General features: G+C 49.3%; 41 protein-coding genes and 1 pseudogene (1 of these 42 running past the window's edge). 33 read left to right on the top strand and 9 right to left on the bottom strand.

The features are described 5' to 3' along the window. The 13 genes and pseudogenes from pgk to cls all read left to right on the top strand — a co-directional run. Positions 1-413, top strand: a 413-nt coding sequence (gene pgk, locus CHK_RS09415; RefSeq protein WP_046443795.1) for a phosphoglycerate kinase, incomplete at its 5' end; no start/stop codon positions are given. Between the two features lie 472 nt (positions 414-885). Beyond that, the gene (locus tag CHK_RS09410; RefSeq protein ID WP_046443794.1) at positions 886-2,115 is read left to right on the top strand and encodes a M24 family metallopeptidase; all 1,230 of its coding nucleotides are present in this window, start codon (positions 886-888) and stop codon (positions 2,113-2,115) included. A 28-nt stretch (positions 2,116-2,143) separates the two neighbouring features. Next, positions 2,144-3,217 (top strand): 2,3-butanediol dehydrogenase, encoded by a 1,074-nt coding sequence (locus tag CHK_RS09405; RefSeq protein WP_052740489.1) that lies wholly within the window; start codon positions 2,144-2,146, stop codon positions 3,215-3,217. 42 nt (positions 3,218-3,259) lie between these two features. Next, entirely contained in the window at positions 3,260-4,750 is a 1,491-nt protein-coding gene (locus CHK_RS09400; protein ID WP_046443793.1) for a sugar ABC transporter ATP-binding protein, read from the top strand. 15 nt (positions 4,751-4,765) lie between these two features. After that, on the top strand, positions 4,766-5,752 hold the full coding sequence (locus tag CHK_RS09395) for an ABC transporter permease (RefSeq protein ID WP_046443792.1): 987 nt from the start codon (positions 4,766-4,768) through the stop codon (positions 5,750-5,752). A 69-nt stretch (positions 5,753-5,821) separates the two neighbouring features. Beyond that, on the top strand, positions 5,822-6,844 hold the full coding sequence (locus CHK_RS09390) for a substrate-binding domain-containing protein (protein WP_052740488.1): 1,023 nt from the start codon (positions 5,822-5,824) through the stop codon (positions 6,842-6,844). Between the two features lie 81 nt (positions 6,845-6,925). Beyond that, a complete protein-coding gene (locus CHK_RS09385; RefSeq protein WP_046443791.1) occupies positions 6,926-7,699 on the top strand; it encodes an SDR family NAD(P)-dependent oxidoreductase in 774 nt (257 codons plus the stop codon). Between the two features lie 24 nt (positions 7,700-7,723). Beyond that, positions 7,724-8,062, top strand: a pseudogene (locus CHK_RS16635) (SDR family NAD(P)-dependent oxidoreductase); the annotation flags it as partial. Positions 8,063-8,215: 153 nt separating this feature from the next. Further along, positions 8,216-9,715 (top strand): xylulokinase, encoded by a 1,500-nt coding sequence (gene xylB, locus CHK_RS09375; RefSeq protein WP_046443790.1) that lies wholly within the window; start codon positions 8,216-8,218, stop codon positions 9,713-9,715. Positions 9,716-9,814: 99 nt separating this feature from the next. Then, positions 9,815-10,963, top strand: a complete 1,149-nt coding sequence (locus CHK_RS09370; protein ID WP_046443789.1) for an alkaline phosphatase family protein — start codon at positions 9,815-9,817, stop codon at positions 10,961-10,963. Positions 10,964-11,040: 77 nt separating this feature from the next. Beyond that, positions 11,041-11,511 carry a hypothetical protein gene (locus CHK_RS15730; protein ID WP_052740486.1) on the top strand — a complete coding sequence of 157 codons (471 nt, stop codon included), beginning with the start codon at positions 11,041-11,043 and terminating at the stop codon, positions 11,509-11,511. Positions 11,512-11,916: 405 nt separating this feature from the next. Then, the gene (locus tag CHK_RS09360; RefSeq protein ID WP_046443788.1) at positions 11,917-13,296 is read left to right on the top strand and encodes a TrpB-like pyridoxal phosphate-dependent enzyme; all 1,380 of its coding nucleotides are present in this window, start codon (positions 11,917-11,919) and stop codon (positions 13,294-13,296) included. Between the two features lie 163 nt (positions 13,297-13,459). Continuing rightward, positions 13,460-14,995, top strand: coding sequence for a cardiolipin synthase (gene cls, locus CHK_RS09355; RefSeq protein WP_046443787.1), 1,536 nt, complete (start codon positions 13,460-13,462; stop codon positions 14,993-14,995). Positions 14,996-15,001: 6 nt separating this feature from the next. Here the strand turns inward: cls and CHK_RS09350 are convergent, their stop codons facing one another. Then, positions 15,002-15,433, bottom strand: a complete 432-nt coding sequence (locus CHK_RS09350) for a MarR family winged helix-turn-helix transcriptional regulator (protein ID WP_052740485.1) — start codon at positions 15,431-15,433, stop codon at positions 15,002-15,004. Positions 15,434-15,676: 243 nt separating this feature from the next. On the opposite strand from CHK_RS09350, the gene CHK_RS09345 reads away from it, so the two are divergent. Further along, a complete protein-coding gene (locus CHK_RS09345) occupies positions 15,677-17,071 on the top strand; it encodes an MATE family efflux transporter (protein WP_046443786.1) in 1,395 nt (464 codons plus the stop codon). 221 nt (positions 17,072-17,292) lie between these two features. Here the strand turns inward: CHK_RS09345 and CHK_RS16630 are convergent, their stop codons facing one another. Continuing rightward, the gene (locus CHK_RS16630) at positions 17,293-17,466 is read right to left on the bottom strand and encodes a hypothetical protein (RefSeq protein ID WP_160295628.1); all 174 of its coding nucleotides are present in this window, start codon (positions 17,464-17,466) and stop codon (positions 17,293-17,295) included. A 281-nt stretch (positions 17,467-17,747) separates the two neighbouring features. Between CHK_RS16630 and pyrB the strand changes: the two genes are divergently transcribed. The 6 genes from pyrB to CHK_RS09315 all read left to right on the top strand — a co-directional run bounded on the left by pyrB (position 17,748) and on the right by CHK_RS09315 (position 25,141). After that, entirely contained in the window at positions 17,748-18,668 is a 921-nt protein-coding gene (gene pyrB, locus CHK_RS09340; protein ID WP_046443785.1) for an aspartate carbamoyltransferase, read from the top strand. After that, a complete protein-coding gene (locus CHK_RS09335) occupies positions 18,668-19,090 on the top strand; it encodes an aspartate carbamoyltransferase regulatory subunit (protein WP_046443784.1) in 423 nt (140 codons plus the stop codon). The genes pyrB and CHK_RS09335 overlap by 1 nt, the downstream gene beginning before the upstream one ends. 82 nt (positions 19,091-19,172) lie before the next feature. After that, a complete protein-coding gene (gene argF / locus CHK_RS09330; RefSeq protein ID WP_046443783.1) occupies positions 19,173-20,081 on the top strand; it encodes an ornithine carbamoyltransferase in 909 nt (302 codons plus the stop codon). Between the two features lie 204 nt (positions 20,082-20,285). Then, positions 20,286-21,761, top strand: coding sequence for an aldehyde dehydrogenase family protein (locus tag CHK_RS09325; protein WP_046443782.1), 1,476 nt, complete (start codon positions 20,286-20,288; stop codon positions 21,759-21,761). A gap of 207 nt (positions 21,762-21,968) precedes the next feature. Further along, positions 21,969-23,786, top strand: coding sequence for a cupin domain-containing protein (locus CHK_RS09320; RefSeq protein ID WP_046443781.1), 1,818 nt, complete (start codon positions 21,969-21,971; stop codon positions 23,784-23,786). A 191-nt stretch (positions 23,787-23,977) separates the two neighbouring features. Then, on the top strand, positions 23,978-25,141 hold the full coding sequence (locus CHK_RS09315; RefSeq protein ID WP_160295627.1) for an ROK family transcriptional regulator: 1,164 nt from the start codon (positions 23,978-23,980) through the stop codon (positions 25,139-25,141). Between the two features lie 50 nt (positions 25,142-25,191). Here CHK_RS09315 and CHK_RS09310 read toward each other — a convergent pair whose 3' ends face one another. Continuing rightward, the gene (locus tag CHK_RS09310) at positions 25,192-26,619 is read right to left on the bottom strand and encodes an amino acid permease (protein WP_046443779.1); all 1,428 of its coding nucleotides are present in this window, start codon (positions 26,617-26,619) and stop codon (positions 25,192-25,194) included. Positions 26,620-26,776: 157 nt separating this feature from the next. Here CHK_RS09310 and CHK_RS09305 point away from each other — a divergent pair, with 157 nt between their 5' ends. The 7 genes from CHK_RS09305 to CHK_RS09275 all read left to right on the top strand — a co-directional run bounded on the left by CHK_RS09305 (position 26,777) and on the right by CHK_RS09275 (position 35,317). Then, a complete protein-coding gene (locus CHK_RS09305) occupies positions 26,777-27,244 on the top strand; it encodes an acyl-CoA thioesterase (RefSeq protein WP_046443778.1) in 468 nt (155 codons plus the stop codon). Positions 27,245-27,444: 200 nt separating this feature from the next. Next, the gene (ptcA, locus tag CHK_RS09300) at positions 27,445-28,467 is read left to right on the top strand and encodes a putrescine carbamoyltransferase (RefSeq protein WP_046443777.1); all 1,023 of its coding nucleotides are present in this window, start codon (positions 27,445-27,447) and stop codon (positions 28,465-28,467) included. 202 nt (positions 28,468-28,669) lie between these two features. Beyond that, positions 28,670-30,058 (top strand): APC family permease, encoded by a 1,389-nt coding sequence (locus CHK_RS09295; RefSeq protein ID WP_046443805.1) that lies wholly within the window; start codon positions 28,670-28,672, stop codon positions 30,056-30,058. Positions 30,059-30,119: 61 nt separating this feature from the next. Next, entirely contained in the window at positions 30,120-31,223 is a 1,104-nt protein-coding gene (gene aguA, locus CHK_RS09290; protein ID WP_046443776.1) for an agmatine deiminase, read from the top strand. A gap of 256 nt (positions 31,224-31,479) precedes the next feature. Further along, positions 31,480-32,412 (top strand): carbamate kinase, encoded by a 933-nt coding sequence (gene arcC / locus CHK_RS09285; RefSeq protein ID WP_046443775.1) that lies wholly within the window; start codon positions 31,480-31,482, stop codon positions 32,410-32,412. Between the two features lie 362 nt (positions 32,413-32,774). Further along, positions 32,775-33,557 carry a response regulator gene (locus tag CHK_RS09280; protein WP_046443774.1) on the top strand — a complete coding sequence of 261 codons (783 nt, stop codon included), beginning with the start codon at positions 32,775-32,777 and terminating at the stop codon, positions 33,555-33,557. A 98-nt stretch (positions 33,558-33,655) separates the two neighbouring features. Further along, the gene (locus tag CHK_RS09275; RefSeq protein ID WP_046443773.1) at positions 33,656-35,317 is read left to right on the top strand and encodes a sensor domain-containing diguanylate cyclase; all 1,662 of its coding nucleotides are present in this window, start codon (positions 33,656-33,658) and stop codon (positions 35,315-35,317) included. Between the two features lie 83 nt (positions 35,318-35,400). On the opposite strand, the gene CHK_RS09270 is transcribed toward CHK_RS09275, so the two are convergent. From CHK_RS09270 to CHK_RS09245, 6 genes are all read right to left on the bottom strand, one after another. Continuing rightward, positions 35,401-36,477, bottom strand: coding sequence for a 6-phosphofructokinase (locus CHK_RS09270; protein ID WP_046443772.1), 1,077 nt, complete (start codon positions 36,475-36,477; stop codon positions 35,401-35,403). A 23-nt stretch (positions 36,478-36,500) separates the two neighbouring features. Then, a complete protein-coding gene (locus CHK_RS09265) occupies positions 36,501-37,229 on the bottom strand; it encodes an acyl-[acyl-carrier-protein] thioesterase (protein WP_046443771.1) in 729 nt (242 codons plus the stop codon). Between the two features lie 122 nt (positions 37,230-37,351). Beyond that, positions 37,352-38,113, bottom strand: coding sequence for an amino acid ABC transporter ATP-binding protein (locus CHK_RS09260; RefSeq protein ID WP_152651673.1), 762 nt, complete (start codon positions 38,111-38,113; stop codon positions 37,352-37,354). An 8-nt stretch (positions 38,114-38,121) separates the two neighbouring features. Continuing rightward, the gene (locus CHK_RS09255) at positions 38,122-38,784 is read right to left on the bottom strand and encodes an amino acid ABC transporter permease (protein WP_046443769.1); all 663 of its coding nucleotides are present in this window, start codon (positions 38,782-38,784) and stop codon (positions 38,122-38,124) included. Between the two features lie 86 nt (positions 38,785-38,870). Then, positions 38,871-39,719, bottom strand: a complete 849-nt coding sequence (locus CHK_RS09250) for an amino acid ABC transporter substrate-binding protein (protein ID WP_046443768.1) — start codon at positions 39,717-39,719, stop codon at positions 38,871-38,873. A gap of 286 nt (positions 39,720-40,005) precedes the next feature. Beyond that, positions 40,006-41,298: a sn-glycerol-1-phosphate dehydrogenase gene (locus CHK_RS09245; protein WP_046443767.1), complete on the bottom strand. Its 1,293-nt coding sequence runs from the start codon at positions 41,296-41,298 to the stop codon at positions 40,006-40,008. A gap of 135 nt (positions 41,299-41,433) precedes the next feature. On the opposite strand from CHK_RS09245, the gene CHK_RS09240 reads away from it, so the two are divergent. The 6 genes from CHK_RS09240 to CHK_RS09215 form a co-directional block, all read left to right on the top strand. Beyond that, positions 41,434-42,702, top strand: coding sequence for a hexokinase family protein (locus CHK_RS09240; protein ID WP_046443766.1), 1,269 nt, complete (start codon positions 41,434-41,436; stop codon positions 42,700-42,702). Positions 42,703-42,885: 183 nt separating this feature from the next. Then, positions 42,886-43,881, top strand: a complete 996-nt coding sequence (hydE, locus tag CHK_RS09235; RefSeq protein ID WP_046443765.1) for a [FeFe] hydrogenase H-cluster radical SAM maturase HydE — start codon at positions 42,886-42,888, stop codon at positions 43,879-43,881. A gap of 12 nt (positions 43,882-43,893) precedes the next feature. After that, on the top strand, positions 43,894-45,300 hold the full coding sequence (hydG, locus tag CHK_RS09230; protein WP_235843851.1) for a [FeFe] hydrogenase H-cluster radical SAM maturase HydG: 1,407 nt from the start codon (positions 43,894-43,896) through the stop codon (positions 45,298-45,300). A 16-nt stretch (positions 45,301-45,316) separates the two neighbouring features. Continuing rightward, positions 45,317-46,498 carry a [FeFe] hydrogenase H-cluster maturation GTPase HydF gene (hydF, locus tag CHK_RS09225; protein WP_046443764.1) on the top strand — a complete coding sequence of 394 codons (1,182 nt, stop codon included), beginning with the start codon at positions 45,317-45,319 and terminating at the stop codon, positions 46,496-46,498. A 104-nt stretch (positions 46,499-46,602) separates the two neighbouring features. After that, positions 46,603-47,079, top strand: a complete 477-nt coding sequence (locus CHK_RS09220; protein WP_046443763.1) for a peptidylprolyl isomerase — start codon at positions 46,603-46,605, stop codon at positions 47,077-47,079. A gap of 182 nt (positions 47,080-47,261) precedes the next feature. After that, positions 47,262-47,839, top strand: the 5' portion of a protein-coding gene (locus CHK_RS09215) for a phosphate ABC transporter substrate-binding protein (RefSeq protein ID WP_046443762.1). Its footprint extends 325 nt past the window's final position; 578 of the gene's 903 nt are visible here — the first part of the coding sequence; its start codon is at positions 47,262-47,264; the stop codon falls past the right edge of the window.

The following is a 47,839-nucleotide window of genomic DNA, read 5'->3' as shown; positions in this document are numbered from 1 at the left end:
ACCGTGATAAGCTCGTACTGCCCGTTGACCTTGCATGCGTAACAGACGGCAAACGCAAGGATGTGCCGCTTAGCGGCGTATCGGACGAGGAAGTGTATATCGACATTGGGAAAGAGACTGCGGCCAAATACAGCGAAACCTTAAACTATGCGCAGACGGTTTTCATCAATGGGCCAATGGGCGTATTTGAGGACAGGGAATCCGAGCTTGGGACAAGGGCGGTATGGGAAGCGATCGCGCATTCGGACGCATATTCAGTGGTAGGCGGAGGAGACAGCGTGACCGCAACCAAGAAGTTCGGGCTCAAGGATGAGATGTCGTACATCTGCACAGGAGGCGGAGCCCTGGTGCGCTTCCTTTCCAACGAAGAGCTTCCGGTTATCAGGGCCTTAAAGCACGGCTCAAAGCTATGATTCGGACTTAGAGGCGTTCGGATTTTGGAAATGTGATTTTCCCTGAAACCTTTTCCGAAAAAAATAGAATTAGTAATTGACAAACACAAAATCATGAAGTATACTTTTGGTATACCAAAACACAAAAACATCTTAGCAATACATTTTTTACTTAAGAGCAGAAACATCATAGAAATTTAGTATAACAGAGAAAATTATGACAAAATAAAATTGTATACCTGTAGTATTCAATCGTGTGTTGAAATGGGACACCAGTCTTAATCCAAAACAAAATTATTCTAATAACAAAATAGCAAATAACCAGAAATGATGATCGTTTATATGGACATTTTCATTCGCAACTGATTCATCCATAAGCTAACTGCTTTTGCGCTTTTTTGTGAATGAAAAAATATTGCTGTATCGGGTGTTTGCTGGGTGCCGGATCAAAAGGAATGTTTTATAACAATAAAATACAAAGGAGAGACAAGAGATGTTGTACGGAACAAAAGGAACGATGCAGGTTGATTATGAAGAACGAATCGACTTTAACCGGATGAGAAAGCAGCGGGTACAGAGGATTAAGGATGCAATGGCAAAGACGGATTTCAGCTGCCTGTTGCTGTTCGCAACAGAGAACAAGCGGTACGCCACATCGACGGCGGTTGCGTCGCCTGAGGTAGATAACATGGGACGCTATGCAATCGTGCCCCGCGACGGCGAGCCATATATCTTTGGATTCGGTTCCGAAGCGGCAGCGGAAAAGCTGAATTGCCCGTGGATCGCAGATCGTGCGTATCCGGCGCATACAACCATGTTCGGGGCGCTGCCGGCAGCATGGAAAACACATCTTGATAACTTTGAGGCGGACCTTAAGATGGTGATGGAGCAAAATGGGATCGATCCAAAGGATCCGATCGGCGTGGATATCATAGACGGAGAGCTGCTGACAGAGCTGCAGGCACGGGGATATACGCTTGGCAACGGGCAGGAGGTGATGCTGCAGGCGCGTGAAATCAAGACGGACGATGAAATACTTGTGATGATGAATGCTGCGGCGACAGTAGACGCGGCCTTCTACCAGATGGCGCGTGCGCTGCATCCGGGAGTGCGCGAGAACGAGCTGCAGGGAATTGCGGCAAACGAGCTGCATCGCCTTGGCGGGCAATGGGCGATTAACATTCAGATGACGAGCGGAACGAGGACGCACCCGCATCCGCATTTGTCTTCAGACAGGCTGATCCAGCCGGGAGACCTGGTATTTGCAGATATTGTGACGCTGATGAACGGATACCATACGTGCTACTACCGCACCCTGTGCTGTGGGGAGCCGACGCAAAAAGCGAAGGACGTATACAAAAGCGCATACGAAATGATACTGGCGGGGATCGAGCAGTGTAAGGTGGGAAACACGACGGCGGACGTGGTGAACGCATGGCCGAAGTGCGACCATTGGGGATTCAAAAACCAGGGAGAATCATTCGGACTGGCATTCGCACACGGCCTTGGCGTGGGGTTATGGGAGAGGCCTATGATCGAAAGGAGCTTCTCGATTGACCATCCTGTAGAGCTGAAGGAAGGAATGGTGATCGCAATCGAGACATACGACGGGGAAGGACATATCGGAGCACGCATCGAGGACGAGCTTGTCATCACAAAGGACGGGCCGCTGGTATTCAGCAAGTTCCCGCGGCATGAGCTGATTGCCTGCCCGATTCTGTAGGAAGAAAAATGAAGGGGGGAAAGGACAAATGAAAATGAAAGCAGCAAGATGGCATGGAAAACAGGATATCCGGATTGAAGAACTGGAGGTTCCAAAGCCGGCGGCAGACGAGGTATTGATTCAGGTGAAAAGGTGCGGCATCTGTGGTACAGACCTGCACGAGTATGTGCACGGCGCGCAGACGCTGTGGGTGGATAAGCCGCATCCACTGACAGGGCACATGGGCCCTCTTGTGATGGGACATGAGTTCTCAGGCGTGATCGCGGAGATGGGATCAGAAGTAGATAAAAGCAGGTGGCAGGAAGGCGAGCGCGTATGCGTGATGCCGCTGCTGCACTGCGGAAAATGCAAGTATTGCCGGATGGGGCTTGAGCATATGTGCGAGCAGTTTGGTGCAATCGGATTGCAGTGGCCTTATGGCGGATTTGGAGAATACTGCACGGTAAAGGAATATAATCTGGTGAAGATACCGGACAATGTGACGTACGAGCAGGGGGCGTGCGTAGAACCATTATCGGTGGCATTGTACGGAATCAGGAGGGGCAACCTGCAGATCGGCAACCAGCTGTTGATCACAGGCGGCGGCCCGACGGCGAGCCTGACGCTTCTTGGAGCCAAGGCTGCGGGAGCATCGTTTATCTACATGACGGAAATCCAGCCGGGGCGCAGACAGCGCTGCGAGCAGTGGGGAGCCAGCGAGGTATTTGATCCGACAAAGGTGGACGTGGCGGAGGAGATCCGTAAAAGGACGGACGGCTACGGAGTGGACATCGCAATCGAGTGTACAGGCGCGGAAGCGGCAATGCGCGATGCGTTCGGATCGCTGAGAAAGCGTGGTATGTACGTACAGAGCGGGCTGCCGGTGGGCGAAGTGACACTGCCGGCGTTCGACTGGGCATACAGGGATTACAATATGTGCGGGCTGTGGTGCTTCAATACATATGATTTTGAAGCGAGCGTAGCGCTGATCGCATCGGGGAGGATTCCGGTAGAGAAGGTGGTAACGCGCGTAATGCCTGTGGAGCAGACGAAGGAAGCGTTTGATATCCTGTCGGCGGACAAATCCGGACAGGAGGTTAAGATCCAGATTTCCTTTGAATGAGGAGATGGCTGAAAACAATACGAATTGAAAGGTGGCGTTGGAATGGGAAAAGAAATGTTGCTTCAACTCAGAGGAATCATCAAGGACTTCCCGGGAACACGGGCGCTCAAAGAAGTCAATCTTCAGGTAGCAAAAGGCGAGGTGCATGCAGTAATTGGTGAAAATGGCGCAGGAAAATCAACACTGATGAATATTATTGCGGGTGTATTCCCACAAACTGCGGGGACGATAGAATTTGAAGGAAAAGAAGTGCATTTTTTTAGTCCGCTGGACGCACAGAAGCTTGGGATTGGAATCGTACATCAGGAAATAAGCCTGTGTCCCCAAATATCGGTAGCGGAGAATATCTATATGGGCAGGCTGCCCAAAACAAAAGCGGGAATGGTCGATTACAAAAAAATGCACAGGGAATGTGAAGAGTTGTTCAAGAATTTTTCCGCACAGATATCGCCAAAAGCAAAGGTAATGGATTTATCCATAGCTGAACAGCAGATTGTGGAAATAGTAAGATCGCTTTCGCTTGACTGTAAATTGATTATTTTGGATGAACCGACCTCTTCGCTGACAGAAGTAGAGACAAGGGATCTCTTTAAAGTGGTGAATCATCTCAGAGAGCAGGGAATCAGCGTTCTGTATATCAGCCACAGATTATCTGAAGTGATTGAAATCTGCGACAGGGTTTCTGTTTATCGCGACGGAGAATATGTGGACACTCAGAATGTATGTGATATTAATACGGATAAAATGGTTTCGATGATGGTGGGGCGCACTTTGGAAAGCATCTATCCTGCAAAGTCGAAACATATTGCGGAGGAAGAACTGCTAAAGGTATCGGGTTTTTCGCGGCAGGGAAAATTTGAGGACATCAGTTTTTCCCTGCGCAGGGGTGAGATATTAGGATTTTCAGGACTCATCGGAGCGGGGAGAAGCGAGGTGGCGCGGGCAATTTGCGGAATTGATCCGAAGGAATCAGGGGTTGTTGAAATAAAAGGGAAAAAGGTCAATATTCGCGATTATAAAGATGCAATCAGTAAGGGGCTTGCTTATATCACGGAAGACAGAAAAGGCGACGGACTTTTCATTGATTACAACATCAAACAAAACATTTCAGCCGCGGCTTTGAGGAAAGTAAAAAAAGGAAAATTGCTGGATGACCGGAAGGAAACAAAGCTGGCGGAGGACTATGTAAAGAAAATAAAAATCAAGGTTTCGTCACTCAAGCAGTTATGTTCCAGCCTGAGCGGTGGCAACCAGCAAAAGGTATTGTTTGCCAAATGGCTTGCGGTAGAACCTGAGATTCTTATTATCGACGAACCGACCAGGGGGATCGACGTAGGAGTCCGACTTGAAATCTACAAGATATTAAGGGAACTATGCGACAGCGGCAAGGGCGTGATTGTAATATCCTCGGATTTACCGGAAGTGATTGGATTGTGCGACAGGGTAATTATTATGCGTGAAGGCGTGGTATCGGGCGTTGTTTCTGAAAATGAAATCAATGAAGAGGCGATTATGCGGGCCGCATCACATTAATGGGGGAACAATAACATGGAAAATAACTTAAGCAGTGAAAACTTGAAGCAGTCGACTTTCAAACGGTTTTTGGGCGCGAAGGAGGTACCAGTCCTTCTGATAACGATCGGTTTCTTTATTATCATGTCGATCGCTTCGCCACACTTTTTAACGGAAAAAAACATATTGACAACACTGGTAGGGCTATCGGCGGAAGGAATCGTCGTGATCGGGATGACACTGATCCTGGCAATGGGAGGGATTGACCTTTCCGTAGGATCAGTTATGGGACTGGCGTCGATGATTGCAGCGACAATGGCGGCGGCGGGAGCCAATATCTGGCTTGCGGCGCTCGTAGGAATCATCGCTGGTGCCGGATGTGGATTCGCAAACGGTTTCATGATTGGCAAAGTAAAATTGACTCCGTTTATTATGACGCTCGCTATGATGAGTATTGCCAAGGGAATCACCATGCTCGCGACCTCTGGATCTGCGTTATCAATTCCCAGCGCGGATGAAAGCTTTCTTTTCCTGGGACAGGGGACGATCGGGAATATACCGTTTATTATCATTATTTTTGCAGCGCTGGCAGTCTTATTCTATTTCCTGATGAAAAAGACGGAGCTATTTCGTAATGTGTTTTACGTCGGAAGCAATGAAAAGGCAGCGCGGCTATCCGGCGTCAACGTAATGAAAATGAAATTTGTGATGTATACGCTGGTAGGGCTTTTGTCGGCGCTCGCAGGAATCGTCAGTCTCTCGCGGTTTGGGGCCTGTACGCCGACTACCGGCGAAGGCGTGGAAATGAATGCGATTTCCGCAGCAGTGATCGGCGGGGCAAGCCTCTCCGGAGGCGAAGGCTCAATCCTCGGCGCAGTGCTTGGTATCATTTTGCTCAATGTAGTAAATAACGGCCTTATTCTGTTGAATGTATCGGTTTATGGGCAGGATCTTGTGAGCGGAGCGATTCTGCTGATCGCTGTTACGATTGATACGTTTAGTCATGCGAGAAAAGCAAGATAAAAAAGATTTGGGGCCTGAAAGGCCACCGAAACGATAATGTGAGTATCACAATAATAAATGGAGGGGAAAATGAAAAATTTGAAAAGAGTCCTGTTGGTGGGAATGGTAGTGGTTTTTGCTGTGGTATGCTTTATGGCGTGTGGCCAGCAGTCCGGGACATCGGAAGGCGGAGAGGCCACGGGAACGGTATCCATTGGAGATGCAAATGATGAATACTATATGATCACTTTTATGAACGGCCTTGAATTCTGGAAGGATTGTTACCGCGGATTTGAAGATGCCGCAAAAATTTACGGCGCGAAAACGGTCTACACCGGTGCACAGGAATTTGACATCAATCAGCAGATTACCGTACTGGAGCAGGTCTTGGCTAAAAATCCTGCCGGAATCGCGATTACCTGCGTGAATGACGAAGCGCTCAGAGAACCGATCAATAAAGCGATTGAACAGGGCGTTGAGGTTGTGGTTTTCGATTCGGATTCGCCGGAAAGCGACAGGTATTCCATTCTGCAGACCGGAAATGCAAACGCCGGATCTAAGGCGGCAGACCAAATGGCGGAAGCGCTTGGCGGTACAGGAGAAGTCGGTGTTATTTATACGGCGGGAACGCCCACGCACGAAGCACGCGCACAGGGGATCAAGGATGCAATCGAGGCAAATTATCCCAATATGACGGTCGTTGCAGAAGGGAATTACGATGGCGAACAGGCGGACGCATCGCGTGCGGTTTCCGCGATGTTGCAGGGAAATCCGAACATCAAAGGTGTTTTTGCGGTCAATTCTCCCGGCGGCCTTGGCGCGGCAACGGCAGTGCGTGAGGCGGGACTGTCAGATTCTGTTAAAGTAATCGCATTTGACCATGATGAAACTGTTTACCAGGCGATCAAAGACGGTTCTATTTATGCGACAGTGAAACAGGGCGCATATAATATGGGCTTTTGGTCTATGCAGTTCCTCTTCGCGACCAAGAATAACCTGGTTAATCCTGTAGACGGATGGAGAGAAAACGGCCTCAGTCCGTTGCCGCCTTATGTGGATACAGGCGTTGACATCGTCACAGCAGAGAACCTTGACGCATTTTACCAGGGCTGATAACCTGATTCCTGTAAAAGCGGAGAAGGTATGGCGAATCTAATCTTCTCCGCTTTCCAGGCGTAGGAAAAGGAGAGCATCATGTTAAAAGATAAAATTGCTATTGTAACGGGAGGGGCACGGGGAATCGGCCGGGCGGTTGCGTTCAATATGGCCTCATACGGTGCAAAAATTGCACTTTTTGATCTGAATGAAAAAGGACTTAAAGAGACGGCTGAACAAATCAATGCGGGAGGCGGAAACGCAATTTACTGCATAACAGATGTTTCAAAAAAGGAAAATTGTGAAGCGTCCGTCCAAAGGACGGTGGAAAAATTTGGGACAGTCGATATTCTTGCGAACTGTGCGGGCATTTCCCACGCGGGAAGATTGGACGAACTGGTGGAAAGAGACTGGGATAAAGTCATGGATATCAATTTAAAGGGGACTTTCTTTTTAAGCCAGCTTGTCAGCAAAATCATGATCGAAAAAGGGTATGGTAAAATTGTCAATACCGCCTCACAGGCGGCAAAGGTAGGCGAAGCAGGAAACGGAGTATATTGCATTTCGAAGGCGGGTATCGTTATGATGACACAGGTGATGGCGTTGGAATTGGCAGAATATGGAATCAACGTAAACGCGGTATGCCCCGGCTATACGGATACTGCCATTATGCAGCAGGTGTTTTTGGAAAGAGGGCCTCTCCTTGGAATGACGCCGGAGGAATGCAAAAAAGACTTTTTGGAAAATGTTCCGTTAAAGCGAATGGCACGTCCGGATGAGATCGGCGAGCTGATGTCCTTTCTGGCAAGCGATAAATCAAGCTACATTACGGGAGTGGCAATCAGTATAGCCGGAGGGAAAATATTATTTTAAAGTAGCCGAACCTATGCAAAACGCGGATATGGATATTTTGCGGTTTATTGCGCGTCAAAGGCGGCGATACTCAATTTTACCCGTTCCTTTGCCTTTGAGGCAATCAAGCATGGCGTCTTTGTAAATGCGATCTGTCCGGGCAATATGTATACGGAAATGCACGTACAGTCCCTGAAGGAAGAAGCGGAGATCGAAGGAGTATCCTTTGAAGAAATGAGGGAAAAATACCGCATGGCGATTCCTGTCCAGCGGCATGGCACGGGCGATGATATCGCGCGGGCGCTCGTATTCCTTTGCTCGGAGGATTCGGGTTATACGATTGGCGAATCACTCAATGTAAGCGGAGGACTGGAGATGTGCTGAGCAGGCTAAAATAATAAATGAACCGTTCCCTTTGGACGACAGGGAAAGACGCGCTGCTTTTTTGCGGCGCGTCTTTCCCGTTTCCTGAAAAGTAAATTTGAATTTTATTGCCAATGCGTATAAAATGAAGGAAATAACAGGAGGTAAATGGGGATGGAATATGTAATTGCACACGATCTTGGCACGTCGGGAAACAAAGCGACTCTGGTAGGAACCGACGGTAAGGTTGTGATGGACGAGACCTATCACTATAATACAAATTATTTTGGAACGGGGTGTGCGGAGCAATCCCCGCAGGACTGGCTGGAAGCGGTGGTCAAAACGACAAAAAGCATTGCCAGCCGCGTAGACAGCAAAGATATTTTGGCGGTTACCTTCAGCGGGCAGATGCAGGCGTGCGTCTGTCTCGACCGGGATGGGAATTTGTTGCATGACGGAATCATCTGGTGCGATCAGCGTGCGGAAAAACAGACCGGAATCATCGTGCGCGAGATGGGAGCGGAAAATGTATACCGCATTACAGGACACAGGGCAAGCCCTGTCTATACGATTGAAAAAGCGATGTGGCTGAAGGAGCATGAGCCGGAGCTTTTTGCCAAAACATACCGGATCGTCGGAGCGAAGGATTACGTGATCTACCGGCTCACCGGACGATATGTGACGGATTATTCGGACGCGTCCGGCATGGGCGTTTACGACATCAACCGGCTTGCGTGGTCGGAGGAAATCTGCCGTGCGGCAGGGATCAGCCCGGATTTATTGCCGGAGGTTGTCGCATCGACGGATATTGTCGGCGAGGTTTGTGGCGGGATTGCGCGTGAAATGGGGCTCGCGCAGGGAACGCGCGTGGTCTGCGGCGGCGGCGACGGATCGTGCGCGGCTGTGGGCGCGGGCGCTGTGGAGGAAAACAGCGCATATATTTGTATGGGAACGTCCGCATGGGTGGGCGCTGCCACCAAAAAACCATTTTTGGACGATAAGATGCGGGTGATTAACTTCCTGCACCTCAAAAAGGGAATGTATATGCCGTGCGGCCCGACCTCTTCGTGCGGGAACGTGTATAACTGGATGATCGATATGCTTTACCGCGGTGAGGCGGATGCGTTCAGCCTTGCGGAACAGGAAATCGGTAAATCACAGGCAGGGGCGAACGGGCTCGTTTTTCTGCCATACCTGTCCGGCGAACGCGCGCCGATCTGGGATCCGGGCGCGCGGGGATCGTTTGTCGGGCTTGCCATGAATCATAACAGGGGAGACATGATGCGTGCCGTTACCGAGGGCATCAGTATGAACCTCGGGCTTATTCTGGACGCGTTCCGTGATTTTATACCAATCACGCAGCTAAACCAGATCGGTGGGAGCGAAAACGATACGTGGCGGCAGATTTTGAGCAGCATAATGGATGCACAGATTTGCAAGGTGCAGAACAACAAGCACGCGACGTCGCTTGGAGCTGCTACGGCAGCAGTGGTCGGGCTTGGGATTTACGCTGATTTCGACGATGCGAAGGGATTCATCCACGTGGACAGGGCTGTTTCCCCAAATCCTAAGGAGCGGCAGGTATACGGGGAACTGATGGAAGTATTTTCCCAGAGCTACCACGACCTGAAAAACGTTTATTCGCAACTTGGCAGGTTCCGGCAGGCAGAATAGGATAATTGTTGCTTCCGATGCGGGAAATACGCATTGAACAAGGGTGCAAAGTGACGTATAATAAAAGGGTAAATGAGATTTGCACAGAGGAGGAAGGACATGAAAAAAATTACTCTCGTATTAGACGGCTCGGCAGACAGGCCGAATGCTGCTTTGGGTAATAAAACGCCGCTGGAATACGCAAAAACGCCCGCGCTCGACGGGTTATTCCAAAAATCCACGGGTGGGACGGTGCTTACGATTCCAAAAGGGCTTGAAGTGGGAAGCGCTGTCGCAAACCTGAGTTTGCTGGGCTTTGATCCGCATACCTACAGGGGCCGCGCGATCATCGAGGCTGCGGGGCTGCATATGCCGATGAATGAGGACGATATGTACATCCGCTGCAATATGGTAACCTTTGAAGGAGACAGCTTTGAAACGAGCCGTATCAAGAGCTACAGCGCGTACGACATCGCCACACAGGTGGCGGAGCCGGTAATGAAGGAGCTTGCCGAAGAGGTGTTTGGAGGCGAATATGAGCTTCATTACTGCGGTTCGTTCCGCAATATTCTGATCGTAAAGGGCGGCAAAAAGCTGTATCCGGTAGACTTTGAACCTGCGCACGACATCATCGGCCAGGATATCGCGCCGTTTATCAGGACGGAGGGCAAACAGGCGAAATTTTTTGAACTGATGAAGAAATCATATGATTTCCTGAAGGATAAGGGAATCCCGGCAAACGGATTATGGTTCTGGGGCGCTTCTATCATGCCGGAAATCAAAGGAGATACGCGTGGACGCGTAGCGCTTTCAGAGACGCTGCTTATGGATGGGATTACAACGATTGCAGGTCTGCCAAATATTGGAACAGAACGTGAAGGACGCAGCTTTGACGATTTTCTGGAGGAGAAGCTTGAAAAAGCAGTGAAGGCAGTACGCGAATACGAGGACATCTATGTGCATATTCAGGAAACGGACGATTTGAGCCACGAACTGATGCCGGTGGAAAAAATGCAGGCAATCGAATCGATTGACCGCGTGTTTTTGAAGCCGTTTCTCGAAAGCATTGAGGATGATTATACCCTCTCGATTGCTTCCGACCATTTTACATTTTCGGATACGGGCAGCCACGGCGGGGAGCCGGTGCCGTTTTTATTCTACGATTCCACAGATGAAAAACAGCAGGACGGACGGTTTACCGAGCAGGATTGCAGGGATAAACACTTTGAGGTCACTGCCGCCCAGTTAAAGGGAATGCAGCATAATTAAGCTGGGTTTTCCGCTGGCAGGCTTTTTTGTTCAGCGAATAAGGTTTTATGGTAAAACCATATCAGGAGGAAGATCATATGGAACAGATGAACGGGAACCAGCAGCCAGGTGAAGGCAATAACAATCAGCAGCAACAGCAGCAGCCACCGGTACAGGAGCAGCAATACGCGCAGCAACCGCCACCGCCGCAGGGCCAGCAGTATGCCGGGCAGCAGCCAATGCAGGGGCAGCCGTATATGCAGCAGCAACCGCCAATCGAGCAGCATATCCATTACCATACGGCTCCGCCTGCCGCAACGAGGTCAAACGGGTGCGCGGCAGCAGGGTTTGTGTGCGCGCTGATTGGGCTGATTCTGTGTTGGGTGCCTTTCTTTGGAGCAATCCTATTGCTTTTGGGGCTTATTTTTTCGATCGTTGGCATTGCACTTTCAAAATCGAGGGGTGAAGGCAGGGGACTTGCGATTGCAGGCCTTGTGCTATCCCTGATTCCGCTGCTATTGGTCATTACGGGCGTCGTAGGTATTCTGGGCTGTTCCGGAATGCTGTAATAGTCTGCGATAAAGACTTTTCACGGCGGTATGCCGGAAAGAAACGCTTGACAGCGCTTTGCGATTTCTGATATAATATAAAATCATAAATAAAGACGAAACCAGTGATTCAGAAGAGTAACCGAAAGAACCGCTTTTCAGAGAGTGGCGGATGGTGAGATCGCCGCAGCACAGGACTTTGGGTGAATGGACTGATGAGGGCAGGGAGAAAGGCAGCGCGCCGAGTAATACCTGACGGGAATTCCCGCCGTTATGAGGGAAAAGCAGTTGATTGATTGCTTATGAGAGGACGCTTCGCGTCAATTCGGGTGGCACCGCAGAGGTTTCAGACCTTTGTCCCAGAGATTGGGACAAAGGTCTTTTTGTTTATGACAAATAAAACAATGTTGAAGGGAGAACAAGAAAATGGTAAAGATTCCGCACAGGCTCTATTTAAGTGAAGACGAGATGCCAAAGCAGTGGTACAATATGCGTGCAGATATGAAAGAAGTGCCGGATCCGCTCATCAATCCGGCGACAATGAAACCGGCAGTGGAGGAGGACCTCTATCCGGTTTTCTGCAAAAAACTGGCACATCAGGAGCTGGACAATGAGACGCGTTATGTGGACATCCCGGAAGAGATTCTCGAGATGTATAAAATTTACCGTCCGTCCCCGCTGATCCGCGCGTTCAATCTGGAAAAGGAGCTCGGTACGCCCGCCAGGATATACTACAAGTTTGAGGGCAATAATACATCGGGCAGCCACAAGCTGAATTCAGCGATCGCGCAGGCTTATTATGCAAAGGACCAGGGCCTTACAGGTCTCACGACAGAGACGGGGGCAGGCCAGTGGGGCACGGCGCTCGCAGAGGCTTGCTCGTATTTCGGCCTTCCGCTCACAGTATTTATGGTCAAGGTTTCGTATGAGCAAAAGCCGTTCCGCAAGGCAGTTATGCAGACATTTGACGCGGATGTAATCGCAAGCCCCAGCACCACGACGCAAATCGGCAGGAAGATTCTCGAGGAGAATCCAAATACCTCAGGCAGCCTTGGCTGCGCGATTTCGGAAGCGGTGGAGAAGGCGGTTTCCACAGAGGGATACCGCTACGTGCTTGGTTCGGTGCTCAATCAGGTGTTGCTGCACCAGTCGATTATCGGACTGGAATCCAAAATAGCGATGGAAAAGCTGGACGAATATCCGGACGTGGTCATCGGCTGCGCTGGCGGCGGCTCCAACCTTGGAGGCCTTATCGCACCGTTTATGCAGGATAAACTCACAGGAAAGGCAAATCCGCGTATTGTTGCGGTAGAGCCTGCATCCTGCCCGTCCCTTACGCGCGGGAAATATGCGTATGATTTCTGCGATACCGGTAAAATTACGCCTATGGCTAAGATGTATACGCTTGGAAGTGGCTTTATCCCCTCGGCAAACCATGCGGGCGGCCTGCGGTATCATGGAATGTCGCCCATTCTTTCCAAATTGTATCATGACGGATACATGGAGGCGGTTTCCGTGGAGCAGAGCAAAGTGTTTGAAGCCGCCGTGCTTTTTGCAAAGAAGGAAACGATTCTTCCCGCACCGGAGTCCGCACACGCAATCCGCGCTGCGATTGACGAAGCGCTGCGTTGCAAGGAAACGGGAGAGGCAAAAACGATTCTCTTTGGCCTGACGGGAACCGGATACTTTGATATGACGGCATACGAATCCTATCACGATGGGAAAATGAACGACTACATCCCAACCGATGAGGAGCTTCAAAAGGGCTTTGACAGCCTGCCGGACGTATCCGCGCTGGAAAAGTAAGGTAAAGGAAAGAAGCCGTGCATCCAAAATGGAGGCACGGCTTTTTTATTGCCGCGAAAGGATTGAAAAGGGCCGCCAAAGGATGGGCGCAAAAAACGTGCAGGCTTGCAAAGCAGGAGCCGCTGACGTAAAATGAAAAGGATAACGACGACGGGAGTACCTTATGAAAAAAATTTTGAGTTTTTTTACCAGCCGGATGTTCATTGTGTTCGCGTTGATTGGCATTCAGGCATGGATTATTATCAGCCTGTTTCTTTATTTTGACGAACAATCAGAGTTTATCCGTACGATATTTTTCATACTCAGCCTTGTTATGGCTCTCTATATCGTGAATAAAAGGCAAAATTCTTCCTATAAGCTGGCATGGATCATACCGATCCTCGTGCTGCCTGTGCTTGGAATTTTACTGTATCTGTTTTTCAGCCAGCGGCAGCTGAGCCGGAAAATGAGGAGGCGGGCAAAAGAGGTATATGAGGGCACGAATAAGCTGCTCGGTCAGGACCGCAGGATCGTTCGCGAAATCGGACAACAGGACAAAAACGTACAGCGGCAATCGGACTATATTCGCAATGCCAGTATGTTTCCGGTTTACGACCAAACAAAAACGCAGTATTTCCCAATGGGCGTGGACTTTTTCGAGCAGCTTAAAATTGAGCTTGAAAAAGCCGAGCGGTATATTTTCATGGAATATTTTATCGTGCAGGAAGGCGTGATGTGGAATAGTATTCTTGAAATACTCAAGCGAAAGGTAAGCGAAGGCGTAGACGTCCGGTTTATGTACGACGACATGGGCTGTGCGCGTACGCTTCCATACCATTATTATAAAAAACTACGTGAAATGGGTATCAAATGCGTGGTGTTCAACACTCTGAAGCCGGAGCTTTCCTCCATCTTCAACAACCGCGACCACAGGAAAATTACCGCCATAGACGGACACACCGCGTTTTGCGGCGGGGCAAACCTGGCGGATGAGTACATCAATGCCATTCAACGTTTCGGCACATGGAAAGACGCGACAATTATGCTCAAGGGCGCGGGGGCGTGGTCTCTCACGCTTATGTTCCTGCAGGCGTGGGAGTTCATGACGCAGGAGGATTCCGATTATTCGGTGTTCCGGCCTGAGGAACGGTTTATCCGTGAATATGAATCGGACGGCTATGTGCAGCCATTCTCAGATGATCCGATGGATAACGAATACGTCAGCGAAAACACCTATCTGAATATGATTAACAGGGCGACGGATTACATTTATATTAATACGCCATACCTGATTTTGGATAACCAGCTGATGTCTTCGCTTACCAATGCGGCAAAGAGCGGGGTGGACGTACGCATCACAACGCCCCATATACCGGACAAAAAAATGGTGTTTTTGGTAACGCGCGCCTATTATGAGCAGCTTTTGGAGTCGGGTGTGAAGATATACGAATATACGCCGGGCTTTATCCATTCCAAAACCTTCGTGTGCGACGACAAGCTCGGGATTGTCGGAACGATTAATCTGGATTACCGCAGCCTGTTTTTGCACTATGAATGCGGAGTGTGGATGTATCAGACATCCGCGATTGCAAAGCTCAGGGAAGATTACCTCAATACGCTTGGCGAATGCCAAGAGGTCACTTATGAAGAGGCGCGGGGCAGGAAGTGGTATGTACGCCTGATGCAGGCGCTGCTTCGCGTGTTCGCCCCGTTGATGTAAAATAACTTATTCGAAATATCGGGTTGCATTGAGGCCTGTCCGTTGCATCAGCTGATAGAAGATATCTTTCTCGATGCCGGTCAGGTCTTTTGTGATCTCTTCACACCATTGATCGCCAATGGCCCGTGTCTTTGGATAGATACTCCACGCTTTTTCAGTCGGGCGCACATTCAGCGAGCGGCTGTCATCGCTGTTGGTGCTGCGGGTGATATATCCCTGCTGCTCCATACGTGCAAGCGTTTTTGCGACCGTGCTTTTATCCATGTCAAGCATTTCTCCAAGCTTGTTTTGCGTAAGGACTTTGTGGTCGCAGATGCACATGATAAAGGTCGCCTGCCCCTTGGAAAGGGAAAGCGGTTTTAAATTTTCTTCGAGATACATTTGTGTCTTTCTGTACAGGGTGGAAATCTCTTTCAACATATTAGGCATTTCGGACATAGAATTCATCTCCTGAATGGTTGAGATTGCAACTTTTATTGTAGCTCTCATTGTTGGGGTTGTCAATCGAGGATACGGGAAACAAATCTCAGAATGATTCTTGACAATGTTTCGATTTTTTATTAAACTATCAATATAGTTGCAAATGCAACTGAAAGCTACTGCGTGTAGCTTGTTTTTTTGCTCATATAGTTGCAAGTGCAACTATAAAAATAATTTTAAAGATTGAAATGGGGGAATCATATGCCAAAGCAAGTGGCGGAAAACAAAATGGGCGTTATGCCCGTCAATAAGCTATTGATCTCGATGTCTGTGCCCATGATGCTTTCCATGCTGATCCAGGCGCTTTACAATGTTGTGGACAGCATGTTTGTAGCGCAGGTCAGCGAGAATGCTCTGACAGCCGTATCGCTTGCGTTTCCGATCCAGAACCTGATGATCGCAGTGGGTACGGGTACGGGAGTCGGAATCAATGCGCTTTTGTCAAGAAGCCTTGGGGAAAAGAATTTCAAACGCGTTAATAAAACGGCAAATCATGCGGTATTCCTTGCACTTTTAAGCTTCATTGTATTTGCGTGCGTTGGGATATTCTGTTCAAGGGCCTTTTTCGAGATGCAGACAGATATTTCGGAAATCGTGGATTATGGGACAAGCTACATGACGATTTGCTGCGTTTTTTCAGTTGGATTATTTGGCCAGTTTGCCTTCGAGCGGCTGCTGCAATCCACAGGAAAAACGTTCTATACGATGATCACGCAACTCATCGGCGCAATCATTAATATCATACTCGATCCGATTATGATATTCGGCTATTTTGGTTTCCCGGAAATGGGCGTCGCGGGCGCGGCTCTCGCGACGGTTACCGGGCAAATTGTTGCCTGCATTGTCGCCGCGGTGATCAATAAGAAAAAGAATACGGAAATTACGATGTCGCTTAAAAAATTCCGTCCAAGCGGAAAAATTATCAAACGGATCTATTCGGTTGGCATACCGTCGATCATCATGGTTTCCATCAGCTCGATCATGAACTTTGGAATGAATGTGATTTTGCTTGCCTATTCGTCGACTGCGGCGGCTGTATTCGGAATTTATTTTAAACTGCAAAGCTTTGTATTTATGCCTGTGTTTGGACTCAATAACGGTATGGTGCCGATTATTGCGTATAATTACGGGGCGCGTAAAAAGACGCGCATTACGAAAACGATCAAGCTGAGCATCATTTATGCCGTCGGTATTATGCTGATAGGCCTTCTGGTATTCCAACTGTTCCCGGCCCAGTTACTCTCCATCTTCAACGCATCGCAGACAATGATGGAAATCGGAACCACCGCCCTGCATGTTATCAGCCTGAGCTTTGTATGCGCGGGATTTGGAATCGTAACGTCTTCCGTATTCCAGGTGCTTGGAAACGGTGTGCTGAGTATGGTTGTATCGATTGTCCGGCAGCTTGTGGTGCTTCTTCCGGTGGCATACCTGTTTTCCGTGTTTGGGGGACTCGACACCGTATGGTGGGCGTTCCCGATTGCAGAGGTTGCGGCGGTTGTTTTGTGTATCCTGTTCCTGAAACGGGTATACAAAAAGGAAATCAATCCGCTTGTGGAAGAGCAGGACGCGCCAATGCAGGAGGTTTATTCCTGAAAACGAATGCGTACGGGTGAAGACGCAAAGAGTATGTAACCCTGCGGCGCACGTTCAGGTGCGAAGGGGTGGCCGCAAAATTTTGCTTTGATGCAAAAAACGGACGCAATGCCTTGTTTGGCGGTGCGTCCGTTTGTTTTTGTTGACCGCGGCGGTGCAAAGCCTTGCCTGTCGCTTTCACAAGCCGCTTTTAGAGATAAAGAGATATAACGATCATGCACTCAGCGAATCGCCTGGGAAACGGGTTCCGCCGCTTCCGTGCGGGATGCCTGCAGGTTTTGTGCAAAATTTTGCACAACGTTCGGTGTGGAGGATAGTCCGACAAAAATCATCACCAAACCGAGAATGATCACTGCGGATAACGCCGCAAATTTGAGAGCCATATTGTGCACCATGTTTACACTTCCTTTCTATCAGTCATGATTCGTTCTGCTTCTAAAATAGACAGTTTTCCTGACATGGAAACATTAAATACATTGATTTTAAAAGAAAGTTTTGGATTGTGGTTGCTATCGGTGAATTTGTGTAGTAAAATAGTTGAGGATACAAAGAACCTTTAAATTGGTACAGAGAGGCTGATAAGGTTGATACATCATTTTTATGCGGTTACAACGTCTTTCTGGTGCACAGAAGACGTTTTTTTGTGCCAGTGCAAAACAAAAACGGGAGGAAATTCATGAAACATTTATTGGATCCAATGGATATCTCTGTGGAAGAGATAGACGAACTTTTAGACCTTGCGGGAGACATTATCAAAGAACCGACCAAATACCAGGAAGTGTGCCGGCACAAAAAGTTGGCGACACTTTTTTTTGAGCCTTCAACGCGCACGCGCCTGAGCTTTGAGGCTGCCATGCACGAGCTTGGCGGCGATGTAATCGGCTTTGCAGGGGCGGACAACAGCTCCGCTTCCAAAGGAGAAAGCGTCGCGGATACGGTGCGCACGGTGGAATGCTACGCAGACATCATTGCAATGCGCCATCCAAAGGAGGGTGCTGCAATGGTCGCCTCGCAAAACGTGCAGATACCGATCATCAACGCGGGCGATGGCGGGCACCAGCATCCCACGCAAACTTTGACAGACCTTCTCACGATACGCTCCTTAAAGGGGAGGCTCGATAATCTGACAATCGGAATGTGTGGAGACCTGAAATTCGGCAGGACGGTGCATTCGCTGATTCGCGCGTTGTCCCGGTATGAGAATATCAAGTTTGTGCTGATTTCTCCAAAGGAACTGAAAGTGCCGCGCTACGTAAAAGAGGACGTGCTCAAAAACAACAAAAATGTGACATACGTGCAGTACGAACGTCTGGAGGAGATTATCTCAGAGCTTGATATCCTTTATATGACGCGCGTGCAGCGTGAGCGCTTCTTTAACGAAGAGGATTATGTACGCCTGCGTGACAGCTATATCCTCGACACGGAAAAAATGAAACGTGCAAAAGAGGATATGATTGTAATGCACCCGCTCCCCAGGGTAAATGAAATCTCTGTTGAGGTGGACAAGGATCCGCGAGCGGCTTATTTCCGGCAGGCGTTGTTTGGCAAATATGTCCGTATGGCCCTTATCATGACGATGTTGGAGGTAAATGCGTAATGCTGAGTATCGATAGTTTGGAAAGAGGAGTCGTAATCGACCACATCAAGGCTGGAAAGGCTATGAGTATTTATAATTATCTCGGACTTGACAAGCTTGATTGCGCCGTAGCGATTATCAAGAATGTAAAAAGCAACCGTATGGGAAAGAAAGATATCATCAAAATTGAAGATGAGATCGAGACAGACCTTGCCATGCTGGGGTTCATTGATCCGAATATCACGGTGAATATCATCGACAACGGGAAGATTATCGATAAAATGAACCTGACGCTCCCTACGCGCGTGGTGAATATTGTAAAGTGCAAAAATCCACGCTGCATTACATCTGTAGAGCAGGAATTACCGCATGTGTTCAATCTGGCGGATGAGGAACGCGGCGTATACCGCTGTGCATACTGTGAACAACAGGCGGAACGGTAAAAAATAATTTGCATAAATATTCATTTTGATGTATAATTATAAATGTTGAAACCAGAATAAAAATAAGGAAGGTTTTTTTGATATGAAACATTTACTCAAAATGAGCGATCTCTCTAAAGAGCAGATCATTGAAATACTCGATTTGGCGGACAAGCTGAAAGCGGAGAATAAACAGGGCGTGAAGCATCCGCTTCTCGCGGGCAAGACGCTGGGCATGATTTTCCAGAAGTCTTCCACGCGGACGCGCGTATCGTTTGAGGTAGGGATGTACCAGCTCGGCGGCTATCCCCTGTTTTTGTCTTCGAACGACCTGCAAATAGGCAGGGGAGAGCCGGTGGAAGATACGGCGCGCGTACTCTCCCGCTATCTTGACGGGATTATGATCCGCACCTTCGCGCAGAAGGAAGTTGAGGATCTTGCCAAATACGGCAGCATTCCGATCATCAACGGCCTCACCGACTTTGCGCATCCGTGTCAGGTGCTTGCGGACCTGATGACCATCCGTGAATACAAAAAGAGTTTTGACGGGCTTAAGATGGCGTATATCGGCGACGGCAACAACATGGCAAATTCGCTGATCGTAGGAGGATTAACGGTTGGAATGGAGGTCGCCTGCGCGATACCGGAAAACTATTACCCAGACCAGTCTGTGCTCGAGTTTGCAAAGGGAAATCCGAAGTTCTCTATTTCCGGCGATGTTTATGCCGCGGCAAAGGATGCGGACGTGCTCTTTACAGACGTTTGGGCGTCCATGGGCCACGAGGCGCAGGTAAAGGAGCGCCAGCAGGCGTTTCAGGGCATCCAGATCAACAGGGACGTTATGGCTGTGGCAAAGCCGGATGCGATGGTACAGCACTGCCTGCCCGCGCACCGGGAGGAAGAAATCACAACGGACGTATTCGAAGCGCACGCACAGGAGATTTTTGATGAAGCGGAAAACCGTATGCACGCGCAAAAGGCTGTTATGGTCATGCTGATGGGAGATCAATAAAGTATCTGCGGAGCATAAAAGCAACAGAAGACTATCCACAATAAAATTGTTTCAAAATGAAATGCTGTGCGAAAATAAAACGCACGGCATTTTTTTGTGATTTTAATGTTCACAATACGCCGTTTGGTTACAAATGAAGCAAAGAAACAGGCCTGTGCGCGGCACAGGAGTCACGGGAGTAAAAAATAATCGGAGGGAAATCAAATGGCAAAGTATATTGACGATAGTTATAAGCTGTACATCGGCGGGAAATGGGTGGATGCGAGCGACGCGGGCACTTTTGAAACGTATTGCCCGGCAAACGGGGAACGCCTTGCAACGTGCGCGGAGGCGACGGAGCAGGACGTGGATCACGCAGTAAAGGCGGCATGGAAGGCATGGGAAACGTGGAAGGACGTCAGCCCGGAGGAACGGCAAAAAATATTGATCAAAATTGCGGAGATCATTGATGAAAACAGAGAGCGCCTTGCACAAATCGAGATGATGGATAACGGTAAGCCCATTCGTGAGACAATGGGTGCGGACGTACCGCTTGCGGCGGACCATTTCCGTTATTTTGCGGGTGCAGTCCGCACAGAGGAAGGCGAAGCTGTGATGCTCGACAAAAACACACTGAACCTCATCCTGCGCGAACCGATTGGCGTAGTGGGGCAGATCGTTCCATGGAATTTTCCTTTCCTGATGGCAGCATGGAAGCTCGCCCCGGTGCTTGCAGCCGGCTGTTGCACGGTATTGAAATCCTCCAGCAGTACACCGCTCAGTATGCTTGAGTTTGCAAAGCTGACGCAGGATGTACTCCCGCCGGGCGTATTTAACGTAATCACAGGCAAGGGCTCAAAGTCGGGCGAATATATGCTGAAAAACAAAGGCTTCAGCAAGCTTGCGTTTACAGGCTCCACAGAGGTCGGCATATCGGTTGCCGAGGCCGCCGCAGAGAAGATGATTCCGGCGACGCTCGAGCTGGGTGGAAAATCCGCGAATATCTTCTTTGACGATTGTAACTGGGATATGGCAATGGAAGGCGTACAAATGGGCATCCTGTTCAATCAGGGGCAGGTGTGCAGCGCAGGCTCGCGCGTTTTTGTACAGGAGGGTATCTACGATAAATTTGTTGCGGATGCAGTGGAGCGTTTCAATCGCGTCAAAGTCGGCGAGCCGTGGAAGGAAGATACGCAGATGGGCGCGCAGATATCGGAAGGACAACTCAAAAAGATATTGGACTATATTGAAATTGGCAAAAAGGAAGGGGCAAAGGTGGCGTGCGGCGGAGAACGTATGACGGAAAACGGCCTTGGCAAAGGCTGCTTTATGCGGCCCACGCTCCTCGTTGATGTGACAAACGGCATGCGCGTCGCGCAGGAAGAAATATTTGGGCCCGTAGCGGTTGTAATCAAATTCCGTACGGAGGAAGAAGCGATCGAAATGGCGAACGACAGCGATTACGGCCTGGCCGGCGGGGTATGGACAAAGGACCTCAATCGTGCCATCCGTGTTGCGCGCGGCGTGAAGACGGGACGTATGTGGGTAAACACATACAACTCCTTCCCGGCAGGCGCGCCGTTTGGCGGATATAAGGAATCAGGAATCGGGCGCGAGACACATAAGGTGATCCTGGAGCATTATACGCAAATGAAGAATATTTTGATCAACCTTTCAGAAAAACCCGCGGGTATGTTTTAAATCGATCTTCATATTGATTTCAGGAAAAGGGAATGGCCGCCGCCGTTCCCTTTGTTTTGTAAATTTTTAAATAAAGGGCTTGACAGGGAAAGGTGTTGGGCATATAATTAATTTAAACTTTAAATTAATTGATAAATAAATGCCGGTATCGGCGATGAAAACAAATCTCAACACAGGATGCAAACAAAAAAACAGGAGGATGGATTTATGCCACTATACGAAGGAACAGAAAACGTATTGAATGAAATCAGCGTAAAGCCTGAGGTCAGGGAATCGGTCGTGCAGGGTACGGACGCAGTGGTCGCAGCAATCGCAGACGCATTTTCCGTAACGGAGCACGCAAATATAGCGCTTGACGGATGGTATGGCGTAGAATTTGAAAAGATTGCGGGATGGATTGGAAAAGAGCTTGAAAAAAGAGGGATTGAGGCGCAGCTTCTTCCGGCGGCGCATTATGCGCTGCCTGCGGATAAAATGGCGGAGTATAAAAAGACCTTTGTTACGGACGATCCGTCGTTTGGCTGGGTGAACGATAGCGGTACCATCAGTGACGTGATGGATCCGGGCAAAGTCAGCGAACTGAAAAAAGAGCTTGCTTCGCGCAAACAGGCAACCCTGGTTTATGGTTACGGCAGCGCGGTGGAAGAGCTTTATAGCGAATATGACAAAGTATTTTATTTTGATAAAACGCAGCAGCCCATGCTGTGGCAGATGTGGGGCGGGGAACTGGTTCCCTTTGGCGAGACGCAGCCCAAAAAGGATTACAACTGGAAGGAATATTATTATTGCGATTACTACCTGCTGATCCGTCAGAAATTTAATTTGTTTGGCAAAGCGGATTACTATGTGCAGGCGGTCAGCGCGGACGACCTGAAGCTGATGCCCATGGAGAGCTACCGGGAAATCGCCTCCACGCTTGTGAAATACCCGATCAAGGAAGTGGAGATATATCAGCCCGGCCCGTGGGGAGGATACCGCTTCAAAGATTTGTGGGATGTAAAAGGGCTTTCGTGCAGCGGCTGGAACGAGCTTGCGGGCGTAGAGCTTGGAGTGATGGCGGATATTGGAGACGGGATTGTGATCAATATGCCGTTTTCGAATATGACTTACTATGGAAAAGAGCTTGTCGGCGAAACCATTGATAAGGAATATCCCGGACTGTTCCCGCTTAGCGTCTGGTGCGACGACGGGTATTTCGAAAAGCCGGTATCGCAGGAAAGAAGCAGTATGCCGATCCACAACCATCCAAGTACGGATTACGTAAAGAAGCATTTTAACGAGCCTCTTGGACGGTATGAAACCTACTACATTATGGAAGCATATGAAGGGGCGAATACGCTCATGGGCTTCAAGGATGACGCAGATCTTGAAGCATGGGAGAGAAAATGCCGGGAATCCGATAACAAAACATTTTTTGAGGACTGGAAGGATTATGTGTGCCGCTGGGAATCGCGGGTGGGAGACCTGTATCTGATCCCACCGGGAACAGACCACGGCCACGGCGGAAATCAGATGGTGCTTGAGATGGATACCTGCCCGTCTGTAGCGGGTACGGAATACTCCTTCTTCTCGTACGGATATGCGGCAAAGACATGGGATGATAACGCGAAATCTATGACAGGAAGCCCGATGAAAATGCAGCCGGATCATGTTTTCCCAAACAGCAGGTGGCGCAGGGAAAGCTACGTGAAGGATCATCTGCGCGCACAGCGCAGCGTTGTGAAGTGGACGAAGGACTACTATAAAGAGCGGTATTCCAGCCTGCCGGAAATGCCGTTTGAAATCGAGCGTATTCTTTATTATGACAGGGCTGAAAATGATACGGAAGGGAAATTCGCACAAGTACTGACCTTAGCGGCCGGCAAGAGCGCGATCATCCGTTCCAAAAAGAATCCGGAGCTTTGCACGCGCCTGAACCGTTATCAGGCGGCGGTAATTCCCGCGTCATTTGGGGAATATGAAATTTTGAGTGAAGAAAGCGGCGGAGAGAACACGATCGCATTGATTCGTCTCAAAAAAGGCTGAGAAAACCGAATCCGGCAAACGTGTATGGGAAACGCCGGGACACGGTAACTGGAACAGGGCACAGGACGGCTGTGCCCTGTTTTTTAAGAAGCGTAGGAATCTATTGAGATTTCGTCAAAAAACGTATAAAATAATAGTAAAAGACGATTCAGGAGTTAGCCATGGCACAGGGACGCATTAACAACAAAAAAATGAAAGAGATTAATGCACAGAATATCCTCAGTGAAATTCGTAAGGCGGGAAATATCTCACGAAAGGACCTTTCGGCTAAGACCGGCCTTACTACTGGAACCGTCACGAATATCACGGCTATGCTGATCGAACAGAACTATGTGATCGAAACGGGAAGCGGAGAGTCTGAGCTGGGCGGCAGAAAGCCGATCCTGCTCGAGCTGAACGCCAAAGCGGGTTATGCGGTGGGCCTTGAGCTCGACGTAACGAATATTGTCTGCGTAGTGAGTGATTTCAAAGCCGACGTGCTGTATGGCAAACGCGTGCAGATCGACCTTGCGGAGGGCAGGGACGAAATCATCGAGCGAATGGCGCAGATTGTAGAAAAGGCAATCGAAGAAGTTGGAATCGAAAAGGAACAGGTTTTGGGCCTTGGGCTTGCAATTCCCGGGCCCTGTAATTATGCAAAGGGCATAATGATCAATCCGCCCAATTTTCCCGGATGGCTCAATGTGCCAATCAAAGACATCCTCGAAGACAGGCTCGGGCTGAAGATTTTTACAAGCAAGGAGACCTCGTGCGCTGTGCTTGCGGATTACTGGTTTGGAGCGGACGCCGGGAGCCAGCGTATCTTTGGAATCACGGTTGGGGAAGTTGGCATAGGAGGCGCGCTGGTTTTAAACGGACGAATCTTCCAGGAGAAGGAAGGCGAATCCATGGACATTGGGCACACGGTTGTGCAGGTAGACGGTTATCCCTGCACCTGCGGAAACAGGGGCTGCCTTGAGGCGCAGGCAAACGGGCAGGCTGCCGTCCGCTATGCGAAAGAATTTCTGGCAGGCGGGCAAGAGAGCAGGCTGAAAGGGCACGTCACATTTGAGGATGTTGTTGCAGGCGTGACGGAGGGAGACGAGGTGTGTGTGGAGGCGGTCAAAAAGTGCGCCTTTTATATCAGCATGGCGGTTGGAAATACACTGTGCCTGTTAAGCCCGCAAAAGATATGCTTTGGTGGAGATTTTATCGACGAATGCCCGCTTTTATATGAGAAGGTTGTTGAATATCTGGAACGGATGGAGTATCCGGTCGGCGCGCGCGAAGCAAAGAAATCGTTGTTTGCATTCGGAGAACGAAATGGCGCGATGGGAGGATTGGCACTGGTTTTTGAAGCTTTCTCCCGCATATAGCCCAAATATAAAAACGCCTGATGATAATCAGGCGTTTTTTGTTGCCTTGTTCAGGAATCGGCAGACTCCTTCGCAACGGATGCGTCAGTGCGCTCTTCAGCCACTTTCCACGAAGGCTTGCGGAACCGGTAAATGAGGAGAGGAATTGCCGTTAAAAGGATCGTTCCAAGCAGGATAAACAGAATATACCCCGCGTGCTCGTCCGGCTTGAGCGAAGCGGGAGGGAAGAAGCTGGTGACGATCACAAAGCCCACCCCGATAAGCCCTATTACGGAAATGATTGCAGCGCCGACCTTGCCGCCGGGAAGCTGAAACGCGTGCTTCTCATTGGGGTGGCGTTTGCGGTAAATAAATCCGGACAGAAGAATAAAAATATATACAATGCAATATAATACGACCGCCATGGTGAGGATTGTATTAAATACGCCGTTTGTTCCGGGAATAAATACAAAAATCAACGCAATCGCGGTGACAATTACAGCCTGAAGGATCATCAGGGGAACCGGAATATCGCGTTTGTTTGTTTTCTGGAATACGGGCGGAAGAGAACCGGCTCTTGCGCTTTGCAGCATGCCACGCGAAGGGCCGACTGTCCAGGCGGAGATTTCTGTGATGCACGATAGCGCAATCATTGCAGCAATGATAATCGTGATCCAGCCCACGCCCCAGTTGTTGAACATAACGGAAAAGACCTGCGCGGGATCTGCAAGCGCAATTTTACTCTCCGCAACCAGAGAGTCGGTGATAAGGCCTGCATAAGTAAATAATCCCGCGGTGAGGCATGTCGCCAGTATAATCGCCCGCGGATAATTTTTTCTTGGGTTATCGATGCGGTTTGCAAAGCTGGAAGCCTGCTCCATGCCCGCAAAAAGGAATATGATGCCTGAAAGGCGCGAGAGCGTCCCAATATCTCCTGCGTTGGGGATCATGTCGCTTAAAGACGGCGCTTCAAAAACGCCGGGGTTGTTGGTAAATGTATAAATCGTCCCAAAAATGAGCAGTACCGCAAGCGGGATAAAGAGGCCGATGATCGTGCCGTAGGTGCTGATCAGCGTAATGGGAACGCCCTTTATGATCAGGAAGGTAATCAGCCAAAAAACTGCGATCACAATAAGGCCAATAAAAATGTTGTTGCTCAACAGGGATTTCGCACCCAGCATGGTTGCGATCATATCCGCAAACGCGGCGCCCACGGTCACCATACCAAAGCACATCTGTACCCAAATCAGCCATGCAGCCATAAAACCCCAGCGCGGGGACATCGCTTTGCTGATCCAAACGGAAGGGCCTCCATCTACCGGCATTGCCGTGGCGAACTCCGCGGACACAAAGGAAATGGGAATTACGAACATAAGCACCGCAAAGATCATGAACGATACGGATTCCCAGCCTGCGTAGGCAATGTTTGGGATGCGGCGTACCGAAGCAAAATAAGCCATTGTTAAAAATATTAATTGTAAGAACGTTATTTTTTTCATTGTGATACTTCCCAAAGCTTTTTTGTAGTAACAGTTTCATTATTAATAAACAACAATTTCCGGATTATGCAGGAAAGCAAATAATTTTAATTGTTTTGAATAAATGAAAAACAGTTGGGTATAAGTAAACTATCAATACGATTTGGGGGAATTGAGTATGGAAGGATCAAAAAGAGCCTGTGCGGAAACGACGCACATCGTAATGTCTGAGGATATTAACCAGCTTGGGAACCTGCATGGCGGCACGCTCATGCAATGGGTAGATATCGTTGGGGCAGTTGCCGCTACAAGGCATGCGCATACCATTGTAACGACAGCCGCACTCGACAGTATGGATTTTAAGCATCCGGTTCCGCTTGGGGCTATCGTAACGCTGCAGGCGGTCGTCACATGGACGGGGCGTACGTCGCTTGAAGTGCGTGTAGACGTATACAGCGAAAAGGCACGCAGTGAAAAAAAGACGCGAACCAATACCGCATACCTGGTTTTTGTAGCGCTGGGCTACGATGGAAACCCGCAGGAGGTGCCGGAATTCCTGCCGGAGACAAGCGAAGAAAAGCTGGAGTACGAGCGTGCGCTGCAACGGCGCGAAGAGCGTTTGAGAAGGAAAAACGCCGGGTTTTGATATTTTGTACACATGAACGAAACAAACTGTCAAATGCGTTATGATTATTACAAAAGCTTGTGGAGCTATGGACTTGAAGGACGATTTTCATTAAGATGAAGCTAACAGAGGAACACATTTCATCGACAAAGTAACAAAATGTCTTTTTACCGAATTTTTTTCGGTGTTATATTAATCCAAATTCTAAGGAGGACGCCGTTATGGCTCGTATCAAAGATTTTATTGACACTACAGATTTTACAAAGAAAGAACTCGTTGAGATGATTGACCTCGGAATAGCAATCAAAAAATGTATCAAATTGGGATATTATCCACAGCTTATGAAAAATAAGGTGCTGGGTATGATTTTTGAGCAGTCGTCCACGCGCACAAGGGTTTCCTTTGAAACTGCAATGGCGCAGATGGGCGGGCACGCACAATACCTCGCGCCGGGCCAGATACAAATGGGCAAGCATGAATCCGTGAGCGATACGGTAAAGGTGCTTTCAAGGCTGGTCGATATTCTGATGGCGCGCGTAGAGCGTCACGGCACGGTTGTTGAGATGGGCAGAGCAGCCTCTATTCCGGTCATCAACGGAATGAGCGACTATAACCATCCCACGCAGGAAATGGGCGATGCAATCACCATGAAAGAGCATCTTCCAAAGGGCAAGAAGATGGAGGATTGCAAGGTTGTATTCGTGGGCGACGCGACGCAGGTTTGCGCCTCGCTTATGATGCTTACCACAAAGCTTGGCATGAACTTTGTGCAGTTTGGGCCGAAGGGTTTTCAGCTCAAGGAAAATTTCCAGAAAATCGCGGAAGAAAACTGCAAGGTTTCAGGCGGCAGCTTCCTGATCACGGAAGATGAGGACGAGGCCATCAAGGATGCTGACTTTATTTATACGGATGTTTGGTATGGACTGTATGAAGCGGAGCTTTCCAAGGAAGAACGCATGCGTATTTTCTATCCAAAATACCAGGTGGATGCGGCAATGATCGCAAAGGCTTCTCCTGAGGTAAAATTCATGCACTGCCTGCCCGCATCGCGCGGCGAGGAAGTAACGGACGAAGTAATCGACGCGCCGTATTCCATCGTTATCGACGAAGCGGAAAATCGCCTGACAGCGATGCGCGCGCTTCTCGTGTACTTTATGTATCCGGAAAAACCAGTCGATATGGTAGCGCGTGATGCTTCCAAGGCCGGACTGGAAGCGTACATGAAAGAAATCAAGCTAATCTGAACCTGACTTCTGCGGGGGCGGTTTCCGCCCCCAAAAAAATATTGATACCGATGCTTCCGTCGGTGCATAACGAGGGCGGAAGTGTGGAATAATAAGGTAATATAATTACGCGCAAAGGCTTTGTTCCCCGTTGAAACCATCCCTTTCGAGGGATAGCAGCGAAGGCAAAGCATGTGCAACTGAGAAGGAGGAATGGTAGATGATGGCTACAAAGAAGAAATTCAAATTGTTTGACGCTGTCCTCGCGGCGGTATGTATCGTGCTTGTTGTGGAAGCGGTAGCGCCTGCGGCGGCAATCGGTCCATGGCAGTACATTTGGTGGGCAATCATGCTCATTGCTTTTTTCCTGCCGTACGGAATGATTTCCGCAGAGCTCGGAACAACCTACGACGATGAGGGCGGACTTTACGATTGGGTAAAGCGTGCATTCGGACGTAAGAACGGATCGCGCGTCGCGTGGTACTATTGGGTTAATTTTCCGCTGTGGATGGCGTCGTTGGCGGTTTTGTTCACAGATATCCTGATGGCGGTTACAGGCGCGGAGATCAACTGGATCGTAACTCTCGTCATACAGCTCGTATTTATCTGGGTTGTTATATTAATCAGCAATTATCGGGTGAGCCAAAGCAAATGGCTTATCAACATTGGAACGATCGTCAAAGTAATATTGATCGTGGCGATGGGCGTACTGGGTATTTACGGCGCGGTTGTAAACGGCTTTGCAAATTCAGGCTCGCTCGCTGACATCTCGCCCCTGATGGGTATTTCGTTTATATCGATCATCCTGTTTAACTTTATGGGCTTTGAGGTCGTTACGACGTTTGCAGGCGACATGCAAAATCCAAAGAAGGAAATTCCAAAGGCGATTGTTGTCGGCGGTATCCTGATTGCGATATTCTACTTATTTGGCGCATTCGGCGTGAGCGCTGCGATTCCATATAACGAGCTTTCCGTAGACAGTGGATTTATGGATGCGGCAGGTATATTGCTGGCAAGCGCACCGGGCATCTTCCTTGTGATTATCGGCATTCTGTTTATGTTTTCACTTATTGCAAACCTTTCTTCGTGGTCGTTTGGCGTCAACTATGTCGCAATGTATGCGGCGCGCGATCATGCAATGCCCAAGGTATTCGAAAAAGAAAACAAGGACGAGGTGCCGTCGAGCGCCAACATTATCAATGGAGTGGTGGCAACGGTCATTGTGGTGATCGCTGCGATTCTCGGGCAGGTAAACCCGGACGCAGTCGATTCCTTCTGGACATTGTTTGCCCTTAACGTAGTAACGCTGCTCGCATCCTACATTTTCCTGTTCCCGGCCTTCCAAAAGCTGCGTAAGACCGATCCGGACAGGGAGCGCCCCTATAAAGTACCGGGCAAAAAAGGCATGATCGGCCTTATGACATGGGTGCCGTTCGCGCTGCTGATTCTGGCGATCATATTCCTGCTGTTCCCTTACAATGCGGATACGGGAATGCTGGAGCCGGATGTAGTGCTGATCATCGGCGTGGTGATTTCTGTGGTGCTTGGCGAAATCATTGCCGCGGTTACCACAAGGAAAGCGCCGCCGGATGCGGTTAAGCAAAAAGAGTAACTTATGGCGGCCTTAACGCCGCCGGAAATAAGGATATTGAAAGTGAAAGGTAGTGTTTAATATGAAAAATTATACTTCAAAACCAAAGGCGGACGGCTTCCGGATGCCGGGAGAATTTGAGCATCACGACGGTTGCTGGATTCTGTGGCCGCAGAGGCCTGATAACTGGAGGCTGGGCGGAAAGCCCGCGCAAAAGGTGTTCGTCGAGGTTGCAAAGGCCATTAATAAATTTGAGCCTGTTACAGTTGGCGTGAACGAAGACCAATACGAGAATGCAAGGGGAATGCTCCCTGAGGATATCCGCGTTGTGGAACTCTCGAACGACGATTCCTGGATTCGCGATTGCGGCGCAACATTTGTCGTAAACGACAAGACAGGCGAGGTGCGCGGCGTAGATTGGACGTTCAATGCGTGGGGAGGCCTTGTTGACGGCCTGTACTTCCCGTGGAATCTGGACGACGAGGTCGCGCGCAAAATGTGCGATATGGAATATAAGGGCAGATACCGCCTGGATGATTTTGTCCTGGAAGGCGGCAGCATCCACTCGGATGGCGAAGGCACGGTCATGGTGACCGAGGAATGCCTGCTTTCCGAAGGCAGGAACCCGCAGCTTTCAAAAGAAGAGATTACGCAGGTTTTGTGCGATTACCTTGGGGCTGATAAGGTAATCTGGCTGAAAAACGGTATCTATCTTGACGAGACCAACGGCCATGTCGATAATATCTGCTGTTTTGTGAAGCCGGGTAAGGTGTTGCTCGCATGGACGGACGACGAAAACGATCCGCAGTATGCGATCTCCAAAGAGAATTATGATATCCTCCAAAATACGACGGATGCAAAGGGCAGGAAGATTGAAATCGTAAAGATGTATGTTCCTTCCCCTGTGACGATCACAAAAGAGGAATCCGAAGGCGTTGATGCGGTAGATGGTACGCTCCCTCGTGAGGAAGGCGACAGGCTTGCGGCTTCCTATGTCAACTTCTATATTGCAAACGGCGGAATCGCGGTTCCGGGTTTTGGCGATCCGAACGATGAAAAAGCGGTACAGACGCTTAAGGAATGCTTCCCGGACAGGGAGATCGTCCAGATCCCCGCGCGGGAAATCCTGCTTGGCGGCGGAAACATCCACTGTATTACGCAGCAACAACCCTCAGGGAAAAGATAAGACATTCATCTACTTAAAAGGCACATGGGGCGGCTCTGCCGCCCCGGAGTTGTGCCGGAACGCACCGGTTTACAGCGGTTTCACATAATGCAGGTAATGCGAAACGTTTCATAAACCGCTTGCATATATAATTTATACCAAAAGCCTGTAACCAATCTTTTGGCAAATTGTTATAAAACAGGATAAAAGGAACGGATGTTTGATTCGTTTTACGGTTAGAATACTCCCAAAATACCGAAAAGGCAGGGAAAATACGATGAGCAGAATGGTAATTGCGCTTGGAGGGAATGCGCTTGGCAATAACCCCGAGGAGCAGATAGAAAAAGTGAGATATGCGGCAAAGGCGATTGTTCCCCTGATTTTAGCGGGCAACGACGTAATCGTTTGCCACGGAAACGGCCCGCAGGTAGGCATGATCAATCTTGCGTTTGAAAAAGGGTACGAAGGCGGATATACGCCATTAATGCCGCTTGCGGAATGTACGGCGATGAGTCAGGGATATATTGGATACCATCTGCAGCAGGCGATAGATGCGGAGCTTGTAGCGCAGGGGTGTAACGATACGCCTGTAATCACAATGCTCACACAGGTCATTGTGGATGAGGACGATCCGGCCTTTTCCAACCCAACCAAGCCAATCGGCGGCTTCTATGACGAAGAGACGGCGAAAAAACTGATGGCGGAAACAGGATGCAAATACGTTGAAGATTCCGGACGGGGATGGCGGCGTGTGGTGGCTTCGCCAAAGCCCGTCAGCATTTACGAGCATATGACGCTTGATGCGCTCATCAGCGATAAAGAAGTGATCATTGCCGGCGGTGGCGGCGGGATTCCCGTTATCAAGACAGAGACCGGTTATCATGGCGTTGCGGCTGTGGTGGATAAGGACTTTGCGGCGGAAAAGCTCGCGGAGCTGGTCCATGCGGAATACCTGTTTATCCTGACGGCGGTGGATCGTGTGTTTATCAATTTTGGGAAACCGAACCAGCAGGAAATTGAACATATGACGCCCGACGAGGCGCAGGAATTTATCGCACAGCAACAGTTTGCGCCGGGCAGCATGCTGCCCAAGGTGCAGGCGGCGTGCGAGTTTGCAAAAAGCCTTCCGGGCAGGAAGGCCGTGATAGGCTCGCTCGAAAAAGCGCCTCTTGCATTGGAGGGGAAGAGCGGAACATTAATCGAGCAATAAATGGGGAACGGCGATTGAACCATCAAGGATACCTCAAAGTGGAGGGACCGGCATTTGCCGGTCCTTTTGCGTGGCATGGGTGCAGGAATTTCAGAACCCGGGATTTGTATAGGCGGTTTCTATGCAGAAAAGCCGGAATGCGTGTGCCGCAGTCAATAAGCCTTCAAAAATCATATGGACTAAATGAAATTTTGCAAATTCCGTAAAAATGAATTGCAATCTTACCAATATTTGTATAATATTTGAACTGGACTCAAAAGGTATCCTTTTTACAGCTTTACAGCGGTATTTTCCGTAGGAGGCCACAGCTGCATTGGTAAAGGGACAACGGTTATTATTACGATTCCAAAGGAGCCTGAACGATGAAAGCGATTGCCGTAGATGATGAACCGCTGGTACTTGGCCTGCTGGTAAAAACAATAAAAGAGGCGGAGCCGGATTGTGAAGTATGTGGATTTCAAAAACCGTCGGAAGCGCTGGGCGCAATAGCTGGCGGCTTGCGTCCGGACGTGGCGTTTCTTGACATTGAGATATTTGGCATGAATGGTCTGGAGCTTGCAAAAAAAATCCGCGAGCTTTCGTGCGGCACAAAAATAATTTTTGTGACCGGCTATCCGCAATATGCGCTGGAGGCATATTCCGTTCATGCAAAAGGCTACCTGCTCAAGCCGGTTTCCAAAGAACGGATGCGCGAGGAGCTTGACGAATTAAAGGCGCTTCCTCCCAATGAACACGGTAGGATACGTGTGCAGACCTTTGGTAATTTTGAGGTTTTTGTGGATGGAGTACCGTTGCGCTTCTCGCATGCAAAGACAAAAGAGCTGCTTGCCTATCTCATAGACAGGCGCGGAGCTTCGGCAAACACGGGCGAACTTTGCGCTGTGCTGTGGGAAAATAAACCGGATACTGTTTCTGTCCGCAGCCATCTGCGTACTCTGATAGCGGATCTCACACGGCGCCTTACAGAACTTGGCGCAAAGGACATTCTGGTAAAAAGCCGCAACAGCTTTGCCATTAATTGTGGGAATGTGGACTGTGACCTGTATCGTTTCCTGTGCAGGGATACCGAGGCTGTCAATGCTTACCGCGGCGAATATATGGCGCAGTACAGTTGGGCAGAGATGACGCTGGGCGCTCTTGAATAATAAATTAGTAATTTACCAAAACCCCGTTTTCGGGGTTTTTTATTTGCGCTCTATTTGCGGTTTTAATGCTATAGTAAAACAAAACAGGGGGATAGTGCATGAAATCGATCCAGACAAAATTTGTTGTTTTGATTTTGGGATGCGTCCTGCTTTCGTCGGTGGTAATTGGCGGGGCGGGTATTTATAACGCTCAAAAAGTAGTCGATAACGATTCGGCGCAGATCATGAACCTGCTGTGCAATGAACGGGCGCAGAATATCGATGCGCTTCTCTCTCGTATCGAGCAGTCGGTAGATACGCTCGCCAATTATTCCATGGAAGAGCTCGAAGACGTTGACAGGTTCAAAACGGATTCATCTTATGTCGATGAATATACAGAATACATCCAGAACGTCGCGGTCAACGCCGCGAACAACACAGAGGGCGCGCTTGCGGTTTATATTCGGTATAATCCGGATTTTTCAGAATCCACCTCCGGCCTTTTCTGGAGCAAAACAGCTTTGGACGGAAGCTTTCAGGAGCTGACTCCTACTGATTTTTCAAGCTATAATCCTGATGATATTGAGCACGTGGGCTGGTATTATGTTCCTGTCAAAAGCGGAAAGGCAACGTGGATGGCGCCTTATATGAATAAAAACATCAATGTCCAGATGATCTCTTATGTTGTACCGCTTTATGCTAATAATACCACCATTGGCGTGGTTGGTATGGATATTGATTTTGATGTGATCAAAAATATTGTTCAGGATACAAAGGTATATGACAGCGGCTATGCCTTTTTGACAGATGAATCAGCAAATGTTATGTATCACAAAACAATAGAAATGGGAACGCCAATGGGCAGCCTGGAGAATAGCCTGATTCCGGTTGCGGAAGAATTGAAAAATGGAGGAAACAGCACTTATTTGTTTTCTTATACCTGGAACGGGGAAGAAAAGCAAATGGCTCTGGAAAGCCTGAGAAATGGAATGAGACTTGCAATCACCGCTCCGGCTTCCGAGATAGATAAGGCGAAAAATGATCTGATTCTGCAAATTTCGGTTGCAGTCATAGCAATCTCCGCGCTGGCCGTTCTTCTGACTGTGCTGCTGACGCGCAGGATCGTGAGACCGCTCAAGGAGCTGAATGCCGCTGCCCGGCAAATTGCGGAGGGAGACCTTTCCGTCACGCTTTCCCACCAGACAAAGGACGAGGTGGGCACGCTGGCGGACAGTTTCCAGCAAACGGTAAACCATCTGCAGGAATACATCGGCTATATCAATGGACTGGCCTACAGGGACGGCCTGACAGGCTGCAGGAATAAAACCGCATATCAGGATGCGGCGGATGCGCTGGAAGAAAAGATGCGGACAGGCAGGCCGGAATTTGCGGTAATCGTGTTTGACCTGAATAACCTGAAAACAGTAAACGATACCTGCGGTCATGATTTTGGAGACATGCTGCTGATTGATGCCTGCAAGCTGATTTGTAAAGTGTTTAAGCGAAGCCCTGTCTACCGCGTGGGAGGGGACGAGTTTGTAGTAATTCTGGAAAATGATGAATACGAGCATTATACGGAAATATTGGAGCGGTTTGAATGTGCGGTAGAGGAGTTTAACGCAAACGCCAGACCGGGCGGGGAAATTAACATTGCAAGGGGAATCGCGCTTTATGAAGAGAATATGGACCTGACCTTCGCCGATGTTTTCAAACGGGCGGACAGTGCAATGTATCAAAATAAAATGGCGTTGAAAAGAAAGGAAGACGAAGAACAAGGCTGATACCTGTAAATAGGCTGAAATAAAGGAACGGGCAGCCACAAAGTGGCGCCCGTTCTTTTCACATGTCAATGAGCAAAAGTTCTTTATTCGCCAAGGCATATCCCGATATTTTTAGCCGCGCGGACAATGTCGTCGTCCTTTGTAACCAGCTTTGTTTTGCCGGCGACGTCCGCCAGTTTGTTTTGCGTCAGCTTTCCGTTTTTCTTTGCCACCGTATATCCAAACTTGCTTTGGCAAATGAGATCAGCTGCCTGAATACCAAATTTTGTTGCAAGAACCCTGTCGTATGCGCTTGGGCTCCCGCCGCGTTGAACGTGTCCGGGGACAACGGTGCGCGTCTCGATTCCCGTTATGGATTCGATTGCATGCGCGAGACGCGTGGAAATCGAAGGATAGCCTTCTTCCGCGCGTTTGGCACGTATTTCCTTGCGTTTCATGCCTGTTTCGTCATTGCGGATCGCGCCCTCGGCAATCGCCACGATAGAAAATGCTTTGCCTTTTTCCGCACGCCGTTTTACAGCCTCGATTACAGTTTCGCGGTCATACGGAATTTCAGGGATCAGCACTACGTCCGCTCCGCCTGCGATACCAGCGTAAATTGTAAGCCAGCCGGCCTTGTTGCCCATCAGCTCAACCACCATTACGCGTCCATGGCTTGCCGCAGTCGTGTGCACTCTGTCAAGAACGTCCGTGGCGGTGTCAACAGCGGTGTGAAAACCAAAGGTAACGTCTGTACCCCAGATGTCGTTATCAATCGTTTTGGGCAGGCCAATCACATTCAGCCCTTCCTCGGAAAGCAGGTTCGCCGTTTTGTGCGTACCGTTACCGCCCAGCGTGCATAAGCAGTCGAGCTTCATTTTTTCGTAGTTTTGCACCATACTGGCAACCTTGTCCACATTATCTGCGCCAATTTTCCGCATATCCTTAAAGGGGGTGCGCACCGAACCAAGAATCGTGCCGCCCAGCGTCAGGATGCCCGAAAATTCGCTTTTGTCCATTGCGCGGTACTGACCATTGATCAGCCCGGCAAAGCCGCTTGCAATGCCAATAATCTCTACGCCCTCCATGCGTTCGTATGCAGCGCGGGCAACGCCGCGGATCGCCGCGTTAAGGCCCGGGCAGTCTCCGCCGCTTGTGAGGATACCAATTCGTTTTGCCATTATTTATTTCCCCCGTCTTTCTATTATTTCCATTGGATGGAAGCGTCAAAAACAGTCTTGTTGCCTGTTTTTCCACAGACAAACCATGTTCCGTCTATTTCTTTGCAGTATAAATCAACCTTTTGTCCCATATAGGCTTCCGCAATATAGTTGATGCGGAATTGATCCATATAAGCCTTTTTTAAATGGGAGATATCAAAAAGCTCGCAAATCCAGTCTGCGTATTTGGCATTATTGAGGTGGCCATTCATATCGACCTCACTGTATGCCACAGTACGCGTAGTCATATACTGCATTTCGTCCGGCAGCTTGATCTTACCGGGATCGGGCAGCGCGCGGCCATGCGAAAGGTCGTAAGGATAATTTTCACCGATATCGCCCGTACGGCATAAAAAGCGTTCGCGGATGTTGAACAGCACCCAAAGGGAGGTTGCGCGTCCGAGCTCCTCGCCCGTTTCACTGAAAAACATCGAGTGCCGCACAAAAAAAAGCTTGGTCGGCTTTCCGGGCCAGGTCACGACCTTGATGGTATCCGTAAGGTCAGGATATTGCTTCATCTGGAGATGGAGCCGGGTAAGCATCCATGCCATGCCGCGTTCCTCCACAAGCTCCTTCCGGCCTGCGTTCACAGCGATTGCGTGATCCTCTGCAATCTCCTGTAAACGCGTCAGGATAGCGGATGGACGCCATTTTCCCTTCGTGTCTACATCAAAGGCCCGGATGGTGTATAATTGTTCCAGTTTTGTATTCATCAAATGCCTCCAGGTTGTCTCAAAAGTTCTCTTATCACTATAGTATCACTTTGGAAATCAAATGAAAAGAAAAAAGAAAAGGACAGGATTTCCTCCTGTCCGCGCTGTATCACGATATATTTTTATACGCTGAGAAGTTTGTTCAGGAACAACCTGATACGGTTTTCCTTTGGGTTGACCAGGAGTTCCTGAGGTGTGCCCCGCTCTAAAATGCGCCCCTCGTCCATAAATACAACCTCACTGGCAACCTCCTTGGCAAATCCCATCTCGTGTGTGACAATCAGCATCGTCATATGCTCAGCCGCAAGCTCCTTGATGACGGCGAGAACCTCGCCTGTGAGCTCGGGATCGAGAGCCGATGTAGGCTCGTCAAAGCAAAGAATGTCAGGATCCATAGCAAGCGCGCGCGCGATCGCCACACGCTGGCTCTGTCCGCCGGAAAGCTCGAAGGGATATGCGTCGCCCCTGTCTCCGAGCCCAACTTTTTTGAGCAGCGTCATTGCGGTTTCCTCCGCCTGGTTTTTGGGAATTTTATCCACATTAATTGGGGCAAGCGTCAGGTTTTCCATCACAGTGAGATGGGGAAACAGATTAAAGTTCTGGAATACCATTCCGAGATGGAGGCGCGCCTTCATCAGCTCGTCTTCCTTCAGGTATTGCGTCACGCCGTTTTGTTCGCTTGCAATCGTGATGCCATTCAAAACGATCGTTCCTTTTTCCGCGCGTTCCAGACAGTTGATACACCTGAGAAGGGTACTTTTGCCGCTGCCGGACGGACCGATAATCGCCATGGTTTCGCCCTTCTCAAGCGTCAGGTCTATATCTTTTAAAACATGGGTTGTCCCAAAGCTTTTGTTTAATTTTGTAACTTCAAGTACGCTCATAATATCACCTAAATCCTGTAATAGTTCATGCGTTTTTCAATTTGCTTTAAAACAAGCTGCACAATCGCGTTAATGGCAAGGTAGAATAACATCGCCACAATAAACGGCACAACGGAAGCCTCGCGCATTGCTGCCGACTGGGCCATTTTGAGCAAATCGCCAAGAGCGATGATGCTTACGAGCGCGGTATCCTTCACAAGGTTGATAACCTCGTTGCCAAGCGAGGGCATGACGATTTTGAATACCTGTGGTATGACGATTTTTCGCATCGTAAGCCCTTTTCCCAGTCCAAGCACAGAAGCGGCCTCATACTGGCCACGGTTGATGGACTGGATACCGCCGCGGAAAATTTCGCTGTAGTACGCCGTGTAATTGAGCACGAACGAAAGCAGTGCAGATTCAAAACGGCCGATCCGGAAGGATACGCCAATATTTGTAAAAAGCAGGTTCAAACCGAAATATAAGAAAAGCACCTGTAAAATAAGCGGCGTACCGCGCATGATAACAAGGTAAACGTTATAGATGCCTTTCCCGATTTTATTTTTGCTGAGGCTGATCTGCGAGCCAAAAAAACCGAGCGGGATCGAAATGACGAGCGTGAGCGCAAACAGGGAGAGCGTTACTCCAAGGCCGTTTGCAAGCTCTAAAACCAAACTAAGAAAGTTTTCCATTACATATTACTCCAAAAGTACAAATAAAATGAAAAATCGGGCAGCATCGTGATGATAGGCTGCCCGTCATTTCCAGAAGATACCGGTTAGAACGTCGTAACATCCTTACCAAACCATTTTGTGCTGATTTCAGCTGCGGTTCCGTCCTTTTTCATTTCTGCAAGCGCTTCTTCTACCGCCTTTTTGAAAGCCTCTTCACCCTTGCGGAAACCAATGCCGTATTCTTCAGGAGCGAGCGTTTCGTCCAGGATACGGAACTGGTCGGGCTGCTTTGCAAGATAGTAGTTCGCGACAACGAGGTCTACCGCAAGCGCATCCACCTGTCCGGAGGAAACGTCCATCATAGCCGTTACGTTGTCCTTGAAGTCGATCTGCTCCGCAATGGAGTTCTTTAGTTCTTCATTCCCGTCGATTGCTTCCTGTGCGGAAGAACCGTCCTGCACCGCAACCTTTTTGCCGGCAAGGTCTGCAAGCGTATTTACAGGGGAATCCTTCGTTACTACGATTACCTGTTCATTTTCCATATAGGGCTCGCTCATCAGAACCTTTTCCTTGCGTTCGTCCGTGATGGTATAGCCGTTCCACAACAAATCAACATTGCCTGCGTCAAGCTCCATTTCCTTTGCGCTCCAGTCGATTGCCTGCAAATTCACTTTTACGCCCATGTGCTCTGCAACCGCCTGCGCCATTTCCACGTCAAAGCCAGTCAGCTCGCCGTCATCTCCCTTAAAGCCCATCGGAGGGAAGCTGTCGTCCATACCCATAACGAATTCGCCTTTTTCCTTGATTTTATCGAGCGAATCATCCACAGCTGCAGCCGATGCGTCAGCCGAACCGGAAGCCTCGGAGCCGGATGTTTCCGTCTTTGGGGCACAGCCGACAAAGCATACCGCCGCAAACGCGATCACGAGAACAATGAGTAGTACCTTTTTCATTTGTATCATACCTCTTTACCAAATTTTCTTACAAAACAGAACCTGTTTTGCTGCCATTTCAGGCGACTTACCTTGATATTATAATTCATCGTGCTAAATTAGTAAAGGGGTAATCCGAAAAGATCACGAAAACATGATATAGGAAAAATACCATAAAAGAGAGGGTGGCAATGAGCGGAAGCGCAACGCAGAATGTGTATAAGAACCTGAAAACGATGCGGCCTCACGCCGCATCGTTTTGGGACTGCATTATTATAAATGAAAGAAAACTTCCGTAACAAGTGCGTCAGAAAGTAAGCTCTTTATCGAAATCAAACAACCTGTAATCGCACATCAGGCGCAGCAGCGTGAAGCGGTTGCGGATATAACAGCAGATTTTCATTGTTTCCTTAAACTGTTCGTCGGTCATACCGATCTGGTGATAATCAGTGTAGCCGTTTACAGTCCGAAGCGTGCTTACGATTTTTTCGGAAGAGGGGACCTCAGAGGCAACCTGCCGGACCTTGTCGAAGTTTTGGCGAAGCAAGCCTACGTTGAGGTTACCCGTGATGGTGGGCGTATTTTCTTTTTCGACCATTTCCACCACGCTCTGGGGATATTTACTGTAATATTCTTTTACGCGCTCCATACTGAACTGGTTTTCCAGATTCTCCCTGAATATCCGCCCCAGCCGTTCCGCGAAGATAGGATAGTATTTTGCTGCGTTTACGGTTCCGATCCCAACCTTTTCACCGTGCAGCGCGTCGTGGTCGATTCCCTCGATGGGTGTTACCTCCAGATAATGTGAAAAATGATGTTCGAAGCTTGATGCCGGGCGGGTGATGCCGACCATTTGAATGGTGATTCCTGAGAGCAAAAGTCCTTCCATCAGGGTGCCGATGCTTTCGATGTCGCCTTTCCTGATTGCTTCAATGTTGTCCACAATGATATTGACGGCTTTCAGGGTAAGGTCTGCGACGAACGGGCAATAGTATTCGTTTGTGATAAGATGGCCGATTTTCCAGTCAGCGACGCTGATGTATTTACTCAGCATGTCGCCCACGCCGGACGCGGTCATTTTGAGCGGAGCGGCCGCAATGATCTCAAGATCGGCAACCACTGCGTCCGGAGCCTTGGCCGGAAGCGTTACTTTCGCGCCGTTTAACGTAAGCGCGGCATTATCGGATACGAAGCCGTCCACACTTGCAGCTGTTGGAACGGAAATGAACGGAACATCCTGTTTTAATGCCACATAGCGTGTGACGTCGGTAATCACGCCCGCCCCCACGGCCAGCAGTAAGTCGAAGCCGCCGGTTTTTAACACCTGCGTGACGGTGTCAAGCTGAAATTCGTTCGGAACGATTTTTTCGCCTGTCAGGATCAGCGTATCTATATCCGGAAGGGCTTTTTTCAGTTTGGGATATGCCGCGTCATAGGTGTTCTGGTCAAATACCGCGAGAGGCTTTGCACCGGCAAACGATTTTTCAAGCAGCGCCGGGAGTTTTTCCATGGCATTGCGTTCGACAATATAGTCGCGCGTTTTGAGCGTGTGGTTATGCCCGCAGGCACAGCCCTTGACATCCAAAATTTCTTCGAACATAATTTAACTCCTTTTTTAAAATAGAAATACGATTTTATTTTACGGCAGCGTGGAAAGATAGTCAAATAACATTGCAAAAAAGGGAATTTTTTATATAATGGAAAGAAGAAGCTTAAGGCAGGAAGGGAGAGCGGGATGCTGACAGCGCAGGAATTTATTAAAACGCACAAAATGGAATATACCTCTATCGATATTGCGGAGCAGATGGAGGCATATCTCGATGAGATGAAAAAAGGGCTGTGCGGCGAAGAAAGCTCCCTTTTGATGATACCGACCTATATCTCGCTGAAAAGCGAAGTAAAACGCGAAAAGCCCGTAATCTGCGTGGATGCGGGCGGGACAAACCTGCGGATAACGGTCGCAAAATTTTTACAGGACGGAAGCTTTCATACGGAAGAGATCAACCGGTATATGATGCCGGGTGTGGAAAAGGAAGTAGAAGCGGGAGAATTTTTTGACATTTTGGCGGGCTTAATTGCGCCCCTTACAGGGATTACTAAGGATATTGTCATTTCATTTGCATATCCTGGAAAAGTGATTCCCAGCCTTCCGAACATCGATTGTGAGATCGTAGAAATCACCAAAGAAGTAAAAGTGAAGAACGCCGGCGGAAAGAAGATGGTTGATGAACTGAAAGCATCCTTTGAAAAGCTTGGAATCCATGGGGGCAGGATCGTTGTGATCAACGATTCGGTAGCGACCTGCCTTGCGGGAAAAGCGGAAAAGATCAACGAAGGCTATGGTTCGTTTACGGGAACGATCCTTGGCACGGGCAGCAACAGTTGCTATATGGAAAACATCCAGAATATTGCCAAGCTGCACGGATTCTCTGATGACGGCGTGATGGTGATCAATACAGAGGCGGGAAATTATTCCGAAATCCCACGCAGCGATATTGACCTTGCGTTCGACGAAAGCATGCTGAATCCCGGAAGGGGAATTTTTGAAAAAATGGCCAGCGGGGGCTATCTTGGCGGGCTGTGCGATTTTACGTTGCGGGCCGCAGGACGTGAGGGCGTATTTTCGCAGGAGTTTACTTTGGCGAAAACGCTTACCACCGTGGATGTCAATGAATTTTTGGAGGATGGAACAGGGGCGCTCAAAGGTTACTTCCAAACGGAACGGGACGCGTGGACGGCACGGGAGATCATTCTCAATATTGTGCTGCGCGCAGGACGGCTGCTTGCGCTTCAAATGGCTGCGATGGCTGTAAAGGCGTGTAAGGACAACAGCCATATTTGTATGACGATTGAAGGCACGACATACGATAAAATGTTTGCGCTCAAAAAGGAAGCGCTTACAAACCTGCTGCCTTATCTTGATTCGATAGGCATTGCGGCAGATGTGATCAGCGTAGACCTGGCTGTGCTGAAAGGCTGCGCGATCGCAGGGCTTTCCACATAATTTCCTGATTGGCGAAATAGTATTGGGTTTATAGGTAATAATAGTATATAATAGAAAACAAGCAACAGACAATCTGACCACAAGGAGGAATCTGAGTGGGAGGACGGCCTTTATAACAATGATAATTTTTTGTTATGCTGTCCTTTTTTACAGAAGGGGCGGCATTTTTTGATTGGAGGGAGTATGGCGCAATATACGCTGGGAAACTATATTTTGGATACTGGCCAGCCGCGGGCAGAGGTGCTGGCTGCAATCCTGAAAGACGATTCTATAAATGAGGAGCTTTTTTACGCGGCGAACAAGGTAAAAACCGAACAATATGGAAATCTTGTTTTTGTACGCGGCATCATTGAATTTTCAAACTATTGCAGATGCCTGTGCGCTTACTGCGGCATCAACGCGCGGATGAAGGATGCGGTGCGCTATCGCATGGCGCCCGACGAGCTTGTAGAGGCGGCGGTGGATACGGCAAAGGTCTACCGGACGGTTATCCTGCAAAGCGGAGAGGACTGCTACTATACCGCGGAAATGTTGGCCGGCATCGTCCGGCGCATCAAAGAAAAGGCGCAATGCGCTGTTACGCTGTCCATTGGGGAACGATCGCTTGAAGAATACCGTATTATGAAGCAGGCGGGAGCAGACCGGTTTTTACTCAAGCATGAGACGGCGAACGCCGCGTTGTATCAATCGCTGCACGGCGTACCGCTCGAAGGCAGGCTGGACGCGCAGCGCAGGATCAAGGGACTTGGTTTTGAGCTTGGCGGCGGGTTTATGGTGGGACTGCCGGGGCAAACGGATGAAATCCTCGCTCAGGATTTGCTGACGTTGGTACGCGAGGGCGTGGATATGGCAGGCATTGGGCCGTTTATCGCGCATCCGGATACGCCGCTTCGGGGCAGTGCGGATGGAAACGCACACAAAACGCTGAAGGTGCTTGCGCTTGCGCGGCTGCTCCTTCCGAAATGCCACCTGCCGTCCACAACGGCCCTCAATGTAAAGGGCGGCATGAAAAACGCTTTATTATGCGGCGCGAACGTTATTATGCAAAAAGCCACGCCGTATGAATATAGAAAGCTGTACGATATCTATCCCGGCAGGGATGCAAAGGATATACCACTCAGGGAGCAGTATGAAGAATTGAAGGAAAAACTTGCGGAACTGAATTTGACCGCAGAATAAGGGGGAAGTCAAATGGCTTATAACAGAATGGGAAAAACGGTAGCAGAGTTTATGGATCATGGGGAGATTGAGCGTACGCTCGCGGCTGCAAGGGAGCTTGCAAAGGACGAAAAAGAGGTGAAGCGCATCATCCACAAGGCGAGCGGCTTTGGCGGACTCACGCACGAGGAAGCGTCTGTCCTCAGCTTTGTGGAGGATAAGGAACTGATCGAAGAGATGTTTCGAACCGCCAGGGATATCAAAAAACATATCTATGGCAACAGGATCGTGATGTTCGCACCGTTGTATTTGTCGGACTATTGCGTAAATGAGTGCCGCTACTGCGGATATCATCATTCCTCGTGCATGACGCGTAAAAGACTGACGCAGGAGGAGATCGTTCAGGAGGTAAAGGCGCTTGAAAAAATGGGGCATAAGCGGCTTGCGCTTGAAACGGGCGAGGATCCGAAGAACTGTCCGCTTGATTACGTGCTGGAAAGCATCAAAACAATCTATTCCATCCACTTTGACAACGGGGCGATCCGCAGGGTGAACGTGAATATCGCGGCGACAACCGTGGAAAATTACAAGAAGCTCAAGGATGCGGGAATCGGGACCTATATCCTGTTTCAGGAAACATACCATAAACCAACCTACGAGCATCAGCATCCGAAGGGGCCGAAGAGTAATTATGAATATCATACCACCGCGCATGACCGCGCAATGGAGGCGGGTATCGACGACGTAGGGCTCGGCGTACTGTATGGGCTTTACGACTGGCATTACGATTTCGTAGGGCAGATTATGCACGCAGAGCATCTGGAAGCAGTGTTCGGCGTAGGGCCGCATACAATTTCCATGCTGCGCATCCGCGACGCGGGCGACGTGAAGAAAACAGATTATGAACATGCGGTTTCAGACGACGATTACAAAAAGATCGTGGCGGTAATGCGTATGACCGTACCGTATACGGGCCTGATTCTTTCGACGCGCGAAGGCGGCGCATATCGCGACAGCGTCATCGAGCTTGGAATTTCGCAGGTCAGCGCGGGCAGCGCGACGGGCGTAGGCGGCTATACGCTGAAAACGCAGCAGCCGCAGTTTGAAGTGGAAGACCACCGCACGCCGATCGAAATGACCAAGGAGCTGATCCGCGACGGATATATTCCAAGCTTCTGTACAGCCTGCTACCGCGAGGGAAGGACGGGAGACCGGTTTATGCGCCTTGCAAAGGCGGGGCAGATCGGAAATATCTGTCAGCCAAATGCGCTTATTACCTTAAAGGAATATGCGGTCGATTATGGCGACGACGAGTTTAAGCAAATGGCGAACGAACTGATCGAAAAACAGCTGCAGGAAATACCAAGCGAAAAAGTCCGCGACAAAGCGCGCGAATACATCGCGAAAATCGAAGCGGGCGAGCGCGATTTCCGATTCTAGGAGAAGGAGAAAACAGATGGTATCCAATTTAGACGAAACGCCACAGGCAAACCGGCTGCATATCGCCTTTTTCGGAAAAACGAACGCGGGGAAATCGAGCGTCATCAACGCGATGACCGGGCAGGATATCGCGCTTGTCTCAGATGTTGCGGGTACGACTACGGATCCCGTATATAAAGCGATGGAGCTTTTGCCAATCGGCCCGGTGGTATTTATCGATACCGCGGGCCTTGACGACACGACGGAGCTTGCACAGGCGCGGATCAAAAAAACGAACGAAGTTATCGACAAAACGGATATCGCCGTGATCATCATACGCGCGGGCGACGGGGACACCTCCCTTGAGAAAGAATATATGGAAGTGTTCCGCAAGAAAAATACGCCGTATATCGTTGCTTATAATGCGTTTGACGAGGGGAATGCGGGCAGCGTTGCTCCAGTCGGCAAAAATACGGTGGTGCTGAACGCGAAAACGGCAGAAGGAATCGAAACGCTGAAGCAAAAGCTTGCAGAGCAGGTGACGAACTACGAACAGCCCTCGATTGTCGGGGAGCTTGCATCGGCGGGAGACGTTGTAGTGCTTGTGATGCCGCAGGACATCCAGGCGCCCAAGGGGAGGCTGATCCTTCCGCAGGTGCAGGTCACGCGCGATCTTCTGGATAAGGGCTGCCGCGTGGTTTCCATCAAAACGGAAGACCTTTCACCCATGCTCGAAGAGCTGCGGCATCCGCCAAAGCTCGTGATTACCGATTCACAGGTGTTCAAATATGTAAACGAGCATCTGGGAAAGGATATCCCGCTTACGTCTTTTTCTATGCTGATGGCGAAATATAAGGGCGATATCGATGAATTTGTGCGCGGGGCACGGGCGATTGCCTCCCTGAAGCCGGGCGACAGGGTGCTGATCGCCGAATCGTGTACGCATCATGCCCTCAAAGGGGATATTGCGCGGGAAAAGCTCCCGAACTGGCTCAGCAAATATGCAGGCGGCGCGCTTGCCTTTGATAACTGCGCGGGCCATGGATTTCCGGATAACCTAACGGATTACAAGCTGGTTGTGCATTGCGGCGGGTGTATGGTGAACCGCAAGAACATGCTTTCGAAGATTGGGTACGCAAAGGAAGCAGGTGTGCCGATCACCAATTTTGGCGTGGCGATTGCATTTTTAAACGGTATGCTGGAGCGCGTGACATGGTAAAAGCTGTTTGAAACGGGTGACCACTGTTTACAAAGAAACGGAAAGCAGTTATAATGCTTACAAAGGCAGGCGAGGCCTGTTTAATAATACCGGGAGGCAAAATAATGGTTGTAATCAAGATCAAAGGCGGCGGCACAATCAAGATTAAGCTGGATGAAAAAGCAGCGCCGAAAACGGTAGAGAATTTCAAAAAACTGGTAAATGAAGGATTTTATGACGGTTTGATTTTCCATAGGGTTATCAAAGGATTTATGATTCAGGGAGGATGTCCCAAAGGAAACGGCACAGGCGGGCCGGGCTATTGCATCGAAGGGGAGTTCTCTTCGAACGGCGTGGAGAATGAGCTGAAGCATAAACGCGGAACAATCTCCATGGCGCGCAGTATGGATCCCAATTCCGCAGGTTCGCAGTTTTTCATCATGCACGCGGACGCACCTCATCTTGACGGACAATACGCGGCGTTTGGCAAGGTCGTTGAAGGCATGGATATTGTCGATGAGATCGCCGGCATGAAAACAGATTTTTCCGATAAGCCGGTTGCGGATATCGTGATGGAAAAGGTGACGATCGAAGAAGAATAATGGCTCAAATAACGCTAAAAGCTGAAAACCCCTGCAGATTATGCAGGGGTTTTTGTTATGCTTTTTGATTTTACATGGATTTTACATAAACTGCCAGTCAATTTTACAATGCCGCCTTATAATGCAAATTGTGGTTAAGAAAATAATATATTTAAAATATTTATCACAAGGAGAGAACAGAAATGAAAAAAATTGTAATGGTAACAGCATTGGTGCTCTGCATGGTATTTGCTGCAGTAGGCTGCGGCGGAAACCCGGCGGCTCAGGAACCGTCCCAGGCGGCCAGCGAATCCGCTTCGGCCCCGGCGTCGGCTTCCGCTTCGGAGTCGGCAGAATCGTCGGCCCCGGCAGACACGGCAATTTCAGGCAAGGTATCCATGTCCGGTTCTACATCTATGGAGACCATCGCAAATGCGCTCAGGGAGGCGTTCATGGCAAAATATCCTGATGTAACGGTGGATGTGCAGCTTGGCGGCTCGTCGGTCGGCGTACAGGACGCGCAGAGCGGGAAATCCGATATCGGTAATGTTTCCAGAGAGCTTAAAGAGGATGAAACAGGACTTACGGAAAATAAAATCGCAATCGACGGCATCGCAGTGGTTGTGAACCCGGCAAACAAGGTAACGCAAATCACTTCGGAAGACCTTGCCAAAGTATACACAGGCGAGATCAAAAACTGGAAAGACCTCGGCGGGGACGATCAGCCAATCGTCGTTATCGGACGCGAAGCTTCATCGGGAACGCGCGGAGCGTTTGAAGA

The sequence above is a fragment of the Christensenella hongkongensis genome, assembly GCF_000981035.1.
GTDB lineage: Bacteria > Bacillota > Clostridia > Christensenellales > Christensenellaceae > Christensenella > Christensenella hongkongensis.
Note: the sequence above shows the minus strand (reverse complement) of the source record. Positions and strands in the feature narration are given on the sequence as shown.

Bases quoted from the DNA above. Each gene is read 5' to 3' on its own strand.
- CHK_RS09410 (WP_046443794.1), top strand. From the start codon at position 886: ATGTTGTACGGAACAAAAGGAACGATGCAGGTTGATTATGAAGAACGA.
- CHK_RS09405 (WP_052740489.1), top strand. From the start codon at position 2,144: ATGAAAATGAAAGCAGCAAGATGGCATGGAAAACAGGATATCCGGATT.
- CHK_RS09400 (WP_046443793.1), top strand. From the start codon at position 3,260: ATGGGAAAAGAAATGTTGCTTCAACTCAGAGGAATCATCAAGGACTTC.
- CHK_RS09395 (WP_046443792.1), top strand. From the start codon at position 4,766: ATGGAAAATAACTTAAGCAGTGAAAACTTGAAGCAGTCGACTTTCAAA.
- CHK_RS09390 (WP_052740488.1), top strand. From the start codon at position 5,822: ATGAAAAATTTGAAAAGAGTCCTGTTGGTGGGAATGGTAGTGGTTTTT.
- CHK_RS09385 (WP_046443791.1), top strand. From the start codon at position 6,926: ATGTTAAAAGATAAAATTGCTATTGTAACGGGAGGGGCACGGGGAATC.
- xylB (WP_046443790.1), top strand. From the start codon at position 8,216: ATGGAATATGTAATTGCACACGATCTTGGCACGTCGGGAAACAAAGCG.
- CHK_RS09370 (WP_046443789.1), top strand. From the start codon at position 9,815: ATGAAAAAAATTACTCTCGTATTAGACGGCTCGGCAGACAGGCCGAAT.
- CHK_RS15730 (WP_052740486.1), top strand. From the start codon at position 11,041: ATGGAACAGATGAACGGGAACCAGCAGCCAGGTGAAGGCAATAACAAT.
- CHK_RS09360 (WP_046443788.1), top strand. From the start codon at position 11,917: ATGGTAAAGATTCCGCACAGGCTCTATTTAAGTGAAGACGAGATGCCA.
- cls (WP_046443787.1), top strand. From the start codon at position 13,460: ATGAAAAAAATTTTGAGTTTTTTTACCAGCCGGATGTTCATTGTGTTC.
- CHK_RS09350 (WP_052740485.1), bottom strand. From the start codon at position 15,433: ATGTCCGAAATGCCTAATATGTTGAAAGAGATTTCCACCCTGTACAGA.
- CHK_RS09345 (WP_046443786.1), top strand. From the start codon at position 15,677: ATGCCAAAGCAAGTGGCGGAAAACAAAATGGGCGTTATGCCCGTCAAT.
- CHK_RS16630 (WP_160295628.1), bottom strand. From the start codon at position 17,466: ATGGTGCACAATATGGCTCTCAAATTTGCGGCGTTATCCGCAGTGATC.
- pyrB (WP_046443785.1), top strand. From the start codon at position 17,748: ATGAAACATTTATTGGATCCAATGGATATCTCTGTGGAAGAGATAGAC.
- CHK_RS09335 (WP_046443784.1), top strand. From the start codon at position 18,668: ATGCTGAGTATCGATAGTTTGGAAAGAGGAGTCGTAATCGACCACATC.
- argF (WP_046443783.1), top strand. From the start codon at position 19,173: ATGAAACATTTACTCAAAATGAGCGATCTCTCTAAAGAGCAGATCATT.
- CHK_RS09325 (WP_046443782.1), top strand. From the start codon at position 20,286: ATGGCAAAGTATATTGACGATAGTTATAAGCTGTACATCGGCGGGAAA.
- CHK_RS09320 (WP_046443781.1), top strand. From the start codon at position 21,969: ATGCCACTATACGAAGGAACAGAAAACGTATTGAATGAAATCAGCGTA.
- CHK_RS09315 (WP_160295627.1), top strand. From the start codon at position 23,978: ATGAAAGAGATTAATGCACAGAATATCCTCAGTGAAATTCGTAAGGCG.
- CHK_RS09310 (WP_046443779.1), bottom strand. From the start codon at position 26,619: ATGAAAAAAATAACGTTCTTACAATTAATATTTTTAACAATGGCTTAT.
- CHK_RS09305 (WP_046443778.1), top strand. From the start codon at position 26,777: ATGGAAGGATCAAAAAGAGCCTGTGCGGAAACGACGCACATCGTAATG.
- ptcA (WP_046443777.1), top strand. From the start codon at position 27,445: ATGGCTCGTATCAAAGATTTTATTGACACTACAGATTTTACAAAGAAA.
- CHK_RS09295 (WP_046443805.1), top strand. From the start codon at position 28,670: ATGGCTACAAAGAAGAAATTCAAATTGTTTGACGCTGTCCTCGCGGCG.
- aguA (WP_046443776.1), top strand. From the start codon at position 30,120: ATGAAAAATTATACTTCAAAACCAAAGGCGGACGGCTTCCGGATGCCG.
- arcC (WP_046443775.1), top strand. From the start codon at position 31,480: ATGAGCAGAATGGTAATTGCGCTTGGAGGGAATGCGCTTGGCAATAAC.
- CHK_RS09280 (WP_046443774.1), top strand. From the start codon at position 32,775: ATGAAAGCGATTGCCGTAGATGATGAACCGCTGGTACTTGGCCTGCTG.
- CHK_RS09275 (WP_046443773.1), top strand. From the start codon at position 33,656: ATGAAATCGATCCAGACAAAATTTGTTGTTTTGATTTTGGGATGCGTC.
- CHK_RS09270 (WP_046443772.1), bottom strand. From the start codon at position 36,477: ATGGCAAAACGAATTGGTATCCTCACAAGCGGCGGAGACTGCCCGGGC.
- CHK_RS09265 (WP_046443771.1), bottom strand. From the start codon at position 37,229: ATGAATACAAAACTGGAACAATTATACACCATCCGGGCCTTTGATGTA.
- CHK_RS09260 (WP_152651673.1), bottom strand. From the start codon at position 38,113: ATGAGCGTACTTGAAGTTACAAAATTAAACAAAAGCTTTGGGACAACC.
- CHK_RS09255 (WP_046443769.1), bottom strand. From the start codon at position 38,784: ATGGAAAACTTTCTTAGTTTGGTTTTAGAGCTTGCAAACGGCCTTGGA.
- CHK_RS09250 (WP_046443768.1), bottom strand. From the start codon at position 39,719: ATGAAAAAGGTACTACTCATTGTTCTCGTGATCGCGTTTGCGGCGGTA.
- CHK_RS09245 (WP_046443767.1), bottom strand. From the start codon at position 41,298: ATGTTCGAAGAAATTTTGGATGTCAAGGGCTGTGCCTGCGGGCATAAC.
- CHK_RS09240 (WP_046443766.1), top strand. From the start codon at position 41,434: ATGCTGACAGCGCAGGAATTTATTAAAACGCACAAAATGGAATATACC.
- hydE (WP_046443765.1), top strand. From the start codon at position 42,886: ATGGCGCAATATACGCTGGGAAACTATATTTTGGATACTGGCCAGCCG.
- hydG (WP_235843851.1), top strand. From the start codon at position 43,894: ATGGCTTATAACAGAATGGGAAAAACGGTAGCAGAGTTTATGGATCAT.
- hydF (WP_046443764.1), top strand. From the start codon at position 45,317: ATGGTATCCAATTTAGACGAAACGCCACAGGCAAACCGGCTGCATATC.
- CHK_RS09220 (WP_046443763.1), top strand. From the start codon at position 46,603: ATGGTTGTAATCAAGATCAAAGGCGGCGGCACAATCAAGATTAAGCTG.